This is a genomic window from Cetobacterium sp., from assembly GCF_051653945.1.
Classification (GTDB): Bacteria; Fusobacteriota; Fusobacteriia; order Fusobacteriales; family Fusobacteriaceae; genus Cetobacterium_A.
On the sequence record NZ_JBOFXD010000116.1, the window covers coordinates 115,343 to 173,013 of the forward strand.

General features: G+C 29.8%; 51 protein-coding genes, 4 tRNA genes and 1 rRNA gene (2 of these 56 running past the window's edge). 29 read left to right on the forward strand and 27 right to left on the reverse strand.

Annotation, left to right across the window (positions count from 1 at the left end):
• The 16 genes from ACRC8M_RS12705 to ACRC8M_RS12780 all read left to right on the forward strand — a co-directional run.
• Positions 1–511 carry the 3' portion of a rod shape-determining protein gene (locus ACRC8M_RS12705; RefSeq protein ID WP_438529472.1) on the forward strand. It extends 536 nt beyond the left edge of the window, so the window shows 511 of its 1,047 coding nt (coding positions 537–1,047); its start codon lies off the left edge, out of view; it ends in the stop codon at positions 509–511.
• 11 nt (positions 512–522) lie between these two features.
• Positions 523–2,019, forward strand: coding sequence for a hypothetical protein (locus tag ACRC8M_RS12710; RefSeq protein WP_438529473.1), 1,497 nt, complete (start codon positions 523–525; stop codon positions 2,017–2,019).
• 14 nt (positions 2,020–2,033) lie between these two features.
• Positions 2,034–2,567 carry an SMC-Scp complex subunit ScpB gene (gene scpB / locus ACRC8M_RS12715; protein WP_438529544.1) on the forward strand — a complete coding sequence of 178 codons (534 nt, stop codon included), beginning with the start codon at positions 2,034–2,036 and terminating at the stop codon, positions 2,565–2,567.
• A complete protein-coding gene (locus ACRC8M_RS12720) occupies positions 2,554–3,258 on the forward strand; it encodes a pseudouridine synthase (protein ID WP_438529545.1) in 705 nt (234 codons plus the stop codon). The genes scpB and ACRC8M_RS12720 overlap by 14 nt, the downstream gene beginning before the upstream one ends.
• An 18-nt stretch (positions 3,259–3,276) precedes the next feature.
• Positions 3,277–3,567 (forward strand): Asp-tRNA(Asn)/Glu-tRNA(Gln) amidotransferase subunit GatC, encoded by a 291-nt coding sequence (gene gatC / locus ACRC8M_RS12725; protein ID WP_438529474.1) that lies wholly within the window; start codon positions 3,277–3,279, stop codon positions 3,565–3,567.
• A 21-nt stretch (positions 3,568–3,588) separates the two neighbouring features.
• Positions 3,589–5,034, forward strand: coding sequence for an Asp-tRNA(Asn)/Glu-tRNA(Gln) amidotransferase subunit GatA (gene gatA / locus ACRC8M_RS12730; RefSeq protein WP_438529475.1), 1,446 nt, complete (start codon positions 3,589–3,591; stop codon positions 5,032–5,034).
• Positions 5,034–6,479: an Asp-tRNA(Asn)/Glu-tRNA(Gln) amidotransferase subunit GatB gene (gatB, locus tag ACRC8M_RS12735; protein WP_438529476.1), complete on the forward strand. Its 1,446-nt coding sequence runs from the start codon at positions 5,034–5,036 to the stop codon at positions 6,477–6,479. Before gatA ends, gatB begins: the two co-directional genes overlap by 1 nt.
• Before the next feature lie 10 nt (positions 6,480–6,489).
• Positions 6,490–7,674 carry a L,D-transpeptidase family protein gene (locus ACRC8M_RS12740; protein WP_438529477.1) on the forward strand — a complete coding sequence of 395 codons (1,185 nt, stop codon included), beginning with the start codon at positions 6,490–6,492 and terminating at the stop codon, positions 7,672–7,674.
• A gap of 101 nt (positions 7,675–7,775) precedes the next feature.
• Positions 7,776–8,651, forward strand: a complete 876-nt coding sequence (locus ACRC8M_RS12745) for a lysophospholipid acyltransferase family protein (protein ID WP_438529478.1) — start codon at positions 7,776–7,778, stop codon at positions 8,649–8,651.
• A gap of 8 nt (positions 8,652–8,659) precedes the next feature.
• Positions 8,660–9,355: a 5'-methylthioadenosine/adenosylhomocysteine nucleosidase gene (locus ACRC8M_RS12750; RefSeq protein ID WP_438529480.1), complete on the forward strand. Its 696-nt coding sequence runs from the start codon at positions 8,660–8,662 to the stop codon at positions 9,353–9,355.
• A gap of 23 nt (positions 9,356–9,378) precedes the next feature.
• Entirely contained in the window at positions 9,379–10,614 is a 1,236-nt protein-coding gene (locus tag ACRC8M_RS12755; protein WP_438529481.1) for a bifunctional folylpolyglutamate synthase/dihydrofolate synthase, read from the forward strand.
• Positions 10,614–10,802, forward strand: coding sequence for a hypothetical protein (locus ACRC8M_RS12760; RefSeq protein WP_438529482.1), 189 nt, complete (start codon positions 10,614–10,616; stop codon positions 10,800–10,802). The genes ACRC8M_RS12755 and ACRC8M_RS12760 overlap by 1 nt, the downstream gene beginning before the upstream one ends.
• Positions 10,803–10,813: 11 nt before the next feature.
• Positions 10,814–12,736, forward strand: coding sequence for an HPr(Ser) kinase/phosphatase (hprK, locus tag ACRC8M_RS12765; RefSeq protein ID WP_438529483.1), 1,923 nt, complete (start codon positions 10,814–10,816; stop codon positions 12,734–12,736).
• Positions 12,737–12,753: 17 nt separating this feature from the next.
• The gene (locus ACRC8M_RS12770) at positions 12,754–13,659 is read left to right on the forward strand and encodes a YitT family protein (protein ID WP_438529484.1); all 906 of its coding nucleotides are present in this window, start codon (positions 12,754–12,756) and stop codon (positions 13,657–13,659) included.
• Complete coding sequence (locus tag ACRC8M_RS12775; protein WP_438529485.1) at positions 13,656–14,597, forward strand: DHH family phosphoesterase; 942 nt, start codon at positions 13,656–13,658, stop codon at positions 14,595–14,597. Before ACRC8M_RS12770 ends, ACRC8M_RS12775 begins: the two co-directional genes overlap by 4 nt.
• A gap of 36 nt (positions 14,598–14,633) precedes the next feature.
• Positions 14,634–14,954, forward strand: a complete 321-nt coding sequence (locus ACRC8M_RS12780) for a cell division protein SepF (RefSeq protein WP_438529486.1) — start codon at positions 14,634–14,636, stop codon at positions 14,952–14,954.
• 77 nt (positions 14,955–15,031) lie between these two features.
• Here ACRC8M_RS12780 and rrf read toward each other — a convergent pair.
• The 12 genes from rrf to ACRC8M_RS12840 all read right to left on the reverse strand — a co-directional run bounded on the left by rrf (position 15,032) and on the right by ACRC8M_RS12840 (position 28,297).
• A 5S ribosomal RNA gene (gene rrf, locus ACRC8M_RS12785) occupies positions 15,032–15,148 on the reverse strand.
• Positions 15,149–15,212: 64 nt separating this feature from the next.
• Complete coding sequence (gene clpB, locus ACRC8M_RS12790) at positions 15,213–17,783, reverse strand: ATP-dependent chaperone ClpB (protein WP_438529487.1); 2,571 nt, start codon at positions 17,781–17,783, stop codon at positions 15,213–15,215.
• A gap of 31 nt (positions 17,784–17,814) precedes the next feature.
• On the reverse strand, positions 17,815–18,117 hold the full coding sequence (locus tag ACRC8M_RS12795; protein WP_438529488.1) for a cysteine-rich small domain-containing protein: 303 nt from the start codon (positions 18,115–18,117) through the stop codon (positions 17,815–17,817).
• Positions 18,118–18,248: 131 nt separating this feature from the next.
• Complete coding sequence (locus ACRC8M_RS12800) at positions 18,249–19,157, reverse strand: DUF1385 domain-containing protein (RefSeq protein WP_438529489.1); 909 nt, start codon at positions 19,155–19,157, stop codon at positions 18,249–18,251.
• Positions 19,158–19,178: 21 nt separating this feature from the next.
• Positions 19,179–20,060, reverse strand: coding sequence for an ABC transporter permease (locus ACRC8M_RS12805; protein ID WP_438529490.1), 882 nt, complete (start codon positions 20,058–20,060; stop codon positions 19,179–19,181).
• Positions 20,060–21,109 (reverse strand): ABC transporter permease, encoded by a 1,050-nt coding sequence (locus ACRC8M_RS12810; protein WP_438529491.1) that lies wholly within the window; start codon positions 21,107–21,109, stop codon positions 20,060–20,062. Before ACRC8M_RS12810 ends, ACRC8M_RS12805 begins: the two co-directional genes overlap by 1 nt.
• Entirely contained in the window at positions 21,102–22,622 is a 1,521-nt protein-coding gene (locus ACRC8M_RS12815; RefSeq protein ID WP_438529492.1) for an ABC transporter ATP-binding protein, read from the reverse strand. Before ACRC8M_RS12815 ends, ACRC8M_RS12810 begins: the two co-directional genes overlap by 8 nt.
• Before the next feature lie 87 nt (positions 22,623–22,709).
• Positions 22,710–24,221 carry a SpoIIE family protein phosphatase gene (locus ACRC8M_RS12820; protein ID WP_438529493.1) on the reverse strand — a complete coding sequence of 504 codons (1,512 nt, stop codon included), beginning with the start codon at positions 24,219–24,221 and terminating at the stop codon, positions 22,710–22,712.
• Positions 24,222–25,154, reverse strand: coding sequence for a hypothetical protein (locus ACRC8M_RS12825; RefSeq protein WP_438529494.1), 933 nt, complete (start codon positions 25,152–25,154; stop codon positions 24,222–24,224).
• A 4-nt stretch (positions 25,155–25,158) separates the two neighbouring features.
• Positions 25,159–26,928, reverse strand: coding sequence for an excinuclease ABC subunit UvrC (gene uvrC, locus ACRC8M_RS12830; protein WP_438529495.1), 1,770 nt, complete (start codon positions 26,926–26,928; stop codon positions 25,159–25,161).
• Between the two features lie 6 nt (positions 26,929–26,934).
• On the reverse strand, positions 26,935–27,804 hold the full coding sequence (gene rapZ / locus ACRC8M_RS12835; RefSeq protein WP_438529496.1) for an RNase adapter RapZ: 870 nt from the start codon (positions 27,802–27,804) through the stop codon (positions 26,935–26,937).
• A gap of 109 nt (positions 27,805–27,913) precedes the next feature.
• The gene (locus ACRC8M_RS12840) at positions 27,914–28,297 is read right to left on the reverse strand and encodes a GrdX family protein (RefSeq protein WP_438529497.1); all 384 of its coding nucleotides are present in this window, start codon (positions 28,295–28,297) and stop codon (positions 27,914–27,916) included.
• A gap of 147 nt (positions 28,298–28,444) precedes the next feature.
• Between ACRC8M_RS12840 and ACRC8M_RS12845 the strand changes: the two genes are divergently transcribed.
• The 4 genes from ACRC8M_RS12845 to ACRC8M_RS12860 all read left to right on the forward strand — a co-directional run bounded on the left by ACRC8M_RS12845 (position 28,445) and on the right by ACRC8M_RS12860 (position 35,801).
• Entirely contained in the window at positions 28,445–28,627 is a 183-nt protein-coding gene (locus tag ACRC8M_RS12845) for a hypothetical protein (RefSeq protein WP_438529498.1), read from the forward strand.
• Positions 28,628–28,636: 9 nt separating this feature from the next.
• On the forward strand, positions 28,637–29,689 hold the full coding sequence (carA, locus tag ACRC8M_RS12850; RefSeq protein WP_438529499.1) for a glutamine-hydrolyzing carbamoyl-phosphate synthase small subunit: 1,053 nt from the start codon (positions 28,637–28,639) through the stop codon (positions 29,687–29,689).
• A gap of 40 nt (positions 29,690–29,729) precedes the next feature.
• A complete protein-coding gene (gene carB, locus ACRC8M_RS12855; protein ID WP_438529500.1) occupies positions 29,730–32,936 on the forward strand; it encodes a carbamoyl-phosphate synthase large subunit in 3,207 nt (1,068 codons plus the stop codon).
• Between the two features lie 258 nt (positions 32,937–33,194).
• Positions 33,195–35,801 (forward strand): cation-translocating P-type ATPase, encoded by a 2,607-nt coding sequence (locus ACRC8M_RS12860; protein ID WP_438529501.1) that lies wholly within the window; start codon positions 33,195–33,197, stop codon positions 35,799–35,801.
• Between the two features lie 94 nt (positions 35,802–35,895).
• Here the strand turns inward: ACRC8M_RS12860 and ACRC8M_RS12865 are convergent.
• The 5 genes from ACRC8M_RS12865 to hflX all read right to left on the reverse strand — a co-directional run bounded on the left by ACRC8M_RS12865 (position 35,896) and on the right by hflX (position 38,129).
• Positions 35,896–35,972: transfer RNA gene (locus ACRC8M_RS12865), tRNA-Met, on the reverse strand.
• 3 nt (positions 35,973–35,975) lie between these two features.
• A tRNA-Ala gene (locus tag ACRC8M_RS12870) sits at positions 35,976–36,051 on the reverse strand.
• A 2-nt stretch (positions 36,052–36,053) separates the two neighbouring features.
• A tRNA-Glu gene (locus ACRC8M_RS12875) sits at positions 36,054–36,128 on the reverse strand.
• Positions 36,129–36,148: 20 nt separating this feature from the next.
• Positions 36,149–36,224, reverse strand: a tRNA-Gly gene (locus ACRC8M_RS12880).
• A 111-nt stretch (positions 36,225–36,335) separates the two neighbouring features.
• Positions 36,336–38,129, reverse strand: coding sequence for a GTPase HflX (gene hflX / locus ACRC8M_RS12885; RefSeq protein WP_438529502.1), 1,794 nt, complete (start codon positions 38,127–38,129; stop codon positions 36,336–36,338).
• Between the two features lie 178 nt (positions 38,130–38,307).
• Here hflX and ACRC8M_RS12890 point away from each other — a divergent pair, with 178 nt between their 5' ends.
• The 9 genes from ACRC8M_RS12890 (at position 38,308) to pyrE (ending at position 48,150) form a co-directional block, all read left to right on the forward strand.
• Complete coding sequence (locus tag ACRC8M_RS12890; protein ID WP_438529503.1) at positions 38,308–39,504, forward strand: dicarboxylate/amino acid:cation symporter; 1,197 nt, start codon at positions 38,308–38,310, stop codon at positions 39,502–39,504.
• Between the two features lie 224 nt (positions 39,505–39,728).
• Complete coding sequence (locus ACRC8M_RS12895) at positions 39,729–41,360, forward strand: Na/Pi cotransporter family protein (RefSeq protein WP_438529504.1); 1,632 nt, start codon at positions 39,729–39,731, stop codon at positions 41,358–41,360.
• 52 nt (positions 41,361–41,412) lie between these two features.
• Positions 41,413–42,540 (forward strand): aminotransferase class V-fold PLP-dependent enzyme, encoded by a 1,128-nt coding sequence (locus ACRC8M_RS12900; protein ID WP_438529505.1) that lies wholly within the window; start codon positions 41,413–41,415, stop codon positions 42,538–42,540.
• A gap of 215 nt (positions 42,541–42,755) precedes the next feature.
• Positions 42,756–43,820: an aspartate carbamoyltransferase gene (gene pyrB / locus ACRC8M_RS12905; protein WP_438529506.1), complete on the forward strand. Its 1,065-nt coding sequence runs from the start codon at positions 42,756–42,758 to the stop codon at positions 43,818–43,820.
• 31 nt (positions 43,821–43,851) lie between these two features.
• Positions 43,852–44,655, forward strand: a complete 804-nt coding sequence (locus ACRC8M_RS12910) for a dihydroorotate dehydrogenase electron transfer subunit (protein WP_438529507.1) — start codon at positions 43,852–43,854, stop codon at positions 44,653–44,655.
• Between the two features lie 13 nt (positions 44,656–44,668).
• Entirely contained in the window at positions 44,669–45,586 is a 918-nt protein-coding gene (locus ACRC8M_RS12915) for a dihydroorotate dehydrogenase (protein ID WP_040406266.1), read from the forward strand.
• 23 nt (positions 45,587–45,609) lie between these two features.
• Positions 45,610–46,338, forward strand: coding sequence for an orotidine-5'-phosphate decarboxylase (pyrF, locus tag ACRC8M_RS12920; protein ID WP_240218810.1), 729 nt, complete (start codon positions 45,610–45,612; stop codon positions 46,336–46,338).
• Complete coding sequence (locus ACRC8M_RS12925; RefSeq protein ID WP_438529508.1) at positions 46,329–47,534, forward strand: dihydroorotase; 1,206 nt, start codon at positions 46,329–46,331, stop codon at positions 47,532–47,534. Before pyrF ends, ACRC8M_RS12925 begins: the two co-directional genes overlap by 10 nt.
• Positions 47,527–48,150, forward strand: a complete 624-nt coding sequence (pyrE, locus tag ACRC8M_RS12930) for an orotate phosphoribosyltransferase (protein WP_438529509.1) — start codon at positions 47,527–47,529, stop codon at positions 48,148–48,150. The genes ACRC8M_RS12925 and pyrE overlap by 8 nt, the downstream gene beginning before the upstream one ends.
• 27 nt (positions 48,151–48,177) lie before the next feature.
• Here pyrE and ACRC8M_RS12935 read toward each other — a convergent pair whose 3' ends face one another.
• The 10 genes from ACRC8M_RS12935 to groL all read right to left on the reverse strand — a co-directional run.
• Positions 48,178–49,410 carry an NAD(P)-dependent oxidoreductase gene (locus tag ACRC8M_RS12935; RefSeq protein WP_438529510.1) on the reverse strand — a complete coding sequence of 411 codons (1,233 nt, stop codon included), beginning with the start codon at positions 49,408–49,410 and terminating at the stop codon, positions 48,178–48,180.
• Positions 49,411–49,465: 55 nt separating this feature from the next.
• The gene (locus tag ACRC8M_RS12940; protein ID WP_438529511.1) at positions 49,466–50,623 is read right to left on the reverse strand and encodes an iron-containing alcohol dehydrogenase; all 1,158 of its coding nucleotides are present in this window, start codon (positions 50,621–50,623) and stop codon (positions 49,466–49,468) included.
• A 66-nt stretch (positions 50,624–50,689) separates the two neighbouring features.
• Positions 50,690–51,055, reverse strand: coding sequence for a MerR family transcriptional regulator (locus ACRC8M_RS12945; protein ID WP_438529512.1), 366 nt, complete (start codon positions 51,053–51,055; stop codon positions 50,690–50,692).
• A gap of 12 nt (positions 51,056–51,067) precedes the next feature.
• Complete coding sequence (locus ACRC8M_RS12950; protein ID WP_438529513.1) at positions 51,068–51,991, reverse strand: PTS sugar transporter subunit IIA; 924 nt, start codon at positions 51,989–51,991, stop codon at positions 51,068–51,070.
• Between the two features lie 124 nt (positions 51,992–52,115).
• On the reverse strand, positions 52,116–53,108 hold the full coding sequence (locus ACRC8M_RS12955; protein WP_438529514.1) for a 7-cyano-7-deazaguanine synthase: 993 nt from the start codon (positions 53,106–53,108) through the stop codon (positions 52,116–52,118).
• A gap of 20 nt (positions 53,109–53,128) precedes the next feature.
• On the reverse strand, positions 53,129–53,644 hold the full coding sequence (locus tag ACRC8M_RS12960) for a cell division protein SepF (RefSeq protein WP_438529515.1): 516 nt from the start codon (positions 53,642–53,644) through the stop codon (positions 53,129–53,131).
• Positions 53,645–53,658: 14 nt separating this feature from the next.
• Positions 53,659–54,330 carry a YggS family pyridoxal phosphate-dependent enzyme gene (locus tag ACRC8M_RS12965; RefSeq protein ID WP_438529516.1) on the reverse strand — a complete coding sequence of 224 codons (672 nt, stop codon included), beginning with the start codon at positions 54,328–54,330 and terminating at the stop codon, positions 53,659–53,661.
• 17 nt (positions 54,331–54,347) lie between these two features.
• Entirely contained in the window at positions 54,348–55,424 is a 1,077-nt protein-coding gene (gene hemW, locus ACRC8M_RS12970; RefSeq protein ID WP_438529517.1) for a radical SAM family heme chaperone HemW, read from the reverse strand.
• Between the two features lie 15 nt (positions 55,425–55,439).
• On the reverse strand, positions 55,440–57,131 hold the full coding sequence (locus ACRC8M_RS12975) for a phospho-sugar mutase (protein ID WP_438529518.1): 1,692 nt from the start codon (positions 57,129–57,131) through the stop codon (positions 55,440–55,442).
• 16 nt (positions 57,132–57,147) lie between these two features.
• Positions 57,148–57,671, reverse strand: partial view of a chaperonin GroEL gene (gene groL, locus ACRC8M_RS12980; protein WP_438529519.1) — the 3' end only. It continues 1,090 nt past the right edge of the window; only the last 524 of its 1,614 coding nucleotides appear in the window; the start codon falls outside the window, past its right edge; the stop codon is at positions 57,148–57,150.

Here is a 57,671-nt window from a genome sequence, read left to right on the forward strand (position 1 = left end):
AGTAAAAACATCATCTCTAAAAATAGCTGGAGATAAATTTGATTCTTTAATTATAGATTACATCAGACAAAAACATAATCTGTTTATTGGAGAAAAAACAGCTGAAGAGATAAAAATAGCTGTTGGAGCAGTAACAGATTTAGAAGAGGATATTTTTATTGAAATTAGTGGAAGAAACGCATTAAGTGGATTACCTAAAAATGTAAAAGTTTATTCATCTGAAATTGCTGAAGCTTTAGAAGAAGCTGTAGTTTTAATAATAGAAGAGATAAAGGGTATTCTTGAAAAAACTCCACCAGAATTATCTTCTGATATAAAAAGAAAAGGAATCTATTTAGCTGGAGGAGGAGCTCTATTGAGAGGAATTGATAAGAGAATAGCTGAGAGCTTAAGTTTAGAAGTTACTGTTGCAGAAGATCCTTTAAATGCAGTTGTAAACGGAATTCAACAACTTTTAAAAGAATTTGATAAATATAAAAGAGTTTTAATTTCTCCTGAAAGTGACTATTAAAAAGAGGCACTATGAAGAGAGTAATATTACTATTTTTATTTATATCTTCAATATTGAGAGCGAACTATCTCATCACAAATGGTGAGATAGCTCTTTTTTATGATGGCAAAAATAATGTTTTGACAAATATCCAAGCCAAAGAGTTTAGAAAAGATATATTATCAAATTTACAAATATTATTAATAAAAGATTATAAAATATATAGAGCAAGAGATTACTATACACAAACAAAATTTATAGATGGTAAGAATATTTTTTATATGAAATACAATATCAATGATAATATTGTGGAATCATATATAGTATTATCCAATGAAAATAAGAATGATATGTTTATTTATACTAATTTAAATGGTGTTAAATGGGATGAACCATATAAATTAGTTTATAAATTTTCTCCATTAATCTTAGAAGGAAATGTTGAAAATAAAGATGGGTATTATAAATATGATATGTTGAATCTCTCTAAAGATGATAAATCTAATATTCTTGTAGCAACAGAAAGAGATTTTGAAAACTTTAAAGTAAAGTCATTGGAAACTACTTTATTAAAAGGGTTAAATGAACGAATATACTTAGTAAAAGATATTAAGAACAAAAAAGATGATTCTTTAGAAATAGTATTTAGTAAAAAGAAACCAAGATTTTTAAATATCTCTTTTACAGAAGTTATGGCTAGAGAACAGAAATTTTGGAATAACTTTAATAAAAAATATTATTATTTAAGAGGCACAGTTATTAACCAAATAAAAAAACTTTATTTGATATCTTTTAGTAATCAAAACAGTTTAAATATGAACATGAGTAGAGCAAAGTATATGGAGCAATTGAAAGTCATATATTTAAATGGTATATTAAATAGAGAAAGATTGATTCCAGAATTTAACTTTGATAGAGGCGACAGTATTCAAAATATATTTACATATTATTACTATATAAAATTATCCAATTTAAAAGAGAATAGTGATGCTAAAATATTACTAAAAAATAATTTTATAAAAGTTAAAGAGGATATTCAAAAATCTTATAAAAGTATAACAAATAAAGAGGGCGATTGGTTAGAAAATAGTCTGGTATTTTATAATTTTTTATTAGAGATAGAAAACTTACAAAAAGATGAGTTGTTATTTAATGAAATAGAATTAATGAAAGAAGATATAAGTGAAAAAGTAAAAAAAGAAATATTGAACTCTTCTGGAATTATTAAAGATAATAACTATATAAAGTATTTAGATATTTTGTCACAAGAGAATCAAATAAAAAATATAAATAAATTATTAGAAAATACAAAAAATTTGATTAGATTATTAAAAAAAGATGATAATATAGATAGTAAAGCTAATTTAAGTTTATCACTATTATTATATAAAAATAATTATATAGTTGAAAGTGATAAAATATTTTATAATATAGATTATTTTATCAATTATAATGAAAAATATAATGAATTAGATTTAGAAGAAGTGTATTTATATTTGATAAATATTCAATATAGGGGATTAATATGATTAAAGAAGAAATAATTGGTATAAAGGAACAGATAGAGTCGATACTTTTATTAGGTGGAGACGAAATAAAAATAAGAGATTTAAGTAAGTTTTTTTCAGTATCTATAGAAAAAATTCTACAAATTTTAGAAGAGTTAAAAAAAGAGCGATTTAATACAGGAATAAATATTGAGATAGATCAAGAAATTGTTTATTTAATAACAAATCCAAGATGCGGAGAAATAGTAAATCTATATTTTAAACAAGATGCAAAACCTAAAAAATTATCAAACGCTGCCTTAGAAACATTATCAATAATAGCTTATCGTCAGCCTATAACTAAGAGTGAAATAGAAGCAGTAAGAGGTGTTTCCACAGATAGAGTGGTTCAAACTTTAGAGGAAAGAAAATTTGTAAGAATTTGTGGAAAAAGAGAAACTATAGGAAGACCAAATTTATATGAAATAACAGATAAGTTTTTAGGTTATCTAGGAATTTCATCGGTAGATGAACTACCACAATATGAAGATATGAAGGAGAAATTAAATGGAACCAATGAGAATAAATAAGTACTTAGCCCAGAGTGGTTATGCGTCAAGAAGAGAGATAGATAAGCTTGTTGAGAATGGAGATATAAAAGTTAATGGAAATGATGTTACACCAGGACAAAAAGTTACGGATAAAGATAAGATTTATATAAAGGGACAGCTATTTGAAAAAACAAAATCAGAAAATAAAGTTTATTTTTTATTAAATAAACCCAAAGGTGTTTTAAGTGCTTCAAAAGATGATAGAGGAAGAAAGACAGTTACAGATTTAATAGATACTAAGGAAAGATTATATCCAATAGGAAGATTAGATGCCGATACAGAAGGGGCTATAATTTTGACAAATGATGGAGATATCTTCAATAAAGTTATACATCCAAAAGGAGAAGTTTATAAGGAATATTTTGCAATTGTAAAAGGTGAAATAAGAGATAAAGATCTTTCAAGATTGGCAAAAGGTATAAACTTGGAAGATGGGCAAACACTTCCTGCTAAGACAAAGATACTGAAGAGAGCTCAGGGTAGAAGTGAAGTTATAATAGCTATTAGAGAGGGTAAAAATCGTCAAGTTAGAAGAATGTTTGATGCAGTAAAACATCCAGTAGTATATTTAAGAAGAGAAGCTATTGGAAAGATAAATTTAGGAAATTTAGAGATGGGAAAATATAGAAAATTAACATCACAAGAGATAAAATATTTAAAATCATTATAGAATACAGGAGGAAGATAGATGTCTTTAACAAGAGAAGAGGTTCTAAACGTAGCTAAATTAGCAAGATTAGAATTTAATGAAGAGGAAATTATAAGATTCCAAGCAGACCTAAATAATATATTAGAGTATATAGATGTTTTAGGGGAAATAAATACTGATGAGGTTGAACCATTGGTACAAATTCATGAAACTGGAGTTAAGTTAAGAGAAGATATTATAAAAGAGTCTTTAACTGTTCAGGAAGCTATGAAAAATGCACCTGCTTCAGAGGATGGAGCATTGATAGTACCTAAGGTAGTTGGAGAATAAATTTTAAAGGAGGATTTTTCTGTGAAAAAGATATACGAGTTAACAGCTTTTGAAATAAAAGAAAAGATATTAAATAGAGAATTAACATCTGAAGAGGTTGTTAGAGCTATTTTTGATAGAATAGAAGAAACTGATGGTGAGATTGGAAGTTTTGTATCTCTTAGAAAAGAAAAAGCTATAGAAGAAGCAAAAGTAGTAGACAAGAAAATACAAAATGGAGAAACTGTGGGAGCTTTAGCAGGGATTCCAGTGGCGATAAAAGATAACATGGTATCAATTGGAGAACCATCACAATCAGCTTCTAAGATATTAGAGGGATATGAAGGGATATATGATGCTACAGTTGTAAAGAAATTAAAAGATGCAGATGCAATAATAATTGGAAAAACAAATATGGATGAATTTGCTATGGGTTCAACAACAACAACATCTGCTTATGAAAAAACAACTAAAAACCCTTGGGATTTAGATAGAGTTCCTGGAGGAAGTAGTGGAGGAGGAGCCACATCAGTTGCTTCAAATCAATGCTATATATCTTTAGGATCAGATACAGGTGGAAGTATCAGACAACCAGCATCATTTTGTGGAGTGGTTGGATTAAAACCAACTTATGGAAGAATTTCTAGATATGGTCTTATGGCATTTGCATCATCTCTAGACCAGATTGGTCCATTTGCTAAAACAGTTAAAGATGTAGCTTTAGCTCTAAATACATTGGCAGGGGTAGATGATTATGATTCTACAGTTGAGGAAGTGGAAGTTCCAAACTATTTAGATTATTTAACTGGAGATATAAAAGGAATGAAGATTGGTGTGCCGAAAGAATACTTCATAGAGGGACTAAATCCAGGAGTAAAAAAGGTTGTAGATGAAGCTTTAGAAACTTTTAAATCTTTAGGTGCAGAGATAGTAGAAATATCATTACCACATACAAAATATGCAGCTCCAACATACTATGTGTTAGCTCCAGCAGAAGCTAGTTCAAATTTAGCTAGATTTGATGGTGTTAGATATGGACATAGAACAAAAAATGCTTCAAATATAGATGAGTTATATACAAAATCTAGAAGTGAAGGATTTGGAGATGAAGTAAAAAGAAGAATTATGATAGGAACATATGTTTTAAGTGCAGGATTCTTTGATGCATATTTTAAGAAAGCTCAAAAAGTTAGAAGATTAATAAAAAATGATTTTGACAAAGCTTTTGAAAAAGTTGATATTATATTCACTCCAGTAACGCCAGGACCTGCTTTTAGACTGGATGCTAAAAAGACTCCAGTAGAGTTATACTTAGAGGATATCTTTACGATACCAGCAAACCTAGCAGGAATACCAGGAATTTCAATACCAGCAGGAATGACTGAAGGATTACCAGTTGGAATACAATTATTAGGAAAAGCATTCGGAGAAAAGGATATCTTAAAAGCAGGAGATGCTTTTGAAAAAGCGATAAAGGAGAGAGTGTAATGGCGAGACAGTGGGAATCGGTAATAGGACTTGAAGTACACCTTCAATTAAAAACAGGAACAAAAGTTTGGTGTGGATGTAGTGCAGACTATGATAATTCACCAACAAATACACACACATGTCCAATATGTTTAGGGCATCCAGGAGCGTTACCAAAGTTAAATAAAAAAGTAGTTGAATATGCAGTAAAAGCAGCATTAGCTTTAAATTGTAAAATTAATAATGTAAGTGGATTTGATAGAAAAAATTATTTCTACCCAGATACTCCTAAAAATTATCAGATTACTCAATTTGAAAAACCATACTGTGAAAAGGGATTTTTAGATGTAAAGTTAAATTCAGGTAGAGAGTTCACTGTTGGAATCACTAGAATACAAATAGAAGAGGATGCAGGAAAATCTATACACGCGGGATCTGAATCATTAATAAACTTCAATAGAGCATCAATGCCTCTTTTAGAAATAATATCTGAACCAGATTTGAGAAGTTCTGAAGAAGCTTATGAGTATTTAAATCTTTTAAAAAGTACAATAAAATACACTGGAATAAGTGATGTATCAATGGAATTAGGATCTCTAAGATGTGATGCAAATATATCTGTTATGGAAAAAGGAAGTAAAGTTTTTGGAAAAAGAGTTGAAGTAAAGAACTTAAACTCATTTAAAGCAGTAGCAAGAGCTATTGATTATGAGATAGGAAGACAGATTGAAGCTATTGAAAATGGTGGAACTATTGATCAAGAAACTAGACTTTGGGATGATGATGCTCAAGTAACAAGAATAATGAGAAGTAAAGAGGATGCAATGGATTATAGATACTTTGCTGAGCCAGATCTTCAAAAGCTTGTTATAAAAGATGAGGAGATTGAAAGAGTAAAAGAATTAATGCCAGAATCAAAATCGGCAAAATTAAAAAGATTTATTGAAGCTTATGGACTACCAGAATATGATGCTAACATATTAACAGATGAGATTGATTTAGCTGATTATTTTGAAAGAGTAGTAAAAGTTACTAATAATGCGAAACTTTCATCAAACTGGATAATGACTGAAGTTTTAAGAGATTTAAAAGAGAGCGGTAAATCTATAGAGGAATCTAAAATAAATTCTGAAGATTTAGGAAAAATAATAAATCTTATTCAAAAAGAGATTATCTCTTCTAAAATAGCTAAGGAGTTATTTACTATAAAATTAAATGATGACAGAGATCCAGAAGTTATAGTAAAGGAAGAAGGGATGATACAAGTTGTTGACTTAGGAGAGATTGAAGGAATAGTAGATCAAGTACTAGCTGAAAATCCTAAGATGGTAGAAGACTTTAAAAACTCTGATGAGGGTAGAAAACCAAGAGTTTTAAAAGGATTAATTGGACAAGTTATGAAATTATCAAAAGGAAAGGCAAATCCTAAGATAGTTACAGAACTAATGGAATCGAAATTAAAATAGGTGGGTTATAATGAAAAAAAGCAAATTAATCTCTTTAGGGATTATGATTTTAGGACTTACTTTTTTATCACAACCACTTCATGCTGTTACTAAAACGTTAAAAGAGAAGTACGAAAACGTAATACCAATGAGTGTTCACGTAAATATAATGAATAATGAGGCTGAGCCAGAGTATTTAAACTATGTTTTTATAAAAAGTGTAGATGCACCCATTAGACAGGATTCATCAATATATTCTAAAGAGATTGTAAGATTTCCATTTAATACAAAATTAAAGGTTTTAGAAAAAGTTGAATCAAATGGAAATGAGTGGTATAAAGTAGAGCTAAAAGATAAAAAAGGAAGTAAAGTTGAGGGTTATATCTCGGCAATGTTAGTTACATTGAGAAGATTTAAATTTGAAGAGATGAATAGTAGAGTACATAAACTTTCACAATTTTTACAATCAGAAGCTGCAAAAGGAAAAGAACTGGTATCAATAAATACATACGTTCCAAATCCTAGTAATCAGAATATGAGTAGAGACAAGGATAAATATGGAGTTTCAGCAGATCAAAATGCCAGAGCAAGTTATAATGGAGAAACAATATTTATACCAGATAGATCATTAATGTCAGTAGAATCGACAAGTGGTAATGATGTGTATGTAAATACTCTTTCAATTGCAGAAAAACCATTAAAGGTAAGTAAAAATGCTATCACAAGATATCCTGCAGTTAATGCAAACTTTAGAAAAGCTATTGTAATAGACTTAGAAAATGAAAATCAAGGTGTTTTCCAAAAGAATTCTGAAGGTCAGTGGGAGTTAATCTCTTATACATTAAATAAAACTGGTATGGAAAGTACTTTAGGATTTGAAACTCCGAGAGGATACTTTATAGTTCCAGTATTAAAGTATGAAATGGGCTATAGAGATGAGTACAATAATGCAGCTGGAATGGCAAAATATGCAATACGTTTTTCAGGTGGAGGATATATTCATGGAACACCAATTAACTTTGAAGAAAATATAAATAGAGACTTTTTCTTGAGAGAAAAAGATGGAACATTAGGAACAGTTGAAGGAACTAGAAAGTGTATTAGAAATATGGAATCTCATATTAAGTTTCTTTTTGACTGGGTAACAAATGGAAAAGTTAATAGAAAATCTAATGAACAAAGGCCAGATGAAAATGTAATGGTTATAGTATTTTAATGAAGGGTGAGCGATAGCTCACCCTTTCTTATAAAAATAGCATAACTTTCTATTCTATGATATAATAAATTTGTTAAATTAATAGAGATAGGTGATAAAAAATGTATAAAATTCAGTATTTAATATTTAAAATTTTTCGTTATATTTTACTTCTATTTCCAGAAAAAACAAGGTTTAAATTTGCTGAGAAGTTGGGAATTATGGGTTATTATCTTATAAAGAAGAGAAGATTGATAGCTTTGGCAAATTTAAAGCTGGCTTTTCCAGATAAGACATATAAAGAAAGAAAAAAAATCGCAAAAGAGTCGTATAAAATAATGGCAAAAGCTTTTATTTCAACACTATGGTTTGAAGATTACTTGAAAACAAATGTAGAATTAGAAGATTTTGAGAGAGTATCTTCAATAAAAGAGAGCGGAAATGGAATTGTTGTTGCTCTTATACATATGGGAAATATGGAGGCTACCTTAAAAGCTGGTGAGAAATACAAAAGTGTAACTGTAGCAAAAGCTCAAAGAAATCCATACATAGATAATTTTATAACAGAAGCAAGAAAAAAATTAAATGTAATATTATTAAAAAAATCTAAGCAAACTTCTAGAGATTTATTAGAGCAAATAGAAGAAAAAAATGTAATTGCTTTATTTTCAGATCATAGAGATAAAGGAGCAATAGTTAGTTTTTTTGGAGAAAATACTGTTTCGCCAACAGGAGCTATAAATATAGCATTAAAACATAACTTACCAATAGTTATAGGTTATAATGTTATGCATGAGGATAATACTTGTACAACATATTTTACAAAAGAGTTAGAGTTAGTTAGAACAAACTCATTTAAAAATGATGTCAAAATAAATACTCAGCTTATGATGAATACAATAGAGAATATAATAAAAAATCATCCAAATCAATGGATGTGGTTCCATGACAGATGGAAACTTTATAAAAAAATAAAAAATGAGAATATAAAAGGCTAGGAGGAAAAATGTTATTAGGTGTAATTGGAGCAATGAATGAAGAGGTAATTCAATTAAAAGAGGCTATGGTTTTAAATGAAACTAGAGAGCTAGGAGGATATAAGTTTTATAGAGGAACTTTATTAGGAAAAGAGATTGTATTAGTTGAGTGTGGAATTGGAAAAGTAAATGCTGCAATATGTTCAACACTATTAATTCAGGAATTTAAAGTTGATAAAGTTTTATTTACTGGTGTGGCTGGAGGATTGAATCCAGATATAAATATTGGAGATATAGTTGTATCAACAGATTTAATAGAGCATGACTTTGATTGTACAGCATTTGGATATGATCATGGAGTAATTCCTAGAATGGAGAACTCTAAATTTAAAGCAGATGAAAAATTAGTGGAGTTAGCTAAAAATGTAGCTGAAAAGAATTTTGGAAAAGAAAGAGTATTTACAGGAACAATTGTAAGTGGAGATGTATTTGTGGCATCAAATGATAAAATAAAATGGTTGAGAGATACATTTATAGGTGAGTGTACAGAGATGGAAGGGGCATCAGTAGCACATGTATGTTATGTTTTAAATAAGCCGTTTGTAATTATAAGATCAATATCAGATAAAGCTAATCACGATGCAAATATGAATTTTGATGAATTTGTAAAATTAGCAGCACAAAATTCAAAAATAATAATAGAAGGAATGTTAGAACTAATATAAATTGTATATCAAGGGGGAAATGTATGGATATTGAAAAACTATTGAACGAGTTATATTCCTATTCACTGCATGGAATAAAACTAGGTTTGAAAAATATTGAAGATATTTGTGAAGCTATGGGAAATCCTCAAAAAGATTATAAAACTATCCATGTGGCTGGAACAAATGGAAAAGGCTCAACATCAACAACAGTGGAGCGGGTTTTAATAGAAGATGGAAGAAAAGTTGGGAAATATACATCCCCCCATATTTTAAAATTTAACGAAAGAATATCAGTTAATGGTATTGAAATAAGTGACGAAGATATAGCACATTACTATTCTTATGTAAAATCAGTAGTTGAAGATTTAAAATTAACTCCAACATTTTTTGAAGTTACAACGGCTATGATGTTTAAATATTTTTCTGATAAAAAAGTGGAGTATGCAGTAATAGAGGTTGGTATGGGTGGACGATTTGATGCTACTAATATTATTGAGGGAGATATTTGTGTGATTACAAATGTCAGTTTAGATCATACTGATTTTTTAGGAAAAAATATATATGAAATAGCTTGTGAAAAAGCTGGAATAATAAAGAAAAACTCTAAAGTCATTGTAGGAAGTTCTGATTTAGAATTTCTAAAAGGAATTGAAGAGAAAACTAAAACTTATACAAACGTAATTGAAAAATATAAAAACTCTAAATATGTTTTAGATTTTACAAAATATAAAACAGTTATTGAAATAGATAGTATTTCATATAATTTTTCATTATTTGGAGATTACCAATATAAAAATTTTTTGTGTGCCTATGAAGTTTTAAACGAGTTAGGGATAAAACCAGAGGTGATACAAAAAGGTGTAGAAAAAGTAAAATGGCAGTGCAGATTCGAAATAATATCTACTGATAAAAATGTTCTTATATTAGATGGAGCCCACAATGAAGATGGCATGAAAACACTTTGTGATACTTTAAAAGTAGGGTTTAAAAAGAATGATATTGTAGCAATAGTGTCAATCTTAAAGGATAAAGATTCTAAAAAAATTCTAGAAATTTTAGAAAACAATGTAAGTAAAATTATATTTACATCATTAGCTGAAAATTCCAGAGGGCAAAGTGCTTTAGAACTGTTTGAAAAATCTAATAAAATAGATAAAGACTATAAAGAAGATATAAATGAAGCATTTAATTTAGCTAAAAAAGACAATAAGAAAGTTATTTTACTTTGTGGTTCATTTTATTTATTGAGTAAATTTAAAGAGGAAGTATTAAAATAATGAAGAGTAGAATTTTTTTTAAAATTTTTACATTCGTAATAGTTTTAGTGATCGGATATTTTTTATATGAGCACATGATTATTTTAAGGAATGAATATATAAAAAGAGAGCAACACAAAAACATGTTTTTAGAAAAAATCGATGAGACATATAAAGAGAGAAGTAATGATTTCTATAAAAATAACTAGAGGAGCTTGAAATGGAAAGAATTTGGGTGAGGAAATTTCCAAAAGTTAAAGATTTAGCAAGTGTTTTAGGGTTGATTCCATTAATAGATGTAAATATGGAGAAAGAGATAAAAACTCAGAGTGTCTATAGAGTAGGTTATGAATTAAGTGGCTTTTTTTCAGAGGGAGAGGAGTTACAAAGTAATATTAATGTTTTAGGTAGAAAAGAGATTGGATATTTAGAACGAATGGAAAAAACTAAAAGAAAAGAGATTCTTGAAAAATATTTAAGTTATCCTTTTCCTACATTAATTGTAACTATGGAAAATAATATAGTAGATGAAATTGTAGAGATAGCTAAAAAATATAGAAAACCTGTATTAAAATCAAATAATAAAACTATTGAATTTATCAGAAATGCTAAATTTTATTTGCAGAAAGTATTGGCTGAAGAGATGATAATTGATAACTGTATATTACTTGATATATATGGAGTTGGAATACTACTAAAAGGTTATGAGGATGCAAGACTTGGTGCAACAGTGGAACTTTTAGAAAGAGGTCATAAATTTATAACAGATACCAGATTAAAAGTTCAAAATATAGCCAATAGATTTATACTAGGGTCTAACACAGCAGATAAAGAAAGTGGTGATAGTCATTTCTATCTCTTTGGAAAAGATGGTAATGATATAGATGTTACAACACACTTTGGAATAAAAAGTACAAGAAAAAGAAAAAAAATAACTTTACTAGTTGAACTTGAGAAATGGGATGAAAAAAAATTTTATGATAGATTGGGATTAGATGAAGTGTATGAAGAGTATTTAGGATTAAAGATACCTAAAGTGACATTACCAGTAAGAAAAGGTAGAAATTTAGCTATTATAATTGAAACAGCAGCAATAAACTATAGGTTGAAGAAAACTGGAGTAAATTCAGCAGAGTATTTTTGGAAAGAGTCTAAAAAATTAATTGAAGAAAACAGAGAAAATAAAAAGAGAGGTTTAGTTGTGGACGATAAAACAAGTATGCCAGTTAGATATATAAAATCTAGATTTAATTTAAATGTTTTAAATGGAGAAGAGTTTTTAGATAATAGATATATTACAACAACAGGAGTTTATAGACCATCATTAGCTCTTACAGGTTATTTTGATATGTACGAAGAGGAAGGGTATAAAGGTTTACAATTATTTACTGAAACTGAATTTAAATATTTAGATAGCATACCACCGAAAGATAAAGAAAAAAATTTAGAGAAATATTTAGATGAAGATTTTCCAGCAATTATAATCTCTGGGGTTAAAAATATTCCAGATTATTTCTTAAATAAAATTATTGAAAAGAAAATTATATTATTAGAAACAAAATTAGATAGACCAAGTCATGTTGTGGCTACTTTTAGTGCTTATTTAGAAAATTATTTTGCACCGTCAACTTCTGTACATGGAGTTTTTGTTGAATTATATGGATTTGGAGTTCTTTTAACGGGAAAAAGTGGAATTGGAAAAAGTGAAACAGCTTTAGAGCTTATTCATAGAGGGCATAGATTAATAGCTGATGATTCAGTTAGATTTGAAAAAGGTGTAATAGGTGATATAACAGGAAGAGCATCAAAATTACCATATTTCATGGAGATACGTGGATTAGGAATTATTGATGTTAAAGCGTTGTATGGTGTAGGAGCAGTTAGAATTAGTAAAAGACTTGATATGATAATTGAGCTTCAAGAGCTAAAAAGTGAAGATTATTTAACTGCTATGGACTATCAAGAATCAACAGAGGTTTTATTAGGAAATGAAATTCCTAAAATAAAATTATACATATCTTCTGGTAGAAATGCAGCAGCTATGGTAGAGATTGCTGTAATGAATCTTATGGCCAAGAGAATGGGGTATAATTCGGAAGAGGTTTACTTAAAAGAATTAAAAAATAAAAATTATAATGATTAAGAATCGGGGGATTTAAATTGAAAAGAAAAAAACTTAAGATTTTGAGAGAGTATATCTACATCTATATAGGGACATTAATTGCTTCAATAGCCATAAATGCATTTTTAGTACCATCTAATTTGGCACCTGGTGGAGCAACAGGTCTTTCAATCTTAATAAACTATGTAACAGGAATACCTGTTGGAACATTAATATTTGTTATAAATATACCATTATTTATAATAGGAGTTAAAATTTTTGGAAGATCTTATGGAGCTAAAACTTTAGCTGGAATTTCATTTTTATCTTTGAACGTTGAATTGATAAAAAAGGTTGTACCAGAAATAGATAAAATTATAGATTTTACAAATCCCAGTAATATTTTTCTAGGAACTCTATATGGAGGACTTTTAATGGGAATCGGACTAGGGACTGTTATAAAAAATGGTGGAACAACAGGTGGAAGTGATATAATTTCAGGAATTTTAAATAAATTTTTTAGAATTCCAATTGGGCAAGCATTGATATTGATAGACTCAACGGTAGTTTTATTAGCAGCATATATTTTTGGTGCAGAAAAGGCATTGTATGCACTGATAAATCTGTATACTACAGGGATTGTTATAAATAAACTAATAAATGGATTAGGAAATGCTAAAATGGCATACATAGTAACTTCTGAAGTTGAAAAAGTACGAAAAATAATTGTTGAAGATTTAGGGAAAACAGGAAATTATTATCAAGCAGAAGCATTATATTCGAAGAGTAGAAGAGATGTGGTAACAACAGTTCTTAGAAATAGAGAGATTTTTTTATTAAAAGAACTTATAACAGAGGTTGATAAAGAAGCTTTTGTTGTTGTTTCAGATGTTCATGAAGTACTAGGAAGAGGTTATACTTTTGATGTAGATAGTACTTTAAAAAATAGAAAGGAAAAAGAATGAAAGAAATAAAGAAAAAGATAGACCAGAGCAATAATATAATTATTGTAGGGCATGTAAATCCAGATGGAGATACAGTAGGAGCTGGATTAGCTCTTTTATTAGGACTTGAAAAAAAATATCCAGAGAAAAAAATAGATTTTGTTTTACAAGATGATGTTCCAAAAAATATAGCATTTTTAAAAGGATGCGATAGAATAAAAAAAATAGAGGATGTTATAGACCCAAATTATAATCTAGCTATTTTTGTTGATTCTGCTACAGTAGAAAGAGTAGGAAAAGTTGCAAAATTAGTAGGAGATATATTTAAAATAAATATAGATCACCACATAAGTAATCCGAAATATGGAGATATTAATATAGTAAAAGATATTTCATCAACCTCAGAGATTATGTATTCAATTTTAAAAGATTTGGATATAGAGATTACTTTAGAGATGGGGGAAGCGATCTACTTAGGATTAGTAAATGATACAGGAAACTTTGCTCATAGTAATGTAACTGATAAAACATTTTTAGTAGCTTCTGAATTAATGGGAATAGGTGTAAATAATAATAAAATTGTAAATGATTTTTTTAAAACAAAATCTTACGAAAGAATGAAAGTTTTAGGAAAAGCATTAAGTGAAATGGTATTTGTAGAGGAAAAAAAATTAATGTATTTCTATTTATCTTTTGAAGCATTAAAAAGTTTAAATGCTATAAAAGATGATACAGAAGGAATTGTAGAAGAGTTAATTAATTATAGTGGAAGTGAAGTTTCTCTTTTTCTGAGAGAGGAAGATAGTGGAAAAATAAAAGGTAGTTTAAGAAGTAAGCATAATATAGATGTTAATAAAATAGCAGGAATTTTTGGCGGTGGAGGTCATATAAAGGCAGCAGGCTTTACAACTGAGCTTTCATCAGAGGAAATTATAAAAAAAGTAGTAGAAAATTTATAAATGGTGTATAATTTTATAAAAAAGGAGGGTGTGTAAATGGCAGATTTTGATATAATTTTTTTAAAACCTACTAGATTTGAGGATTGTTTAAAATGCGTAGAGCATATAAAATCTGAAAAGATAGTTCATATAAACTTATGTGATTTAGACTCTGAGAAATCTCAGAGAGTTCTAGATTTTATTAGTGGTGCTGTGCATATACAAGAGGGGCAAATAATTAATCCTGGAGATAAAATATATTGTTCAATTCCAAAAAATAAATCGTATGAGTTAGATTATAAAGAGTTATCAAATAATATAACAAATCCAAGATTTGATGAAGAGGAAGAGATTATTCCAAGATATAATAGAAGATAGATAAAAAGGGACTTTTTAAAAGTCCCTTTTTTACATTAAGATATTTTTAGTTTTTTATTTAATCAGCCAATAAAAAAGCTTGGCAACTACCTATCCTCCCAGGGGGCTGCCCCCCAAGTACTTTCGGCGTTTACGGGCTTAACTTCCAGGTTCGAAATGTTGCTGGGTGTACCTCCGTAGCTATCGTTGCCAAGCTATATAATAATACCATTTTTTTTAAGAAATGTCAACAAAAAAAATGGGCCTTAGCCCATTTTTCTAATGAATAATATTAAATACAAGATTTTCATCTCTATAGTCAACTTCAACAGTTTCTCTTTCTTTAACATCACTTCTCAAAATAATTTTAGCTATTTCAGTCTCAATATATTTTTGAATATATCTTCTTAATGGTCTAGCTCCAAATTGTGGATCATAGGCAGTTTTAGCTAAAAATTCGATAGCATTATCAGTAATCTTAAAATTGATTTTTCTATCTTTTAATTTATTCTCTAAAGCTTTTAGAAGTTGATGAACAATATTTTTAATCTCTTTAAGTCCAAGACCTCTAAATATAATAGTCTCATCAATTCTATTTAAAAATTCTGGTCTAAAATTAGAAAGAAGCATTTGATTAATATTAAATCTAGTTTCCTCTTTTAAACTAGGATCTTCTAAAATTAAATGGCTTCCAATATTAGATGTCATAATGATTAAAGTATTTTTAAAGTCAACAACCTTTCCTTGACCATCAGTTAATCTACCATCATCTAGAACTTGTAAAAGAATATTGAAAGTATCTGGATGAGCCTTTTCAATTTCATCAAATAGAATAACAGAATATGGTTTTCTTCTAACTGCTTCAGTTAACTGTCCACCCTCTTCATATCCAACATATCCTGGAGGAGCACCAATAAGTCTAGTAACTGAGAATTTATCCATATATTCACTCATATCTATTCTTATTACATTTTCTTCATCGTCAAATAGGAAATAGGCTAATGATTTAGCTAAATAAGTTTTACCAACTCCAGTAGGTCCTAAAAACACGAAGGAACCAATAGGTCTATTGGGATCCTTAAGTCCAGCACGAGCTCTTAAAATAGTTTCTGAGACAGCTTTAACAGCTTCTTCTTGCCCTATCACTCTAGCGTTTAAATTATTTTCTAATTGTAAAAGTTTTTCTTTTTCACTTTCCATAAGTTTAGAAAGTGGAATACCAGTCCATTTAGATATAATTTCTGAAATTTCTTCAACTCCAACTTCTTGCTTAACAAGTCTGTTAATTGGAACTTCTTCAAGACGCTCTTGTTCTTGTAGAAGCTCTTTTTCAAGAGTAGCTAATTTACCATATTTTAGCTCTGCTAACCTATTTAAATCATATTTTCTTTCAGCTTCTAAAATTTCAAGTTTAACTTTTTCAATTTCAGATTTAATATCTTTAACTTTATTTAAATCTTGTTTTTCATTTTCCCATTGTGCCTTTAAAAGTGATTTCTGCTCTGTTAAGGTAGAAAGTTCTTTTTCTAAAATTTCAAGTCTTTCTTTAGAATACGGATCAGTTTCTTTTTTTAGAGCTTCTTTTTCAATTTCTAATTGCATAACTTTTCTTGTCAATTGATCTAACTCTTCTGGCATAGAGTCCATCTCGGTTCTAATCATAGCGGCAGCCTCATCTATAAGGTCTATCGCTTTATCAGGTAATTGTCTATCAGGGATATATCTGTGACTAAGAACAGCAGCTTCAACAATAGCACCATCAGTTATTCTTATACCGTGATAAACTTCAAATTTCTCTTTAATACCTCTTAAAATAGAGATTGTATCTTCAACAGTTGGTTCATTAACCATAACTACTTGAAAACGTCTTTCTAAAGCTGGATCTTTTTCAATATATTTTCTATATTCATCTAAGGTTGTTGCTCCAATAACTTTTATTTCTCCTCTTGCCAACATAGGTTTTAATAAGTTACCAGCGTCCATAGCACCATCAGATTTTCCAGCTCCAACGATTGTATGTATTTCATCTATAAATAGAATAATTTCACCATTAGAATCTTCTACTTCTTTTAAAACCGCTTTTAAACGCTCTTCAAATTCTCCCCTAAATTTAGCACCAGCAATTAGTGAACCCATATCTAAAGAGAAGACCTTTTTATTTTTTAAAGAGTCTGGAACATCTCCATTTAATATTCTTTGTGCGAAACCTTCAGCAATAGCAGTTTTACCTACTCCAGGTTCACCAATTAATACGGGGTTGTTCTTAGTTCTTCTAGAAATAATTTGGATGGTTCTTCTAATTTCACCATCACGACCTATAATAGGGTCAATTTTACCTTGACGAGCTAATTCAACTAAATCTCGACCATATTTTTCTAAAACTTCATACTTAACTTCAGGATTAGGAGAATCCACTTTTTTATTCCCTCTGATATCTAAAATAGTTTTTTCAAATAGAATACGGTCAATTCCTAATCTTGCTAAAAAATTGGTGTTGTCAAGTAAAGAGAGAAAAATATGTTCTACACTGATATAGGAATCTCCCATTAGTTGCATAAGTTTTTGAGCTTCCATTAAAATTTCGTTTGTTTTAGAGTCCAATCCAATTGAAGTATTAGTAGCTCCTTGAATTTTTGGAAGTTTATTACAAAGATCTTCTAAACTATTTTGTAAAGAGTTTGTATTAACTCCCATTTTTGTTAAAACTCTAACAATTAATCCCTCTTTATGAGCAACTAAAGCTAGTGCTAAAATTTCGGGTTTAATACTTTGCTGCATATAAGTTTGTGCAATAGTTTGTGCATCAGTTAATGCAAGCATCGAGTTTTCTGTAAAATTATTTGGATTCATAAATATCACCTCTTAATAAAAGATAATTAAATTATTTTAAGCTGATTATTTTGTCCTCTTCTCCAATCTCTTTTAGATGTTCATTTCTAACAATTTCAATGACTTCCATCATTTTCTTTTGTACATGATCGTAACCAACATCTTTTATATGAGGAAGAATGCAGTCAGAACAATCTTTAATTCCACCAGCTGTATATTTATACTTACCTCCGCACTCATTTCCTAGCATATAAAGTGGACAATAACAAAATAAACAGTTAAAGTTCTCAGTATTCTCCATTTTATGACATGGAAAAAATTCGCAATTTTTATTTTGATTAAATTTATAGTTCATAATACCTCCCAAATAAATAAAAAATCTACATCTAAAATATACTACTCTTGAATAATTAAATCAAGAGAAATAAACAAAAAAACAGTCTAAATAAAAAATTTAGACTGTTTTTGAATGTTTAATATATAATATTAATACACCTCTATAGCATTTTCAACAGGTTCATTTAAAACTACCTTAATAGCTACAATAGCTACTTCTAATTGCTGAAGGTCAGGTTCTTTAGTTGTTATTCTTTGAAGAGCCATTCCAGGTGCAGCAATTAATTTAACCAACCAGTTATCCAAATGATTACTAGTGTACCTTTGAAGTTCATAAGATATCCCTGCTATTAGAGGCATAAAAAGAACTCTTAAAATAACTTTAGTAAAAAGTTTTGTTACAAAACTAGTTGGAGGAGGTAATATAAAATCAAGACCAGTAAAAACAATAATTGCAATAAACATAACAATTAACAAGAAACTAGTACCACATCTAGGATGTAGTGTTGTAAATTTCTTTGCATTTTCAGGAGTTAACTCTAAATGCTTCTCATATGCATAAATTGATTTATGCTCAGCACCATGATATTGAAAAACTCTTTGAATATCTTTTGAAAAAGATATCAAAAATATATATAACACAAAGAATGAAAGTCTTAAACCAGCTTCTAAAAGATTACTGTGAATTTTGTTATCTCTAAATAAAAAACTACTTATAACAGAGGGAAGAACAATAAAAAGACCAATTCCCAAAGCTAAAGAAACAATGGTAGTCATAACAGCCTCTTTTTGAGATAATTGCTCCTCTTCTACTTCAGCTTGATTAGCTGAAAAAGTTAGTTCTTTAACTCCTAATACTAAAGAGTCAAATAGAGTTATTGCACCTCTGATAAAAGGGATAGTAGAAAGTTTATTTCTACTTTTCGATATTTTTGTTTTTTTATAAACTATATCACCATTGGGTTTTCTAACAGCTGTAGCAAGAAGATCTGCATTTCTCATCATAACTCCCTCTATAACTGCTTGTCCACCTACACTTGAAAATTTTTCTTTACTCATTGTCACCATCCATAAATTTAATTAGATTGTATTTTTGTCATAAGGTTTTCCAGAAGCACTTGGTGCAACTGCTTTTCCAACTACTCCAGCAAGAGCTAGAAGAGTTAGTAAGTATGGAATCATTTGAATGAACTGTGGAGGAATAAATGTCACATATTGTTGAATAATAGTTTGAGCTGCATCTGCAAATCCAAATAGTAAACTAGCAAAAAGAACACCTTTAGGTTTCCATTTTCCAAAAACAAGAGCAGCAAGAGCAATAAATCCTCTTCCAGCTGACATATCTTTTGAAAATTGACTAAGAGCTCCAATAGCTAAATATGTTCCACCAAGACCAGCAAAAACACCAGACATAACAACACCGAAATATCTAACCTTAGCAACACTAATACCAACAGTATCAGCAGCTAAAGGATACTCTCCAACGGCTCTCATTCTAAGACCAGTAACTGTTTTATATAAAAAGTAACCAGACCAAATAGCTAATCCGTAAATAATATAAATTAATAAAGAGAAGTTAAATAGTAACGGAATTCTAGTTGCAGATGGACTATTAGATGCTTGTTCAAATAGAACTCTTAACATAAAAATAGTGAATCCAGATGCAAAAAGGTTGATAGCAACTCCTGATACAGTTTGATTACCTCTATACTTAATACTTATTATAGCATGAACTAGAGCAATTAATCCACCTGATATAGCACCAGCTAAAATTCCAAGAGCCCAACTTCCTGTATAATAAGAAACAACAGCCGAAGAGAAAGCACCAATAAGCATCATTCCCTCAAGACCAATATTAACAACTCCACAAACTTCAGAAAACATTCCACCAATAGCTGTTATAAGAATTGGAGCAGCTTGTCTGATTGTAGCTAAAATTAAACTTATAATAATACTTACCATTATTCAGCTCCTCCTTTTGAACCTTTTTCTAACCAAGATCTAATCATATTTTCAGCAGCAATTAATAAAATAATAATAGCTTGAATCATTATAACCATTTGACTTGGAATATTTGTGTTAAATTGCATAGCTCTACCACCAACTCTAAGAGCGGCAAATAAAATAGCAGCTAACAAAGCACCTATAGGAGTATTTTTTCCAAGAAGAGCAACTGCGATTCCATCAAATCCATAAGTAGCAGTAAGACCAGTTTTATAAGCATATTGACCAACACCACCAAGAACTCTTTCAACACCACCAAGACCAGCAAGGAATCCTGATATACCAAGAGTTAAGATGATTATTTTTTTAACATTTATTCCATTATTTTCAGCAGCAGTAGGATTAAAACCAACAGCTTTTATATGGTATCCTAAAATTGTTTTTTCTAAAATAAACCAAACTAAAAATACAGCTACTAAGGCAAGAATAAACCCGTAGTTTAAAGGAACTCTAACATCTAATAATTTTCCTAGTCTTGCAGCTTCAGCAACTGCAGGAGTTTGAGGATTAATTCCAGGAGCTTTCAGTGGATAATTTAAGCAATACTGTTCAAAGCTAACTGCAATATAGTTAAGCATAATTGTAGATATAACCTCATGAACTCCAAGTTCAGCTTTTAACCAACCAGCAATTGTAGCCCAAAGAAAACCAGCTAATCCACCAATTAATAATATAACAAAAACATTGCTTATAAAAATATTAGCAACAAAACCACCAAGAGCAGCAGCAGTAAGTCCTGCCATAGTCATCTGCCCTTGAGCACCAATGTTAAACATTCCACCTTTAAATGCAACTAGAACTGCAAGTCCAGTAAAGATAAGTGGAGTTGCTTCTAAAAGAGTTCTTGCAATGGGAGTAAGTCCATCAAAGGCTCCAGTAAATAAGTAATAATAAGCTTTTATAGGATTTTCACCCATATACAGAATAATACCTGCACCAATTAATAAAGCTAATAAAACTGCTATAATAGGAACAAGAATATTTAAAACCTTTTTGTTTTTAATCAAGTTTACCACCCGCCATAAGTATTCCAATTTTTTCTTCGTTTGCTTCTTCTCTAGAAAGAATTCCCGTTATCTTTCCAGCACACATAACTGCTATTTTATCTGAAAGATTTAGAATTTCAGATAATTCAGAGGAAACAACCATAATGGCTTTTCCTTTTACCTTTTCATTTAATATCAATTTATGAATTGATTCGATGGCACCAATATCAACACCTCTAGTTGGCTGACCAGCAATAATAAGATTATTATTTTTCTTTTCAAGTTCTCTAGCAACTATAATCTTTTGTTGGTTTCCACCAGAAAGTCTACCAAATTCAGTGTCAACACTTCTAGGTCTAACATCATATTTTTCCATAAACATTTCAGCATCTTTTCTTAATTTAGAAAAGTTTAAAAGTCCAAATCTAGAATATTCATCTCTTTCAAGACCAAGGGCAAAATTTTCCATAACACTAAATTGTGATACAGCAGCTCTTTTATGTCTATCTTCAGGAATGTGAGCTAATCCTAGTTTTGATATTTTTCTAGGTGTTTTCTTTTTTAAGATAATATTATCAAGAATCATTTCCCCAGAGCAAATCTCTTTAAGTCCAGTCAGAGCTTCAACAAGTTCAGTTTGCCCACTTCCTTCAACTCCAGCAATTCCTAAAACCTCTCCCTTTCTTATTTCAAAAGAGGCATTACTAACTTTTATTACATTGTGATGATCTTTAACACTGACATTTTTTATAGAAAGAACAACTTCACCGATTTCAACCTCAGGTCTTTCTGTAGTAAAAAGTACAGCTCTTCCAACCATGGCATTTGCAATTTTCTCTTTGGTAGCTTCTTTAGTAGGGAAGTTTGCAATATCTTTACCTCTTCTAATAACTGTAATATTATCCGAAATATCTAAAACTTCTTGAAGTTTATGTGAGATAAAGATAATAGTTTTTCCTTCAGCAATAAGGTTATCCATAATCTTGTAAAGTTCTTTAATCTCCTGCGGAGTTAAAACAGCAGTTGGTTCATCAAATACTAATAAATTTGCTCCTTTAAAAAGTATTTTTAAAATTTCTACTCTTTGTTGCATACCAATAGATAAGTCTGATACTAATGCATCAGGATTAATAGAAAGTCCATATTTTTTAGAAACATCGATGACATCTTGTCTAGCTTGGTTGATGTCTAAAGATAAGCCTTTTTTAGGTTCAACACCTAAAATCATATTTTCAGCAACAGTTAAAGTGGGAACCAACATAAAATGTTGATAAACCATACCAATTCCTAATTCAGCAGCTTTACTAGGTGAATCTATTTGCACTTCTTCTCCATGATAAGATATTTTACCAGAAGTAGGAGTATAAAGACCGTTTAACATTTTCATAAGTGTTGATTTTCCTGCTCCATTTTCACCAACAATAGCGTGTTTTTCACCTTTTAAGATTTTTAAAGTAATATCGTCGTTTGCGATAACTTTTCCATCTAAGAAAGTTTTTCTGATGTGTTGCATTTCTAAGATATAATTATTCACTTAGAATCCTCCCTAAATTTATTCAAGGTTAATTTAAAAAATAACCTTATAAAATTATATTATGTTACATTAAAGTAGTCAACTTTTTTATTCTTCTCGTTTAATTATAACAAATGTAATGTCGTCATTCTGTTCGCAACCGTTTTGAAATTTGTTAATTTCAGACAATAAATTTTGTTTTATCTCTTTTGAAGAAAGATGAGAACTTTCAAGTAAAATATTTTTAAGTCTTTCTATTCCAAATAGTTCTTTATTTTGATTTTCAGCTTCACTAATTCCATCAGTATAATAGATAACAATATCTCCAACATTAAGATGAAATTTATCTTGTTTATAGCTATAGTCATCTAAGAATCCAATTGCCACTCCTTTAACAGAGTGAGTTTCAATCTCTTTAGTAAGACTATTATATACAACTAAAGGATTATGACCAGCGTTTGAATATGTAATAGTTTTAGTATTATAGTCATATTTACTATGCATCATTGTAATGAACATATCTTCTGTAATATCAGGATAAATAAGTTTATTAAGTTTTCGTACATTACAAGAAGGCTGTTCACCTTGAAGCTCTAAAGTTTTTAAAACTGATCTTCCTAAGGCCATAAGGAAAGCCGCAGGAACCCCTTTTCCGCTTACGTCTGCGATAGTGATACTAAAAGTATTGTTATCTAAAAGAGAGTAATCGTAGTAATCTCCTCCAATCTCTTTAGCTGGTTCAAAAAATGTAGCCACATCAAGTCCTAAAACTTTTTTTATTTTTTTGGGAATAATTCTTTTTTGAATTCTTGATGCCACTTCAAGTTCTTGAGACATTCTCTCTTTAATAACTAAATCAGAGTATATTTGAGCATTATTAATAGCTATAGCAACTTGAATAGTCAAAGCTGAGATAGTTTCTTCATCACTTTTAATAAGTTTTGATTTATCTTCGATTATAAAAATAACTCCAAGTTCCTTTCCTTTTACTGTAAGTGGAGAAGCGATTATTTTTTCATCTGGCGTAATAGAAAATCCTTTTAACATTTCGTTATATATTTTCTTATAATCTTTTCGTGTGAATTGAGATAAAACCTCTTCAGGATAGCTTAACTCTCCTCTAAAGTGAATCTCTCCTTTAATTCTTTTGTTGATTAATTTCCCGTCTTCCCACAGGTAAAGTGAGATTCTTTTAGCTCCAGTTAGAACAAAGTAAGCATCTAAAATAGTAGAGATAATTTTATCTAATTCCATTATAGATAAAACAGTTCTTGAAAGTGAGTTGATATTAGATAAACTAGCAACTCTTTGTTCTAGAACTTGATTACTATACTCAAGCTGTTTAGATTTAGTTAAAAGGGATTCGTAGGTAACTTCAAGTTCTTTTTTGTATTCTCTAAGTTCTTCAATAGAGTTATCTAACTCTAAATCTTGCTTTGTAATAGCTGTAGTAGCTCTTTCATAGTCATTTTTTAAATCTTCAGATATCTCATTTAAAAACTCTTTGCTGACAAAACTTTTTAAAATTTTACTTGTTTCTTCAAAGTTTTTTTTCTCTTGTTTTTTTAGAATCAAGAAGAATATAAAAAATAAAATAATAAAAGAAAAATATGTAATCAATTAATTCTCCTCCCAAGTAGAGAATTTTTTTTCTAAATTTTCATTAGTTGAATTTTTTCTCCATTCTTTTCTTTTCCATTTTAAAATTCTAGATACTCCAGTAGAATCTCTAGAGATATTTTTTAGTTCATCTAAAGATTTTGGAGTTACAATATTAGCTGTAAAATTATAATCTTCAGTTGAATAGATATTTTTTCCATTTCCAACAAAAATAATTAAATTATTAGAAAGAACTTTGAATCCAGAGTTCTCAGTCGACTTCTCAAAAATAACAGGGTTATTAGGGAAGTTATTCAAGTTGATATCATTAGTTGATAAGTATATAGGGGCATTAGTTACATCACTATGTATAGAGTAAATAAAATTCTTTTTAATTTTATTTAAATTATCAATTAAAGATTTTCTATTTAATAAGATACTTTCCATAAGAAGACTTTTATCAAGTTCAGTATATAAAAATTCTGAGTTATACATATATTCATTATCAGTAAGTTGTAGTAATAAGTAATATTGCTTGTTTAAAAGTTTCTGTAAATTACCAGCATTTTCAGGTGTTGCAACAGTAATTTTATTTAAATAATTAATATCGTCATTTGTAAGGTCCTCAACAATTTTCATACCTAAAATCTCTTTATCAAACCATCCAGTATTTAAAAGAGAGGAAAAATCTTGATCCATTTCATTTGAAATAAGAAGATTAATTCCATTTGCTTGAACATCATTTAAATTAGATAAATTTGAATTTAAAGTTTTGTAAAAAGAGATTTTATCGCTATAAGTTTGAGGATAATTTAAGGAAACAATTGTGAAGTTATATTTTCCTTGAGGAACAGAATTTTGAAATACAATGTTTTGGCTTTGATCTTTTCTACTAGAGAATTGAGAACAACCTACAAGAGTAATTAAAGAAAAAAGTAAAATAATTTTTTTCATAATATTAAATCATCTCCTTTATTTTTAAGGCTAGGTGTCTTGGAATTATTTCTTCAAGTTCACCTAAAGTAGCATTTTTTATTTGTTTAACAGATCCAAAAGTTTTTAAGAGAAGTTCTTTTCTCTTAGGGCCAACTCCAGGGATATTATCTAGTTCACTAGAGATAACTCTTTTGTTTCTAAGTAGTCTATGGTAAGTAACCCCAAATCTGTGAGCTTCATCTCGAACTCTTTGTAAAATTTTTAAGGCTTCATCACTTTTGGAAAATAGGTATGGAGTATTTTGTGTGTACTTATATATCTCCTCCTCTTTTTTTGCAATGCTCAGAAGTTCCGATATTCCATCTTTGCCAATTCCTTTTAAAATTTCACCAACAGCATTAATTTGCCCAAGTCCACCATCAATTAAAATAATATCAGGAAATTCATCAATAGGGAGTTTACTGTATCTTCTTTCAATAACCTCTCTCATCATTTGGAAATCATCAGGAGTATCTTTAGTTGTAATTTTGAATTTTCTATAAAACTTTTTAGCTTTACGTCCTTCTACAGAGACACTCATTGAAGCCACAGCATCCTTGCCTTGAATATTAGAAATATCAAAACATTCAATTTTAAATGGAAATCTTTTTAACTTTAATTTTATATAAAGATCATTTAATCCTTTTTCAACAATGGATTTTTTATTGTAGAAGTTATCAGTATCTTTTTTTAAATTAAGTAATCCCATATCTAACAACTCTTTTCTTCTAGATTTAATTTTAGGAAAGAAAAAAGAGAGTTTTTTACTAAAAATATTTTGAAATAAATAATCAATCTTATCTTGAAAATTTTCTAAATTTTCTTGAAAAATAATATTTTTAGGAATAGGGAATTTAGAGTAATAAATCATAAGAATCTCTTCTAAAATATCATCATAAAATTTATGTTCTAAATTGATCACATGGAAGTTTTTACCTAGAATTTTTCCATCTCGAATATTTAAAACACATAAAAAAATCTTATTATCCTCTAGATTAAATGTAAAGATATCTTCGTCAATAGAGTTATTAGCATCACTTATTTGAGTTTGAATATTTGTCTCAATCTCTTTTTTCTGTTCTCTAAGAAAAATAGCTTTTTCAAATTCCATGTTTTCGGCAGCTAGAGTCATTTGAGTTTGAAGCTTTTCTAGAATAGCTTTAGTATTTCCCTTTAAAATCTCTTTTATATCTTTTATATTCTCTTGATATTGAGAAATAATAGATTTATTAACACAGGGACCACTACAAAGTTTCATATAAAATTTCAAGCAAGGTCGAGGATAAATTTTTTCCATATCTCTGTTGCAATCTCTAATTTGATAAAATTTTGAAAGAGTTTTTTTTAAGTTCCATGCACCATAAGGGTATGGTCCAAAATAATCACCTAAGTTAAGATTCAATTTTTTAGTAGTTCTAACAATAGATATTTTAGGAAAACTTTCATTTGTGATTAATAAATAGGGATAAGTTTTTTCATCTTTTAAACTAATATTGTATTTTGGAGAATATTTTTTTATCAGATTGTTTTCTAAAATTAGAGCGTCGATTTCTGTGTTACAGATTATAAAGTCTAAGTCATCAATATGTTTGACAAGTTCCTTTGTTTTTTCATCTTGGTGCTCTCTATTGAAATAAGAAGAAACCCTTTTAGATAAGTTTTTAGCTTTACCAACATATATAATTTTAGAATTATTTTTCATCAAGTAAACTCCAGGGTTATCTGGAATCTCTTTATTAAAAATAGTTATCATATCATCTTACCAATTTCCTCTCTCATTTTCTCTATGAATAGAAAAAATGTTAACTTCACTAATATTTTTTAAATCTTTTTCAAGTTTTCTAACAAATGAAACAGATCTATGTTTTCCACCACTACAACCAATTCCTATTGTTAAGTGTCTTTTTTCATCCTTTATATAACCTGGAATTAAAAAAGTTATTAAATCTAAGATTTTGTCATAAAGAATTCTTGAAGTTTCAAAACTCATAACATAATCATAAACCTCATCATTTAAACCTGTTTGTTCTCTTAACTCATCTAAGTAATATGGATTTGGAAGAGTTCTGACATCAAAAATCATATCAGCATCAATAGGAACTCCATGTTTAAAGCCAAATGATTGTAAATGAATATTTAAAAGAATATTTTTAGAAAAAGATGTTACAGCGACTTCAATTTTTCTAGAAAGTTCTTTAGCACTTAAAAAGCTAGTATCTATAATAAGATTAGCTTTATCTTTAATATCCTCCATAAGAAAGATTTCATCCTCAATACTTTGTAAAAGTGTTTCTTTTGTCAAAGGATGTTTTCTTCGAGTTAAATTGTATCTATTTAAAATAGATTGTGTAGATGCTTCTAAAAAGATTATTTTATAATCGATATTTAAATTATCAATTTCGTTAAAAAAAGTATTGAAATCATTCTCATTGATAATTGTTCTAATATCTAAACCTAAAGCAATTCGTTTTACACCATTATCCTTAGTAGAATTTTTTAAGTCTTTTAAAATTACTCCTGCAAATCGAAATGGAATATTGTCCATTGTAAAAAAACCTAAATCTTCTAAAGTTTTTAAACCAGTGGACTTTCCAGAGCCGCTAAGTCCAGTTAAAATGATTAGCTCCATGATATATTTCCTCCAAATATGTTTTACTTTATTATACAATAATAAAGATTAAAATTATATAAAAAAATAAAAAATGGATAGGGATTGATCCTATCCAAAATAGTGCAATTTAGAGTAAACTAATTTTTGTGATACTATCTCTAATCAGATTTAAATCAACAAATCTAAACTCTTCTAATGAGATTTCATTTTGAGTTTCTTTAGGCGTAAAATTAACTTTTTTAATAATATCTAAAACACCAACAATTATTTTAATTGAGTGAGTATTATCCTCGATTTGTTTATCTGTTATTAAAATTGATTTAAAAGGATTATCTAGATTTTCTAAATTATATAAAATAGGATCACTTAATAATCTATGTCCTTCTAAACATTTTTGTTCGATAAAATTTAGAACCTTTTCAATATTATATCCCTCTAAATAAACTACATTATCTGTTTCTTTGAAAAAATTGAAAACTTTATTATTATTGGTAACGATTTTATAATCCATAAAAAACCTCCCGTTTTATGTGTATGATTTTTCAGTAGTAATATTACAACGTAAACCATAATATATCAAGAGTAAAAAAATAAAAATTGACAACTTTTTAAAATTAGTATATACTCTTTCTCAGAGCAAAAAAGAGGAGGATGGAATATGGTTTTTAAAAATGGCACAAAAATTAAGAAAAAAAATAAAAATTATTTGTCGTTTTTAAATTTATTTATTTCATTCATTAATAATTTATTTATGTTTTTAAATTTATTGGTTTTTAATTTTAATATTTATATAGACAAGGAATATGATTTTCATATTCCTTTTTTTATGCAAAAAATTTAGGAGGTTTAAATGAAGGGGAAGTTAATTCTTGAAAACGGAATGAGTTTTGATGGAAAAATTTTTGGAGAATTAGGGGAAAGCGTTGGAGAACTTGTATTTAATACAGGAATGACAGGGTACCAAGAGTTACTTACGGATCCATCATATTATGGTCAAATCGTTGTAATGACCTATCCAATGGTTGGAAACTATGGAATAAATTTAGAGGACATGGAGTCTAGTGGAATAAAGTTAAAAGGATTTATTATTAAAGAGGACGCAAAACTTCCAAATAACTTTAGATGTGAAATGACGTTAGAAGGATTCTTAAGACAATATAATGTAGTTGGATTTAAGGGTGTAGATACAAGACATCTAACTAAAATAATTAGAGAGCAAGGGGCAATGAAGGCTTTAATAACTTCAAAAGATTTAACTCAAAAAGAGATAGATGAGCATTTTGCAAAATTTAATAATAGCGATGCTGTAGAAAAAGTTAGTACAAAAGAGATTTATGAAATTCCTGGACCTGGAAAGAGAATAGGGGTAATAGATTTTGGTGTTAAGAGAAATATATTAAGATCATTTGAAAAAAGAGGAGTTCATCAGATTATATTTCCTTGGAATGTGACTGCAGAGGAGTTACTGTCACATAATCTAGATGCAGTGTTCTTATCAAATGGACCAGGAGATCCTGCAGAGTTGACGGGGGTTATAAACGAAATAAAAAAATTAGTTGGAAAATTACCTATTGTTGGAATATGTTTAGGGCATCAACTGCTAGCTTGGGCCTTAGGTGGAACAACAACAAAATTAAAGTATGGACATAGAGGATGTAATCATCCAGTTAAAGATTTAGAAAAAAATAGAATATTTATAACATCACAAAATCATGGTTATGTTGTAGATAAAGTACCTGAATCAATGAAAGTAACACATATAAATTTAAATGACAACTCTATCGAAGGGATGAGAAGTGAAGAGTATAGAATTTTATGTGTACAATATCACCCAGAAGCATGGCCAGGACCAGCTGATTCAGAATATCTGTTTGATGATTTTTTAAAAGTAATAGAGGGTTAATTTTTGAGGCTATTTAAGTAGATTTTGTAGGAGGCGTATAATGTTAGATAAATCGATAAAAAAGACACTGGTAATAGGATCGGGGCCAATTATAATAGGGCAAGCAGCAGAGTTTGATTATTCAGGAACTCAAGCATGTGAAACGTTAAAAAAAGAGGGAGTAGAAGTTGTATTAATAAACTCTAATCCAGCAACAATAATGACAGATAAAGCAGTTGCAGATAGAATATATATAGAGCCAATTACAGCGGAGTTTGTTGAAAAAGTAATTGCAAAAGAAAGACCAGATTCTATATTAGCTGGAATGGGTGGACAAACAGCTCTAAACATGGCAGTTGAATTAAACGATAAAGGAATACTTGAAAAGTATAACGTAAGAGTTATAGGAACATCTATTGAATCTATAAAAAGAGGAGAAGATAGAGAGTTATTTAGAGAGGCTATGGATAAAATAGGAGAGCCTACAATAGAGAGTAAAATAGTTGAAACTTTAGATGCTGGATTTAAAGTTGCAAAAGAGATTGGATATCCAGTTGTTGTAAGACCAGCTTATACTTTAGGAGGAACAGGAGGGGGAATTGCAGATAACCCTCAGGAGTTAGAGGATATTTTATTAAAAGGATTAAAGTTATCAAGAGTTGGGCAAGTACTAATTGAAAAATCAATCTTAGGGTGGAAAGAGGTTGAGTATGAGGTAATTAGAGATAAAGATGGAAACTGTATAACTGTTTGTAACATGGAGAACATAGATCCAGTTGGTATTCATACAGGAGATTCTATAGTTGTAGCACCATCTCAAACACTTTCAGATAGAGAATATCAAATGCTAAGAACATCAGCATTGAAAATAATAAATGAGATAGGAGTAGTTGGAGGTTGTAACGTTCAGTTTGCTCTTCATCCAAAATCATTTGAGTATGCAATTATTGAGATAAACCCAAGAGTTTCAAGATCATCTGCACTAGCTTCAAAAGCTACTGGATATCCAATAGCAAGAGTTGCAACGAGATTGTCTTTAGGATACACACTAGATGAAGTTATAAATGAAGTAACTGGAAAAACTTTTGCATGTTTTGAACCAGCACTAGACTATATAGTAGTAAAAATTCCAAAGTGGCCATTTGATAAATTTAAGAAAGCTAATAAAAGATTAGGTACAAAAATGATGGCAACTGGAGAGGTTATGGCTATTGGAAATAACTTTGAAGCTGCATTCCTAAAAGGATTAAGATCATTGGAGATTGGAACATATAACTTGGAGCATCCAGTAGTGAAAAAAATGACGATGGAAGAGTTAAAAGAGATTGTTGTAAGACCTGATGATGAAAGAATCTTCGTTGTTGCTGAAATGCTAAGAAGAGGTTATGTAAAAGAAAAATTACAGAAATTAACAGGAATAGATAAGTTCTTTATGGAAAAATTAGAGTGGCTTGTAAAGCAAGAAGAGTTGATGAAAAAAATGGAGCTTAAGGATTTAAATGAAAAATTCTTAAGAAATGCTAAGAAAAAAGGGTTCTCAGATAAAGGGATAGCTCAGTTATTGAGTGTAACAGAACAAGATATTGCTAGAAAAAGAAGAGATTATGGAATAAAACCAGTTTATAAAATGGTTGATACATGTGCAGGAGAGTTTGCTGCAGATTCATCATATTTCTATTCAACATATGATCAGTTTGATGAGGTTGATGTAACAGATAAAAAGAAAGTCATAGTAATAGGATCTGGTCCAATAAGAATAGGACAAGGAATAGAGTTTGACTACTGTACAGTTCATTCAATAAAAACTTTAAGAAATATGGGGATAGAAAGTATTATTATAAATAACAATCCAGAAACAGTATCTACAGACTTCTCAACTGCAGATAGACTTTACTTTGAACCATTGGTAACAGAGGATGTTATGAATATCATTGATAAGGAAAAGCCAGCAGGAGTAATCATTCAATTTGGTGGTCAAACAGCAATAAAATTAGCTAATGACTTAAGAGATAGAGGAGTTACAATACTTGGAACTTCAGCAGAGATGGTTGATGCTGCAGAAGATAGAGAAAAGTTTGAAGATATAATGGAAAAATTAGATGTAAAAAGACCAAAAGGTAAGGCAGTATGGGATATTGAGCTTGGAAAGAAAATAGCTGCAGAAGTACAATATCCAGTTTTAGTAAGACCATCATATGTATTAGGTGGACAAGGGATGGAGATTTGTCACGATGAGTATAATCTTGTAAACTACTTAAAAGCTTCATTTGAAAGAGATCCTGAAAATCCAGTTTTAATAGATAAATATTTAAATGGAATTGAAGTGGAAGTGGATGCAATATGTGATGGTGAAGACATTTTAATACCAGGAGTTATGGAACATTTAGAAAGAGCTGGAATACACTCAGGAGATTCAATAACAATATATCCTCCACAAAATTTATATGAGGGTACAGAAAAGAAAATTGAAGAGATTACAAGAAAGATTGCAAAAGAGCTAAAAATAAAAGGTATGATGAACATTCAGTTCATAGCATATGAAAATGAACTATATGTAATTGAAGTAAATCCAAGATCATCAAGAACAGTACCTTATATAGCAAAAATATCTGGAGTTCCAGTAATTGATATAGCGACAAAAGTAATAATGGGAGAAAAGCTTCAAAACTTAGGATTTGGAACAGGTATTTATAAAAAACCATCTGTAGTTGCAGTTAAAGTTCCAGTATTTTCAACAGAGAAATTATCAGGAGTTGAAGTTTCATTAGGACCTGAAATGAAATCTACAGGAGAAGTTTTAGGAGTTGGACACACAGCAGATGAAGCGATATTTAAAGGTCTTTTAGGTGGAGGAAGAGTTCAGAACGTAAGAAATAGAAAGGTTCTTTTAACAATAAGAGATAAGGATAAAGATGAATTTTTACCAGTTGCAAAATCATTGAAAAATTTAGGTTGTCAATTGTTTGCAACAGAGGGAACTCAAAAGTATTTAGCAGAAAAGGGGATTGAAGCAACAGCTGTAAGAAAAATAAATGAAGAATCACCAAATATTTTAGATCTATTAAAAAATAGAGAAGTGGATTTATTGGTAAATACTCCAACTAAAGCGAATGATGCTCAAAGAGATGGATTTAAAATAAGAAGAACAGCTATTGAATATGGAGTAGAGGTATTAACTTCAATAGATACTTTAAATGCAATAATAAAAGTTCAAGAGTTAAATGTTGATAAGATGGACTTAGATGTGTTTGATATTGCACAAATATAAAAAAAGTTGACAAACATAAAAAAAGAGTATAAACTTTATTAAGTAATATAAAGATATAGATATACTCAAAGGGAGTAGTCAAAAGTATAGTGTCAACATCTCGATTTGAAAAAATCTGGTACTATACGCCTAAAAAGGTGACAAGACTTTTAGTGTAGGTTTTAACCTACACTGAAAGTCTTTTTTATTTTTGAAAAATGAAAATATCTATTAAGTCGGTAAATAATTAAAAGTATAAAATTATATGGAGGGAAATCTATGAAGGATTTTTATTCGAAAAGTAAAGAGGAGTTGTTAGGATATTTTGACACTTCTGAATCGGGATTGAAAAAAGAGGATTTAGAAAAACTAAAGGAGGAGTATGGAGAAAATGTATTAAACAGCAAAGAAAAGAAAACTGCAATAGCAATTTTTTTAGAGCAATTTAAAGATTTTTTAGTAATAATTTTATTGGTTGCAGCAGCAATTTCATTTATTTCTGGAAATAAAGAAAGTACAGTAGTAATTTTAGCAGTAATTATAATGAACTCAATTTTGGGTACTGTTCAACATTTAAAAGCTGAGAAATCATTGGAGAGTTTAAAAAAGATGTCTTCTCCTAAAGCTAAAGTCATAAGAGATGGTCAAAAGCAAGAGATAAACTCATCAGAATTACTTCCAGGGGATATAGTTTTAATAGAAGCTGGAGATGTTGTACCCAGTGATGGTAGAGTTTTAGAAACTCACTCTTTGATGGTAAATGAGAGTTCATTGACAGGAGAGTCTGAAAGTGTGGAAAAAATATCTCAAACTATAGATACAACAGGTCTAACAGTGGGAGATCAAAAAAATATGGTTTTTTCAGGAAGTTTAGTAACTTATGGAAGAGCAAAGATTTTAGTGACAACGATAGGTATGAAAACAGAGTTAGGAAAAATTGCATCGTTGTTGGATGAAACTGAAGATGCAATGACACCATTACAAAAATCATTGGAGAAATTTGGAAAAAAATTATCAATTGCTATAATAGTTTTATGTATAGTTGTATTTTTTATGAGTGTAGCTAGAGGAATAAATATACTGGATTCATTAATGTTTGCTGTAGCTTTAGCGGTAGCTGCAATTCCAGAAGCTTTAGGATCTATAGTAACAATAGTTTTAGCAATTGGTACTCAAAAGATGGCCAAAGAGAACGCTATTATAAAAAAGCTTCATTCAGTAGAATCTTTGGGGTGTGTTTCTGTAATTTGTTCCGATAAAACGGGAACGTTAACACAAAATAAGATGACAGTTCAACATCTTTATGTAGATGGTAAGGTAGTAGAATCTGAAAAAATTGATTTAAACTCAAAAATTGAGATTGGACTTTTAAGAAGTGCTATATTATGTAGTGATGCGGTAAATAATAGTGGGCAAGAGATTGGTGATCCAACTGAAATAGCTTTAGTGAATGTAGGACATAAATACAATTTAGCAGAAGTTGAAATTAGAAATAAATATTCTAGACTAAAAGAGCTGCCATTTGATTCAGATAGAAAAATGATGAGTACTTTAAATGAGATTGAAGGAAAAAACTACTTAATAACTAAAGGTGCTCCAGATGTTGTTGTAGAAAAAGCTAAATATATACTAAGAGAAGATGGAAATATTGAGAAAATATCAGAATCAGATATAGAAAGTATTAAAAAAGCAAATATAAATTTTGCAGAACATGGTTTAAGAGTTTTAGCTTTTGCAATGAAAGAGATGGATACACTAAGAGAGCTAGAATTTTCAGATGAAGATAGTTTTATTTTTATAGGATTAATTAGTATGATTGACCCTCCAAGAGAAGAATCTAAAGAAGCAGTAAAAAATTGTATAAGAGCTGGAATAAAACCAGTTATGATAACAGGGGATTATAAAGTTACAGCTAAGGCTATTGCCAAAGAGATAGGTATATACAAAGATGGGGATGAAACTTTAAATGGTGTTGAAATTGAAAAAATGAGTGATGAAGAGCTTATGAAGCATGTGGAAAGGATATCTGTTTACGCAAGAGTTTCCCCAGAGCATAAAATTAGAATTGTTTCAGCATGGCAAAAATTAGGAAAAATTTGTGCTATGACAGGAGATGGAGTAAATGATGCTCCTGCACTTAAGAAGGCAGATGTAGGAATAGCTATGGGGATAACAGGAACAGAAGTTTCAAAAGATGCGGCATCAATGATACTTACTGATGATAATTTTTCTACAATAATAAAGTCGGTTGTAACAGGTAGAAATTTATATGCCAATATAAAAAATTCAATAAGATTTTTATTATCTGGAAATACAGCTGGAATTTTAGCGGTATTTTACGCTTCTTTAATGGGATTGCCTGTAATATTTGCACCAGTGCATCTTTTATTTATAAATCTATTGACAGATAGTTTACCAGCAATTGCTATAGGGATGGAACCTTCTCACGGAGATGTATTAGATGAAAAACCAAGAGAAGCTAATGCTCCACTACTAGATAGAAAATTATCGGGAAGAATTTTAATGGAAGGGATGTTAATTGCAATTGTAACAATGGTTGCATTTTATTTAGGATACTCCAAAGGAGATGTTGGTTTGGGAAGTACTATGGCATTTTCAACACTATGTTTAGGAAGATTGTTCCACGGATTTAATTGTAGAGGGAATGGTTCTATAATAAAATTAGGGATAACAAAAAATATGTTTAGTATATATGCATTTTTATTAGGAGCAGCATTACTATATATGGTTTTATTAGTTCCAGCATTCCATGAAATGTTTGCAGTATCTGATTTGAGTGTAATGAATTTTGGAGAAATGACAATATTAGCATTTACACCGACATTAATAATTCAAGTATTAAAATATATAAAATATGATAGATAAAAAAAGCTGCTTTAAGCAGCTTTTTTTTAATATGGATTATATAGAAAAAATAAAGTAAAAAAAAACACTCCTATTAAGAGTGTAAAGTTTCAAATGGTGCCTAGAAAAGGATTCGAACCTTCGACCGCCCGGGTATGAACCGGGTGCTCTAGCCAACTGAGCTATCTAGGCAAATGGTGGAGATAAGCGGAGTCGAACCGCTGACCTACGCAGTGCAAGTGCGTCGCTCTCCCAACTGAGCTATATCCCCAATGGTACCCCGTAGGGGAATCGAACCCCTGTTTATAGAGTGAAAATCTATTGTCCTTACCACTGAACGAACGGGGCAGGTGTACCAAATATTTTGTTGGAGCGGGAGACGAGGGTCGAACTCGCGACATTCAGCTTGGAAGGCTGACGCTCTACCAACTGAGCTACTCCCGCAATCACAAAAATATAGTATCATAATATAAAAAAAATGTCAACGCAATTTTTTAAATTTTTTTTAAAAATAAAAAGCCAAAAATTTTGGCTTTTTATTTAAAGTTTAGTGGTTTAAATTTCTTTTATAATAAAATTAGAACATTTATTGTAAGCTTCATCACTAACAGTAGCAATAACTAATGTTCCTTCAGCTTCGTAAGATTCACTTTCAATAATTGCATTTCTATGTAAGTAAGCATTAATTGAACTATCTGAGTATGGGATTAAAAGTTCTACTCTTTTCATTGTTCTAGGTAAAGAGGTTGTAATTTTATCCATTAATAAATCAATATTAATTTCATTTTTAGCACTAATTTCAATGATATCCATATGGCCATATAATTCTTTTAATTTTTCAATTTGTTCCTCAGTAGCTACATCACATTTATTTAAAGCAAGTATAGTAGGTTTATCTATTGCCCCTAATTCTGTTAAAACATTTTCAACGGATCTAATCTGTTGAACAACAGTGTCACTTGAAGCATCAACTAAATGAACAAGTAAGTCAGAGAAAATAACTTCTTCTAATGTAGATTTAAAAGCTTCAATTAAGTCATGAGGAAGTTTTCTAACAAATCCAACAGTATCTGTTAAAGCAGTAACTCTTTTATCTGGAAGGACCATAGTTCTAGTAGTAGCATCTAAAGTTGCAAAAAGCATATTTTCAGCAAAAACAGCTTCCTTTTTAACAGTATTATCACTTGGATACATTTCCACAAGAAGATTTCTAAGTGTTGACTTTCCTACATTGGTATATCCAACTAAAGAAACTCTAGGAATACCCGAGCTTTCTCTTTTAGTTCTTTGAAGAGCTCTAATTTTTTTAATTTTTTCTAACTCTTGTCTAAGAGCGAAGATTTCATCCTTAATTCTTCTTCTATCTATCTCTAACTTTTTTTCTCCAGGTCCCTTAGTTCCAATTCCTCCACCAGTTCTTGACATGACACTTCCTAAACCGATAAGTCTTTGACTTCTATACTTAAGTTGTGCTAGCTCAACCTGTATTTTAGCCTCTCTGGTTCTAGCTCTTCTAGCGAAAATTTCAAGAATAAGTATTGTTCTATCAATAACTTTACATCCAGTAACAGCTTCTAAGTTTTTAATTTGAACACCACTTAACTCTTCATCAAAAATTATTAAGTTAGCATTTTTAATTTGTCTTAGCAAAGCTAGTTCTCTAACTTTTCCACTACCAATATAGAAGATATTATCAATTCTTTTTATCTTTTGAAAAATTCTTCCAGCAACATTAACGTCACAAGCTCTAGCTAACTCTTCTAATTCATCTAAACTTTCTTCAGAATCTACACCAACAACTATAGCATATTCACTGTCATCTTCAACAACATCACTTTTTCTTAATTCAGATTCAATTTCTAAAACTTTATCTAAATAATCTGTAGATATAACTTTATCTAGAGATAAATTTTCAATCTCTTCATAAGTTAGTTCTTGATTTTCTATTTTGCAGTATCCTATATTAACACCTGTTATTTCAGTTTCTCCTACACCAATAGCTAATATAGCATCCAATTTTAATTTTAATAAAGCTGAAATATCAATCATAGAAAGTTTAGAGTATCCATTGGGATGAGTATGAATAACTTTAACTCCACTTAATTTTTTACTAGAGATTTCTAAAATAGGTAGTTCAACACTATTACTATCTCCAATAGCAACTTCTAATATTTTTCCTTTTCTATCAATTGAAACACTAATTTCACGATTTATAACTCTAGTTATATCAGTTATAAGTGCAACAATTTCAGGGCTAACAAGTCTTCCTTTTTCAACACTCATACTATAAATAGTATCTAATTCTGCTAAAATAGAATCTCTAACTCCTTCAACATTACCTTTTATCATATTTCACATCCTTGACCTTAATATAATTAAGTTTTTATATTAATTTTACTACATATATATAAAAAATACAAATTTAATGATACTTATACAAAAAATATTTGCAAATCCGAAAAAAATGTAGTATTACATATATTATTGGTTCTTTTATAAACAAAGTTAAATACTGGGAGGAGAAAAAATGAAAAAAATAGGTCTTTTACCAAAACTGATTATAGCAATTATAATTGGTATTGGAGTAGGTATGTTAGGAATGGAGGTACCTATAAGATTATTAGCAACATTTAATGGTATTTTTGGAAACTTTTTAAAATTCTCAATACCGCTTATCATAATCGGATTCGTTGCACCTGGAATTGGTGATTTGGGAACAGGAGCAGGTAAATTATTGGGAATAACAACAGCAATAGCATATATTTCAACAGTTTTATCAGGTTCAATTACATACTTTGTAAATACAGCGGTATTTAAAATGATTTTAAAAACAGGGTCAATGCTAGAAACGGCAGATAATCCAGAACATGCGTTATTATCAGGATATTTAACAATAAATATGCCTCCAATAATGGATGTAATGACAGCATTATTAATGGCTTTTATTTTGGGAATAGGAATTGCGATAGTAAAAGGACATGCAATAAAAGATGTAATGAATGAATTCCAAAAAGTTGTAGAGGGAATTATAAAAAATATAATTATTCCATTCTTACCACTACATATAGCTGGAATATTTGCAAATATGACTTATGCTGGACAAGTTGCAACAATATTAACAGTATTTTCTAAAGTATTTGCTGTAATTATTTTATTACACCTAACAATACTTTTAATACTTTACTTTATAGCAGGAGGAATGGCAGGAGCAAATCCAATTAGATTATTAAAAACAATGTTACCAGCATATTTTACTGCTATAGGAACTCAGTCATCAGCAGCTACGATACCAGTAACACTGAATCAAACAAAAGAGAATGGTGTAAATACAGGTATTGCTGAGTTTGTTGTACCTCTTTGTGCAACAATACATCTATCAGGAAGTACAATAACATTGGTAAGTTGTGCAATGGCAATAATGATGTTAAATGGAATGAGTATATCTTTTGGAACAATGTTTGGATTTATATTGATGTTAGGAGTTACAATGGTTGCTGCACCAGGAGTTCCAGGAGGAGCGGTTATGGCAGCATTAGGAATTATTGAAACAATGCTAGGATTCCCACCAACATTAACATCAATAATGATTGCTCTTTACTTAGCACAAGATAGCTTTGGAACTGCTTGTAACGTAACTGGAGATGGAGCAATAGCTATTATTGTAAATAAAATAGCAGGATTTAAACTTGAAAAAAATCCTAAAGAATTCTTTGATAACATATAGGAATATAAAAGATAAATATTAGTAAAAACAAGGGGTAAAGGAGGTGTTGGAAAAAAACACCTCTTTTTTTATTTTATGAAAATTTATTTTAATGTTAAAAACGTGTAAATTTTAAGTTAAAAAATAGTTTTTTATTTTACATTTATTAAAATACGTGTTAGAATTTACCAGATTGACTATTTAACCAAAAAATTAAAATAAAAAAGTAAAATTTAGGAGGAAAAATGTACTTAGATATCTTTTTTAAGGTTCTAGGAGGACTAGGTCTATTCTTATATGGAATGGAAAATATGTCTAAAGGAATGCAAAAAATGGCAGGAGAGAGATTGAAAAAAATTCTTGCTATGCTTACAACAAACCGTTTTATGGCAATAGGAATGGGAGTATTTGTAACAGCACTAGTTCAATCTTCATCTGTAAGTACTGTAATGACAATAGGATTTGTTAATGCATCACTATTAACATTAAAGCAAGCACTAGGAGTAATACTGGGAGCTAATATAGGAACGACAATAACTGGATGGATACTAGTTTTAAAAATAGGAAAATATGGACTTCCAATGGCCGGAGCAGCAGCTATTTCAACAATGTTCTTCACTAGTGAAAAAGCTAGAACTAGAGCAATGGCAATTATGGGATTAGGACTTATATTCTTTGGATTAGAATTAATGAGTGATGGTTTAAAACCATTAAGATCATTACCAGAGTTCGTATCACTTTTCCATGCGTTTACAGCAGATACATATTTTGGAGTATTGAAAGCAGCAGCAGTGGGAGCACTATTAACAGCAGTTGTTCAATCCTCTTCAGCAACTTTAGGTATTACAATAACATTGGCTGTACAAGGGTTAATTGACTACCCAACAGCAGTAGCACTAGTTTTAGGTGAAAATGTAGGAACAACGATAACAGCTTTATTAGCATCTTTAAATGCTACAGCAAATGCTAAAAGAGCGGCTTATGCACACACAATAATAAATATTGCTGGAGTTTTATGGGCAACAACAATATTTAGATTTTATTTAGGATTCTTAGAAAGTATATTGGACCCAGTAAATAATTTAACAGCAGCTATTGCAACAGCTCATACAATGTTTAATATACTAAACGTATGTCTATTTATACCATTTACTGGATATTTAGCTGATTTCTTATGCAAAGTAGTAAAATCAGATTCACCAGTTGCAAAAGAGAGAGTAACTCATTTAGATATTTTAATGGCAGATACACCATCAGTGGTAGTAGAACAAACACAAAAAGAAATTTTAACTATGGGTACACATATAAAAGAGATATTTATGAAGTTAGATAATGTTCTTTCAGGTAGAGAAAAGATAGATAGTCAAGTTGGAAAAATAGAGAAGTTAGAAGATACTTTAGATTTATTCCAAAAAGAGATCTCAGATGTGAACTTCCATATTTTAAATGGGACATTAGATCATGCAAATACTGAAGATACTAGAGAAAATTTACAAACTTGTGATGAATATGAAACTATAAGTGATTACTTATTAAGAATTGCTAAGACAATGAAAAAGATGCAAGATAATGGAATTGAGTTAAGTGAATACAAAAGAGCCACTTTAAATCAATTGCATGTTAATGTTGAAGATTTATTTGATGATATAAATAGAGCTTATGAATTAAGAGATAGAGATTTATTTATAGGGGCAATAAAAAAATGTAACTTTATAAAAGAAGAGTATAAAAGAGCAAGAGCAGAGCATTTAGAGCATGTTTCAGAAAATGTAATGCCAGCGATGTTAAGTACAGGGTATATGGATATTTTAAATAACTATAGAAGAATAAAGGATCACTTATACAATATAGTTGAAGTTTTTGCAAAAATAAACTAAGATAAAAGAGAGGAGAAATCCTCTCTTTATTATTTTTTAAGAGGAGAAAAGTATGAAGAACTATTATTTTGATAATTCAGCAACAAGTTCACCAAAACCAGAGGTAGTTTATAAAGCTTTAGAGGTAGGTGTGAGGGAGTATAATGCAAATCCAGGAAGAGCAGGGCATAGAAAAGCTGTAGAGGCTGGAAGAAAAATATATGAAGTGAGAGATAAAATAGCAAAGTTTTTTAATGTAAAAAATAGTTTGAATGTGGCATTTACAGCTAATGCAACAGAATCATTAAACTTTGCAATAAAAGGTGCAATTCCTCAAAATTCACATGTTATAACAACAAATTTTGAGCATAATTCTGTTTTAAGACCATTATTTTATATGCAGGATGAAAAAAATATAGAACTTACTTTTGTTAATACATACAATGAGATTGAAAAAAATATAACCTCAGAAACAAAAGCAGTTGTGATTAATCATATATCCAATGTGAATGGAACTATACAAAATATAGATGAGATAGGAAAAATATGTAAAAAGTATAATCTTTTATTTATATTAGATGCTTCACAAAGTGCAGGTTATTCATATATAGATATGGAAAAACATAATATATCTATATTATGTTTGACAGGACACAAATCACTTTTTGGAATACAAGGAGTAGGTGCAATTTGTTTGAGTGATAATGTAAAAATAGAACCTCTTTTAGAGGGAGGGACTGGAAGTTTTTCAAAACTTTCAAGACAACCAAAAGAGATGCCAGAGCTTTTAGAAGCAGGAACGATAAATACTCCTGGAGTAATAAGTTTAGGAGCTGGAATAGATTTTATAAATGAAATAGGATTGGATAAAATAAGAGCCCATGAAGAGCGATTAACTAAAAAATTTATAGAGGGATTAAAGGATATAAAAAAAATAAAAATCTATAAAAGTTTAACAGAGGAGCAAGGACCTGTTGTAAGTTTAAATATGGATGGAGTTGACAGTGGAGATTTAGCACAAATTTTAGATGAAGAGTTTGATATTTTTGTAAGACCTGGATTTCATTGTGCACCATTAGCTCATAAAGTTATTGGGACTTATGAAACAGGAACTGTAAGATTTTCTTTTGGATATTTCAATACAGATGAAGAGATTGAATTTGCCTTATCAACACTAGAAAATATTGCTTTACAAATCTAAAAAGGTATGTTATACTTTCCAAAGCGTAAAAAAATAGGGAGGATAAAAAGTGAAAAAGTTGCTAAGTATTTTTGGATTAAAAAAAGAAAAAAAGAAAAAAATACTATTTTCATTATTTTTATCTTTTAATTTTGATTTTAATATATGGAATAGAAGTTACATTAATTTGTAATTTCTATTCCTTTTTTTTTAACTAAAATTATTAAGGAGGAAAAATGAGAGATTTTATTTCAATGAAAGATTTTACAAAAGGTGATATTTTAGAGGTTTTAAGAGTAGCAAAAGAGTTAGAGAAAAAAAATGAAGAACTTTTGAAAAATAAAATAGTTGGAAGCTTATTTTTCGAACCTTCAACAAGAACGAGGTTATCATTTACATCAGCAGCTTATAGATTAGGAGCTAAAGTTTTAGGATTTGATTCACCAGACGCTACTTCTTTAAAAAAAGGTGAATCACTAAGAGATACAATAAAGATGACAGAAGCTTATTCTGACGTGATTGTTATGAGACATAATAGAGATGGTGCAGCTCGTTTTGCAGCAGATATAGCAAAAGTGCCAGTAATAAATGCTGGAGATGGAGCTAATGAGCATCCAAGTCAAACTCTTTTAGACCTATATACAATTGAAAAAGAGCTTGGAAGCATAGAAGGGAAAAAGGTAGCTTTTGTAGGAGATTTAAAATATGGGAGAACAGTTCATTCGTTAACAAAAGCTTTGGAGATGTTCAACTGTGAGTTTTACTTTATAGCCCCAGAAGTAATCCAAATACCAGAGTATATTGCAAGAGAGCTTGAGAAAAAAAATATAAAATATCATATATTAAATGAGTATGAGGATGTTTTAAAAGAGATAGATGTATTGTATATGACAAGAATTCAAAAGGAAAGATTTGATAATCAAGAGGATTATGAGAAAGTGGCTGGAGTTTATATTATAGATAAAGAAAGTATTGTAGGTAAGTGTAAAGAAAATATGATAATTTTACATCCATTACCTAGAGTAGATGAAATAAAAATAGATTTAGATGAAACAAAGCATGCTAAATATTTTGAGCAGGCAGCAAATGGGGTTCCAACAAGAGAAGCGATTTTTTCAATAGCATTAGGACTAGTAGAAACATTAAAGTATGAGATGAGAGAAAAAGATATTAAAAAATCTACTGAGATTATTTGTAATAATGAAAAGTGTATAACAAAATTTGAAGAGACAGAAAACAAGTATGTTGTAGATAAAGAACATGAATATTGCTACTACTGTAATAGAGACATAAAAAAATAAAATATTTTAAGATAGATTTGGGAGGAAAAAAATGTTTTTAGAGGATTGTAAAGTATTAGAAAATTGTAAAATTGGAGAAAACTATTACTTAATGAAGATAGAATCTGAGAAGGCTTCTCAACACTCAAAAGCTGGACAGTTTTTTATGTTAAAATTAAAAAATGAAATAAGAGTTTTAAGAAGACCGATCAGTCTTCATTATGTAGATAAAGATAAAAATATTTTAGAGTTTTATTATGAAGTAAAAGGTGGAGGAACAAAGGAGTTTGCTGCACTTGAAATTGGAGAAATCTTAAATATCCAAGGTCCTTTAGGGACAGGGTTTACGACAGAAGTAAAAGATAAAAAGTGTGTTGTTGTTGGTGGTGGAATGGGGATTGCACCAACAAAACTACTAATAGATGAGTTGAAAAAACAAAATGAAGTTATATTTATAGCTGGTGGAAGAGGAAAAGAAGCTTTAAATATATTAGAAAATTTAAATTTAGATGGAGTAAAAACATATATAACAACGGATGATGGTTCTTTAGGAGAAAAAGGAAATGTAATATCTGTTTTAAGTAGGGTTTTAGCTGATGAAAAAATAGATATGGTTCAAACTTGTGGGCCTCATAAAATGATGGAAGCAGTAGGGGAAACATCATTAAAAGCAGGAGTGTTTTGTGAAGTATCTTTAGAAGAAAGAATGGCATGTGGGGTTAAGGCATGCGTTGGATGTTCAATAAAAACATTAGATGGAATGAAAAAAGTTTGTCATGATGGACCAGTTTTTGATTCAAAAATAATAGTGGATGCAAGTCCTAAAGAAAATACAGGGTGTAGCTGTGGAAACTAAGGGAGTGGAAAAGATGAATAGATTAAAAACAAATTTTTTAGGAAAAGAGTTTAAAAATCCAATGGTAACATCATCAGGATGTTTTGGATTTGGATTGGAATATAAGGATTATTTTGATCCAAATGTTTTGGGAGGAATTGTAGTAAAGGGAATAACAATGGAACCTAGAGATGGTAACTATGGAACTAGAATAGCAGAAACTCCAGGAGGAATGTTAAACTGTGTTGGACTTGAAAATCCAGGAATAGATTACTTTGAAAATGTAATTGTAAAAAATATAAAGTCATCTGGAATTGAATCTCCAATAATAGTTAACATAAATGGAAAAGTAATAGAGGAGTATGTTGAAATAGCTAAAAGAGTAGAAAATATCCCAGAAGTTGATATGATAGAATTAAACATATCGTGTCCAAATGTAAAAGATGGGGGAATGGCATTTGGTGCTAAGCCAGAAGTAGCTGGAGCTGTGACAAAGGCTGTTAGAGAAGTAACAACAAAACCTTTGATTGTAAAGCTATCGCCTAATGTAACTGATATAGTTCATATAGCAAAAGTTGTAGAGGAGAATGGTGCAGATGCAGTATCTTTAATAAATACTTTACTAGGAATGGCAATAGATATTAAAAAGAGAAAACCTGTATTAGGAAATACTTTTGGTGGGTTCTCAGGGCCTGCAGTAAAACCAGTAGCCTTAAGAATGGTGTATCAAGTATATAAAAATGTAAATATACCAATAGTTGGAATGGGAGGAATCTCTTCTACTGAGGATGCAATAGAGTTTATGATGGCAGGAGCAACAATGGTTTCGTTGGGAACAGGATTATTCTCAAATCCAATTTTACCAGTTGAGATAAAAGATGGATTAGAAAAATTTTGTGAGGAGAATGGATTAGAAAATATACAAGAGATTGTAGGAGCAGCACACAACTAATAGATAAAAATAACGGAGGAAAAATGAATATTAAAGATAGATTAATAATAGCATTAGATTATTCAAATATGGAGGATGCAAAGAATATAGTTGAAATTTTAGGAGAAACAGTTTCTTTTTATAAAGTGGGATTAGAGCTATTTTTAAACTCAAAGGGAGAGATGGTAGAATATCTTACTCAAAAAGGTAAAAAAGTATTTTTAGATTTAAAATTCCACGATATTCCAAATACAACAACAATGGCATCATTATTTGCAGCTAAACAAGATGTGTTCATGTTTAATGTACATGCAAGTGGTGGAAGAGCAATGATGGAATCAGTTGCAAAGAGAGTAAAAGAGGTAAATCCAGAAATATTGTCGATTGCCGTAACAATTTTAACAAGTTTTTCAGAAGAGGGATTAAAAGAAACTTTTAAAAGTGAATTAACATTAAAAGAGTTGGCTTTAAATTTAGCTAAATTAACAAAAGAAGCTGGAATGGATGGAATTGTATGTTCACCGTGGGAAGCAAAAGCTATAAAAGAGCTATGTGGAGAAAACTTTAAAACTGTATGTCCTGGAGTAAGACCTAAATGGTCAGTTGCTAATGATCAAGAGAGAATAATGACTCCTAAAGATGCAATACTAAATGGATGTGATTATCTAGTTGTAGGAAGACCAGTAACTAAAAATGAGAATCCTGTAGAAGCAGCTAAAAAAGTATTAGCTGAAATAGAGGAGGGAGTAAAAGAGGGAAGCCTATGTTGCTAAAAAACTGTAGAGTTTTATATCATGGGGAAGAGGATATAAAGGATATTTTAGTAGAAAAAGGGAAGATTGCTAAAATATATAGATGCTCAGAGGTAGAAGAGTTAGATATAGATGAGATTATAGATATGGATGAAAACTGGGTTTTACCAGGAGTAATAGATGTACATACTCACATGAGAGATCCAGGATTATCTTATAAAGAGGATTTTGAAACAGGAAGCAAAGCATGTGCTAAGGGTGGGATAACAACATTTATAGATATGCCAAACACAGTTCCAAATACAACAACAGAAGAGATTTTAGATGTTAAAGAGAGCAATTCTAAAAATAGAAGTTATGTCGACTATGGATTTCACTTTGGGGGAAGTAAATTAGATAATAGTGAAGAGATAAGAAAAGTAAGAGATAGAGTAGCTTCAACTAAAATATTTCTGAATATGTCAACAGGGGATATGTTAGTTGAAGAGGAAAAAGTTTTAGAAAATTTGTTTAAAGAATCTAAAATAATATCAGTTCATGCAGAGGAAGAGATGGTAGATAAGGCTATAGATTTGGCTAGAAAATTTAAAAAACCACTGTATTTGTGTCATCTTTCTAAAAAGAGTGAAGTTGAGAAACTAAGAGCTGCAAAAAAAGAGGGATTAAAAATATATGGAGAAGTAGCACCACACCATTTATTTCTAGATTCAAGCATGGCAAACTCGTTACTTATGATGAAGCCAGAGTTAAAAAGCAAAGAGGATAATGAGGCTCTTTGGTTAGGATTAGAGGATGGAACTATTGACACAATAGGAACTGATCATGCACCACATACTTTAGAGGAAAAAAATTCTAAGACAACTTATGGAATACCAGGAGTGGAGAATTCCTTAGAGATGATGTTGAAAGAATTAAATAAAAAAATAGATATGAAAACTCTACAGAAAGTTATGTCAGAAAATCCAGCTAGAATATTTGGAATTGCTGAAAAAGGAAAACTAGAAGTTGGGTATGATGCAGATTTAGTTGTGGTAGATTTAAATAATAAAGAGATTATAAAAAATGAAGATGTAATATCAAAATGTGGATGGACACCTTATAATGGAATAGTAGGAGGGGGAAAAGTACTATTAACTATGGTAAGAGGTCATCTTATTTATGACGGTAAAAACTTTATAGAAAAAATTGGAGAAGGAGTGAATTATAAAAATGTCTAGAGAAAAAAATATAGCAAAATCATTATTAGGAACAGAGGCAGTTAGATTAAGTGTAAAGGATCCATTTACTTTTGTATCAGGAATAAAAAGTCCAATCTATTGTGACAATAGAAAAATGATAGGATTCCCTAAAGAGAGACAAGTTGTAGTAGATGCTTTTATAGAAGTTCTAAAAGAAAAAGAGTTTGATATTGTGGCTGGAACAGCAACAGCAGGAATTCCATGGGCAGCATTTATAGCTCAAGAGATGAATATACCAATGGCTTATATTAGAGGAGAAAAGAAAGCTCATGGTGCAGGAAGACAAATTGAGGGAGCTGAATTTGAAGGGAAAAAGGTAGTAATAATAGAGGATTTAATATCAACAGGAGGAAGCTCGATAAAAGCTGTAGCAGCTGCAAGAGAAGCAGGAGCTATTGATGTTGAAGTATTGGCAATATTCTCATATGAGTTTGAAAAGGCATATAAGAACTTTGAAGAAGACCATATTCCTTGGACGACACTTTCGAACTTTGCTTCATTAATTAATGTTGCGACAGAGGAAAATTATATAGATTCAGAAGAAGCTGAAATAGCTTTAAAGTGGAATAAAACTCCTGATACTTGGGGAAAATAAGATATAAATATAAGAAAAAGGAGTTGATTAAATCAACTCCTCTTTTTTTAAGATATTAGCAACTACTTTTTTAGCATCATTAACAGCAGCAACAACAGTCTTAGGACCAGTCACTACATCGCCACAAGAAAATACATTTTCTAAAGTTGTCTCAAAATTATCATTAACAATTATAGTTCCCCATTTTTCAAGACTAATTCTATCTTCAGAAGAGACAATATTTTTTTTAGGCCCTTGACTAACAGCGACAATAACTGAGCTGTAAGGTATTCCAATATCACTATCTTCTAAAGTAATAAGTTTTTTTCTTCCGTTTTCATCAGTATGTGATTCAGTTCTTAGAAAAATCATAGTATCGTCCAAAATCTCTTTTGGAGCATAGTAAAATTTAAAATTTACACCATCCTCTTTTGCTTCAGCGATTTCAACTTTAGTAGCGGGCATATCCTCCTCACCACGTCTATACATAACTGTGACAGAACTACCCAATCTTTTAGCAACTCTAGCTGCATCCATGGCAACATTACCTCCACCAATAATTAAAACGTTAGGTCCAAGATTATATGACTCAGGGGAAACAAGGTAGTTAATAGCATAGTGAACATCTCCCTTAGTTTCTCCTTTTATATCCATAGGTTTAGGATTCCAAACACCAGTTGTAATAATAATATACTTAAAGTCATCATTTTTTAAATTTTGAATAGTATGAGTGGGTCCAACTAAAGTATTATATTTTATTTTAACACCTAGATTTAAAAGATATTTTTCAAAAGTATCCATTAGCTCTCTAGATAGTCTAAACTCAGGAATACCAAATCTTAAGACACCACCTAGCTTAGAAAAAGCTTCAAATATAGTAACATTAAATCCCTCTTTTGCTAAGAGAATAGCAGAAGTAATACCAGCAGGGCCACCACCAATAACAGCCACATCTATTTTTTTATCTTCTTTTTTATTTAAAGGTAATTTAGAAAGATATTTGGTAGAAATTTCTTTTTCAATAAGTGGAAACTCAACAGGAGTTTCTTTAATTCCTTTTATGCAATGACCTTTACATTGTTCTTCGTGAGGACATAGAATAGAGCAAAATATAGATAAAGGATTATTTGCAAATAAAATATCTCCAGCTTCATCTACTTTATTTTCTTTAAATAAATTTATGATATTAGGAATATCTGTCGATATAGGACAATGTATTTTACAAAGTGGTTTTTTGCAATTTAAGCAACGGTTAGCTTCTTGTAGTAAATCTATTTTCAAAATAATCACCTCTTTAAAAAAATGGCTGAGAAAAACTTCTCAGCCTCTTAAAATATTATAATGCTTTTTTAAGAATTTCTCTACTTATTTCTAAAGATAAATCTCCAGTTTCTGATAAAGAAGTTCTATGATTTTTTTCTAAAGCTAAAATTAAATCATCTATTTTATCTTCTGTTATACCATAATCTGAAAGATGAGTTTTAACTCCAAGTTCTTCAAAGAATGAACGAGTTTTCTCAATGGCTTGTTTAATTTTTAAATCATTATTAACCTCTTCAATATTCCAAACACGTTCAGCATATTGAATTAATTTCTCTCTTTTTTTCTCTTTTCTAACTTCCCATATAGCTGGTTGAAGTATAGCAAGAGTCTTTCCATGGTCAACTCCAAACATAGCAGTAATTTCATGACCAATCATATGTGTAGTCCAGTCTTGAGGAACTCCAGCACCAATCAATCCGTTTAAAGCCATAGTAGCACACCAAACAAGGTTAGCACGAGCATCATAGTTAGTTGGTTCTTCAATTGTTGTTTTACCAATTTCAATAAGTGTTTTTAAAATTCCCTCAGCAGTTCTATCTTGAAATCTAGCATCTACAGGATAAGTAACATACTGCTCAACAGTGTGAATAAAAGTATCGATAATGCCATTAGCAACTTGATTTTTAGGTAAAGTAAATGTTAATGTGGGATCAAGTACAGAAAATTTTGGAAACGTATGCATACTGAAAACAGGAACTTTTAATCCTTTATGACTTATAACAGCTCCATTATTCATTTCAGATCCAGTAGCTGGTAGAGTGACAACAGTTCCTAGAGGAATCGCTGAATCAACTGGAGCTAAATCAAAATCTGGAGTTAATAAATTTAAACAATCACCATCATATTTAGAAGCAAGAGCTATAAATTTAGTTCCATCCATAACAGATCCTCCACCAACAGCAAGAAGAAAATCTATATTTTCTTTTTTAGCAATATGGACAGCTTTCATTAAAGTTTCATATTGAGGATTTGGTTCAATTCCACCAAATTCAAAGATTTCTCTTCCTGGAAGATTTTTAATAACATTTTCTAATGTTCCAAATTTCTTAACAGATCCACCACCATAAGTTATTAGTACTCTAGCGTTTAAAGGAACTAAAGTGTTCAATTGATCTAAAGTGTCTTTTCCAAAAACTATATGAGTTGGATTATAAAAATTAAAATTTAACATGAAATCAACCTCCTATTATTAATTAGTAAAATTATAAACCTTAGAGTCAACTCTAAGTCAAGAAATTTATTTACAAGAAACAGAATGATCTTCATACCAAGCAATTTTTAGATCAAGTTTTTTTAAATTATCATTTAATTCTTCAATTTGGTCAAGTATTTTTTTTCTATGTTCTAAAAGAATGGCTTTTCGCTCCTCTTTTGTATGATCTCCTTTTAAACTTAAATCAACAATTGATTTAATATCTTCAATAGTCATTCCAGTGTGTTTAAGACATTTGATTATTTCAATCCAAAATATATCATCTTGAGAAAAGGAACGAATTCCATTTTTATTTCTAGCGATATAGGGCATTAAGCCACACTTGTCATAATACCTGATTGTATAGGAGGAAAGCCCAACCATTTCAGAAACTGCTTTAATTGAATACATAAAATTTTCTCCTTATATATGTAAAATTTTCTTAATTATATCAGATCTAAATATAAGCCCAATATATTTGTTATTTTCAAGAACATAAATTCTTGTAACTCCTTTATTCATAAATATGTATGATATCTCCATAAGAGAAGCATCTTTATCGATTGTAATTATCTCTTCTGTTCTGTATAGATTTTTTATAGTTGTTATTTTTTCATTTACTAAATAATTTTCAAAAGGTTCACCTACAGTAAGAAAGCTTAAATCGTTTAAAATCGTAGTATGTTTAGGCATACCAAAAGCAATAAGTTCCCGCTCTGTAATTTCTCCCAAAAAGTTATTATGATTATCGACTACTGGAATTCCAGAAACTCTATCCATAATAATTCTTTTTGCAATATCTTCTAGAGTGTTATTTTCTTTAGCAGGGAGTATAGATGTGGTAAATAAGTCTTCGGCAGTAATATTATGGTCTATTTCAATTTTCATTTTATTTAAAATTTCAATTGTTTTTTCAGGAGATTTATATGTTAAAATTTCTTTGAAAACATCCTTATTTTTAAGACAAAGTCTAGAAATTCCAGACATAATTTTAAGGATATTTTTATTTTTTAAAACATCAGCAACAATTAGAACAATAAAATCAACAGGTTCATTTTCACCCATTATATTTTTCATAGTTATATTTTTTTCAGGAAAAGCTATAGAAACGATTATATCATCAAAGTATTCAAGTCTAGCGTGAGGAATTGCAACACCATTTCCAATATACGTGGAAGCTTCACTTTCTCTTTTTAAAATAGCTTTTTTCATAAATTCTTGCTCTACTTTAACTTGTTTATTTGTTTTAGCAAGCTCCTTGAGTAGATTTGTAATAAGCTCCTCAAAAGTTTCTCCTTTTAGGTTAGATATAATCTTATCTTCTGAAAGATAACTGGACAACTTCATAATTTGTCCCCTCCTTAACATTATTTAGTATATGTGAACACAAAATAATTATATAACGTTTTTGAATAAATTAAAATAAAAATTGAAAAAAAAACAGCTAAGATATTTTCTTAGCTGTTAAAATTTACATAGTAATTTGATACTTTTTAATTTCTTCATTTAAACTTTCAAGATCAACTGCAGGAATAGTAACATCTTCTCCATTTAGTAAAATAGTTATTTCTGAAGTTCCTTTAACTTTTGAGTATCTAGAAAATAGGTTTAAAGAAAAATCTATTTCATCTTGTGTAAGATCACCAAATCCAACCATGTGAGGTCCAGGAACCTCTTTTCCTCTAATAAATAAAGAACCATAATCTTTAAATTCATTTATTTTTAAATTATCATCTTGTTCTCTTCCAACTATTAAATACTTTCCTTTTTCGAATCTAAAAAATCTTCCAATTTTTAAAAGGTGGAATAGATTAGAGTTTTCATCTTCTAATAGTCCATCTTCCTCTAAGATTCTAAGTCTTTTTGAATAAGCTGGATCAGTAAGAAGACATCCTCCACCAGGAGTTGGATAATCTACAATACCAAATTTATCCATCAGTTCCATTTGAGTTTTTCTGCTTCTTCCTTGGATATCTAAAAGCTTACTTCTATCAATCCATCCTAGTTTTTCAGGTTCACTTTCTGGTAAAAGTTTTGCTGATAACGGTCTTACAATAAGATTTTCAAGACCAGGAGAAAGAGCTTTAACTTTTTCTAGAGCTTGATAATTTTGTGACATAGGTCTTTGTCCTAGAACTTCACCAGAAATAATAAATGAAGCTCCATATTTTTCCAGAAGATCACCAGCTGTTTTAAACATTAAAGCGTGACAATCGATACAAGGATTCATATTCTTTCCACGTCCATGAACAGGATCTTTTAAAATTTCAGTGTGAACACTGCTAAAATTAACGTATTCTAATTGAACTCCAAGTTGTTTAGCCATATTTTCAGCCTTTTCATTTTTTCCACCAAAGAAATGTGAGACAAAGTTAAGAGCGATAACCTCAATTCCTTGATCTTTTATAATTTTAATTGCTAGAGCACTATCAAGTCCTCCAGAAAAAAGCGCTAATGCTTTCATTATTAACCTCCATAAATTAATTATTCGTGGTCAATATCTAAAAAAGTATTTTGTTTTAAATCATTTTTTCCATCATATAGGAAGTTGATATTTTTAGGAACAGAAGTAAATACATTTTTACTAATAGGAATCCATTTAGCTTCTTTTATATTTATTGCACCACTTAAGAAATCAAGAATTCTTTGTGCATCCTTTCCATTTACATTTTCTAGATTTAGTGTAACCACTTTATCGTTTTTTATATAATCTGCAATTTTTCTACATTCTGCAAAACTCTTAGGATTGACAAAAATTGTTTGGCAATCTTCTTGAACAGTATTATTAATAGGTGTTTTGATCTCTGCTTTAGGAATAGAGTTTGTAAAAGATGGAACAACATCTTCTTTACTACTATTGTTTAATCCAAATTTGGGAGTTGGAGCAGCTAGTTCATTTTCCTCTTGATACTCCTCGTAATTATCTTCATCAGGATCAAAGGTAAGTCCAACACTATCAGTAAAATCTTTAAAAGCGTTTTTGAATTTAGTAATTTTCATTGATACCTCCATATTTATTCGAATATTTTACTACCTACTCTTATAAGAGTTGCTCCCTCTTCAAGAGCTAATTTATAATCATTACTCATTCCCATAGAAAGTTCTGTTAAAGAATCATTAAAATAAAGAATATTTAACTCATCTTTTAACTCTCTTAATTTCTTGAACCCATTTCTAATAAAATCTTCATTATCAGTATATGGAGCCATCGTCATAAGACCTTTAATTTTAATATTTTCAAGAGATAAGAGTGCAGGAATATCATTTAAAAAATCTTGATAATCATAACCCTCTTTGCTATCCTCTTGAAATAGATTTATCTCTATTAAAACTTCAATAATTCTATTGTGTTCTTTGGCTCTTTTATTAATCTCTTCAGCTAAAGAAAGTTTATTAATAGAGTGAATCATATCAATGAAACGAGCAATGTATTTAACTTTATTTTTCTGAAGATTTCCAATAAAGTGCCATTTATGGTTAATAGAGTAATCTAAAAGTTCCTCATGTTTTTTAGTTAAAACTTGAACTTTATTCTCTCCTAAAATATGGGCACCACCTTTGAGTACATCTTTTATAGTTTCAATATCAACATATTTAGTGACAGCAACAAGATTTACTTTTTCAGGATATGGAGAGAGTTTTTTTATATCTAATAAGATTTCATTAATATTTTCTGAAATTCCCATGATTTCCTCCTAAATAATTAAATAAATTTACTAAAAACATCATTAGCCATGAGAACACCTTTTTTAGATAAGGTATATCGTAAATTATCTTTTATTAAAAATCCATCATTAACTAAGTTATTACAAAGATCTATGTATTTTCCTTTAGGAATAATTCCATCAGGAATAATTCTTAATCCGAGTATATATTCATAAATCTCTTTTTCGTTAGAATCAACAAACTCTTCTTCTAAGATAGGCTTAACGCTATCAGATATTTTAGCATAATATTCAGGAATTTTTAAGACATTTTTATATCTTATATCTTGATAATACCCAGATGCTCCGATTCCGATCCCAAGATACTCTTCATTTTTCCAGTACTTAGTATTGTGTATAGCTCTTTTTTCTGGAAGACAGAAATTTGAGATTTCATAATGGATATATCCATTTTTCTCAGCTTCGTCAATAATTAGTTCGTACATGGATGCTTCTAAGTCATTATCAGTTTCTTTATAAATTCCAGCTTCAAGTTTAGTAAAGAAATCAGTCCCCTCTTCCCAAATTAAAGAATATATAGAGAAGTGTTCAGGCTTTAATGAGAATAGATGATTTAAATCAGACTTTAGATTATCTAGAGTTTGATTTGGTAAAGAAAACATTAAATCTAAACTGATATTATCAAATCCAGCTTCTCTGGCAAAGTTAAAAGCTTCCTCACCTTCTGAAGAGGAGTGAAGTCTACCTAAAGTTTTAAGTAGTTCATCATTAAAGCTTTGTATTCCAATACTAATTCTATTTACTCCAGCTTTTTTAAAAAGTTTAAATTTCTCAAGAGTAACTGTTTTTGGATTAACTTCAAGAGTAACTTCAGCATTATTTTTAATATTTAAGTTATTTAAAATTCTGCTGACTTGTTCAGGAGTTAACAAAGAGGGAGTACCTCCCCCAAAATAAACAGTTTCAAGTGGAAATTTAGGATACATATTAATCTCATTAATAAGTGCAGTTACATATTTTTCTCTTTCTTCATCAGTAGATTTAAAAGATAAAAAATCACAATAATTACACTTATTAAGACAAAAAGGAATATGTATATACATTCCGCTTAGCATAAGCACCTCCAAGATTTAATCAATAAAAGCTTGGAAATCCTCCATAGTTTTCATTAATTTTTCGTTTGCTTCTACCTCTGTTTTTCCAACAACACAGAAGTAATATTTTATTTTTGGTTCTGTTCCAGAAGGTCTAGCTGTAATATATGTATTATCTTCCAATACAAATTGAATAACATCAGATTTTGGTAATCCTTCATATCCAAGACTAAAATCTCTTTTTGATACTACTTTTTTTCCTAGTAAAGAATCAGAAATGTTAGCTCTAAGATTTGACATTATTTTACTAATAGCTTCAACACCATCTTTTCCTTTTTTTGTAACGGCAATGATCCCTTCTCTATAGTAACCAAATTTTTCATATAATTTTTTTAATTCTTTTGGAATTGATGATCCAATGCTATTATAATAAGCTGCCATTTCAGCTATTAATAAAGTAGATACAACAGCATCTTTATCTCTAGCATGTGTTCCTACAAGATAACCATAAGACTCTTCAAATCCCATTAAGAATGTAGCATCATATTTTCCCTCTTCGAACTCTCTTATTTTTTCTCCAATGAATTTAAATCCAGTTAAAGTTCTAAAAATCTTTACCCCTTTTTCTTTAGCAACAATATCTAACATAGGTGTTGAAACTACAGTAGATACAACAGCTGAATTTTTAGGTATATCTTTTTTATTTTCTAAAATATAGTTCATTAAAAGAAGGCCAATCTGATTTCCATTTGGATAGATCCATTCTCCTTTTTCATCCTTCACAGCTACACCAATTCTATCTGCATCAGGATCATTTGCCATACATAGCGTGGCTCCAACTTTATCAGCTAACTCTATACTTAACTTGAAAACTGCTGGGTCCTCTGGGTTAGCATATGAACAAGTTGGGAAATTTCCGTCAGGTTGCTCTTGTTCAGCTACTATATAGATTGATTTAAATCCAGTTTCCTCAAAGACTCTTTTAACTGGTCTTCCACCAGTTCCATGTAATGGTGAATAAACAATTTTAAAGTTTTCTTTCCCAGGAATTTCGCTATGAATAACTTGTTTTTTAACAGCTGAAATAAATTGAGTGTCCATATCTTCAGAAATATATTCTAAAAGCCCTTCTTGAATAGCGGTTTCTTTAGTTAAAAGTTTAATTTCATCAAATGAATTGATGGCATTAACACTGTTTACAACTCCACTAGCTTGGGGTTCAATTATTTGACAACCATCATTCCAGTAAACTTTATATCCATTATACTCTTGTGGATTGTGAGAAGCTGTTACAACTATCCCAGCAATACATTTTAATTCTCTCACAGCAAATGAAAGCTCAGGAGTTGATCTAAGAGATTTAAAAAGGTATGCTTTAATTCCGTTACCAGCTAAAACTAAAGCAGCATTTAATGCATACTCTTCAGAACCAATTCTACAGTCATAAGCTATAGCAACGCCCATTTTTTTTCCAGTTTCTCCTGTAGATTCTAAAATATAGTTAGCAAGTCCTTGAGTTGCCTTTCTAATAGTATACTTGTTAATTCTATTGATACCAACTCCTCTAACGCCTCTCATTCCACCAGTTCCAAAAGAAAGATTTGTATAAAATCTATCTTCTATTTCTTTTTCATTTCCTTTAATGCTCTCTAAATCATCTCTATCTTTTAAATCAATATAATCTGATGTTAACCAATTGTTATAATTTTCTAATGTAAACTTATCCATTTTACAAATCCTCCCCTTAAATAATATCCCCCATATTAGAATTTGAGTTTTCACTAATAGGTTCTTTTTTATTTGCAATGATAACCTCTGTTGTTAAAATTAAAGCTGCGATAGATGTTGCGTTTTGTAAAGCTGAACGAGTAACTTTTGTAGGGTCGATTATTCCATTTTCAATCATGTGAACATACTCTTCAGTAGCAGCATTTAATCCAAAACCATCAGGTAAATTTTTAATTTTCTCTACAATAACTCCACCGTCTAATCCAGCATTGATAGCTATTTGCTTCAATGGCGAACTAAGAGATTTCTTTAAAATATTAGCTCCAATTCCTTCTTCGCCCTCAAGAGTAAAGTCATTCATTTCGTTGGCAATTTCATTCAATGCTACACCACCGCCAGGAACAACACCCTCTTCAATAGCTGCTCTTGTTGCATTTAAAGCATCTTCTATTCTTAGTTTTTTTTCTTTCATCTCCACTTCAGTAGCAGCTCCAACTTTAATAATAGCTACACCACCAGAAAGTTTAGCCAATCTCTCTT

What these genes read in the sequence shown, in the direction of transcription:
- ACRC8M_RS12795 (WP_438529488.1), bottom strand. Translation starts at nt 18,117, where the DNA reads ATGAACTATAAATTTAATCAAAATAAAAATTGCGAATTTTTTCCATGT.
- ACRC8M_RS12960 (WP_438529515.1), bottom strand. Translation starts at nt 53,644, where the DNA reads ATGAAAATTACTAAATTCAAAAACGCTTTTAAAGATTTTACTGATAGT.
- ACRC8M_RS12710 (WP_438529473.1), top strand. Translation starts at nt 523, where the DNA reads ATGAAGAGAGTAATATTACTATTTTTATTTATATCTTCAATATTGAGA.
- ACRC8M_RS12720 (WP_438529545.1), top strand. Translation starts at nt 2,554, where the DNA reads ATGAGAATAAATAAGTACTTAGCCCAGAGTGGTTATGCGTCAAGAAGA.
- pyrE (WP_438529509.1), top strand. Translation starts at nt 47,527, where the DNA reads ATGTCTAGAGAAAAAAATATAGCAAAATCATTATTAGGAACAGAGGCA.
- carA (WP_438529499.1), top strand. Translation starts at nt 28,637, where the DNA reads ATGAAGGGGAAGTTAATTCTTGAAAACGGAATGAGTTTTGATGGAAAA.
- ACRC8M_RS12805 (WP_438529490.1), bottom strand. Translation starts at nt 20,060, where the DNA reads ATGGTAAGTATTATTATAAGTTTAATTTTAGCTACAATCAGACAAGCT.
- ACRC8M_RS12840 (WP_438529497.1), bottom strand. Translation starts at nt 28,297, where the DNA reads ATGGATTATAAAATCGTTACCAATAATAATAAAGTTTTCAATTTTTTC.
- ACRC8M_RS12740 (WP_438529477.1), top strand. Translation starts at nt 6,490, where the DNA reads ATGAAAAAAAGCAAATTAATCTCTTTAGGGATTATGATTTTAGGACTT.
- ACRC8M_RS12800 (WP_438529489.1), bottom strand. Translation starts at nt 19,157, where the DNA reads ATGAGTAAAGAAAAATTTTCAAGTGTAGGTGGACAAGCAGTTATAGAG.
- ACRC8M_RS12845 (WP_438529498.1), top strand. Translation starts at nt 28,445, where the DNA reads ATGGTTTTTAAAAATGGCACAAAAATTAAGAAAAAAAATAAAAATTAT.
- ACRC8M_RS12825 (WP_438529494.1), bottom strand. Translation starts at nt 25,154, where the DNA reads ATGAAAAAAATTATTTTACTTTTTTCTTTAATTACTCTTGTAGGTTGT.
- uvrC (WP_438529495.1), bottom strand. Translation starts at nt 26,928, where the DNA reads ATGATAACTATTTTTAATAAAGAGATTCCAGATAACCCTGGAGTTTAC.
- pyrB (WP_438529506.1), top strand. Translation starts at nt 42,756, where the DNA reads ATGAGAGATTTTATTTCAATGAAAGATTTTACAAAAGGTGATATTTTA.
- ACRC8M_RS12950 (WP_438529513.1), bottom strand. Translation starts at nt 51,991, where the DNA reads ATGAAGTTGTCCAGTTATCTTTCAGAAGATAAGATTATATCTAACCTA.
- ACRC8M_RS12955 (WP_438529514.1), bottom strand. Translation starts at nt 53,108, where the DNA reads ATGAAAGCATTAGCGCTTTTTTCTGGAGGACTTGATAGTGCTCTAGCA.
- gatC (WP_438529474.1), top strand. Translation starts at nt 3,277, where the DNA reads ATGTCTTTAACAAGAGAAGAGGTTCTAAACGTAGCTAAATTAGCAAGA.
- ACRC8M_RS12760 (WP_438529482.1), top strand. Translation starts at nt 10,614, where the DNA reads ATGAAGAGTAGAATTTTTTTTAAAATTTTTACATTCGTAATAGTTTTA.
- ACRC8M_RS12900 (WP_438529505.1), top strand. Translation starts at nt 41,413, where the DNA reads ATGAAGAACTATTATTTTGATAATTCAGCAACAAGTTCACCAAAACCA.
- ACRC8M_RS12775 (WP_438529485.1), top strand. Translation starts at nt 13,656, where the DNA reads ATGAAAGAAATAAAGAAAAAGATAGACCAGAGCAATAATATAATTATT.
- ACRC8M_RS12965 (WP_438529516.1), bottom strand. Translation starts at nt 54,330, where the DNA reads ATGGGAATTTCAGAAAATATTAATGAAATCTTATTAGATATAAAAAAA.
- hflX (WP_438529502.1), bottom strand. Translation starts at nt 38,129, where the DNA reads ATGATAAAAGGTAATGTTGAAGGAGTTAGAGATTCTATTTTAGCAGAA.
- hemW (WP_438529517.1), bottom strand. Translation starts at nt 55,424, where the DNA reads ATGCTAAGCGGAATGTATATACATATTCCTTTTTGTCTTAATAAGTGT.
- ACRC8M_RS12915 (WP_040406266.1), top strand. Translation starts at nt 44,669, where the DNA reads ATGAATAGATTAAAAACAAATTTTTTAGGAAAAGAGTTTAAAAATCCA.
- carB (WP_438529500.1), top strand. Translation starts at nt 29,730, where the DNA reads ATGTTAGATAAATCGATAAAAAAGACACTGGTAATAGGATCGGGGCCA.
- hprK (WP_438529483.1), top strand. Translation starts at nt 10,814, where the DNA reads ATGGAAAGAATTTGGGTGAGGAAATTTCCAAAAGTTAAAGATTTAGCA.
- ACRC8M_RS12860 (WP_438529501.1), top strand. Translation starts at nt 33,195, where the DNA reads ATGAAGGATTTTTATTCGAAAAGTAAAGAGGAGTTGTTAGGATATTTT.
- ACRC8M_RS12750 (WP_438529480.1), top strand. Translation starts at nt 8,660, where the DNA reads ATGTTATTAGGTGTAATTGGAGCAATGAATGAAGAGGTAATTCAATTA.
- ACRC8M_RS12940 (WP_438529511.1), bottom strand. Translation starts at nt 50,623, where the DNA reads ATGTTAAATTTTAATTTTTATAATCCAACTCATATAGTTTTTGGAAAA.
- clpB (WP_438529487.1), bottom strand. Translation starts at nt 17,783, where the DNA reads ATGAATCCAAATAATTTTACAGAAAACTCGATGCTTGCATTAACTGAT.
- ACRC8M_RS12755 (WP_438529481.1), top strand. Translation starts at nt 9,379, where the DNA reads ATGGATATTGAAAAACTATTGAACGAGTTATATTCCTATTCACTGCAT.
- gatB (WP_438529476.1), top strand. Translation starts at nt 5,034, where the DNA reads ATGGCGAGACAGTGGGAATCGGTAATAGGACTTGAAGTACACCTTCAA.
- rapZ (WP_438529496.1), bottom strand. Translation starts at nt 27,804, where the DNA reads ATGGAGCTAATCATTTTAACTGGACTTAGCGGCTCTGGAAAGTCCACT.
- ACRC8M_RS12890 (WP_438529503.1), top strand. Translation starts at nt 38,308, where the DNA reads ATGAAAAAAATAGGTCTTTTACCAAAACTGATTATAGCAATTATAATT.
- ACRC8M_RS12745 (WP_438529478.1), top strand. Translation starts at nt 7,776, where the DNA reads ATGTATAAAATTCAGTATTTAATATTTAAAATTTTTCGTTATATTTTA.
- ACRC8M_RS12925 (WP_438529508.1), top strand. Translation starts at nt 46,329, where the DNA reads ATGTTGCTAAAAAACTGTAGAGTTTTATATCATGGGGAAGAGGATATA.
- ACRC8M_RS12780 (WP_438529486.1), top strand. Translation starts at nt 14,634, where the DNA reads ATGGCAGATTTTGATATAATTTTTTTAAAACCTACTAGATTTGAGGAT.
- ACRC8M_RS12910 (WP_438529507.1), top strand. Translation starts at nt 43,852, where the DNA reads ATGTTTTTAGAGGATTGTAAAGTATTAGAAAATTGTAAAATTGGAGAA.
- ACRC8M_RS12975 (WP_438529518.1), bottom strand. Translation starts at nt 57,131, where the DNA reads ATGGATAAGTTTACATTAGAAAATTATAACAATTGGTTAACATCAGAT.
- ACRC8M_RS12945 (WP_438529512.1), bottom strand. Translation starts at nt 51,055, where the DNA reads ATGTATTCAATTAAAGCAGTTTCTGAAATGGTTGGGCTTTCCTCCTAT.
- ACRC8M_RS12895 (WP_438529504.1), top strand. Translation starts at nt 39,729, where the DNA reads ATGTACTTAGATATCTTTTTTAAGGTTCTAGGAGGACTAGGTCTATTC.
- pyrF (WP_240218810.1), top strand. Translation starts at nt 45,610, where the DNA reads ATGAATATTAAAGATAGATTAATAATAGCATTAGATTATTCAAATATG.